The following is a 53,612-nucleotide window of genomic DNA, read 5'->3' as shown; positions in this document are numbered from 1 at the left end:
CTCACCGTCGCGAGGTGGCGTATATTACGCTTTCCTCTTTCAGAGTCAACCCTGATGTTCAGGATTTTTTCTCTTCAACCGACCGGGTTAACTGTGAAGTGATTCACATCCGCCGTGTCGATGGAGGCGCATTATAGGGAGTTCTCAGCAGGCCGCAACCTAAAAGTTGCAAAAAGATGACTGACTGCTGTATTCCCCAGCAAAACCCCGCTTTATACCCATTTACACACAGACTTATCCACAATTGAGGCGGGATCTCTGTGCGATCCTACGGATTAACAGGCAAGATCAACTATACTAGCGACAAATATTCCCCCACCAGGCCACCCCATGACCACACAACAACTGACGCGTGACTGGCGTCTTCCTACAGCAGGCATCATGTTGCTGGCGATCCTCGTAGCCGGGTTTACCCTGCATACGCACTGGAACACCTTTCTTCAGTGGTGCCTTGCCACGCAAATTACCCTGCACCGTTATCTGGTGATGTACCTGCTCCAGCTTAACAACCACCAGTACAGCGGCGGGTTATGGCTATTAACCGGCGCCTTCTTCTATGGCGTGTTGCACGCCATCGGGCCGGGGCATGGGAAATTCATTGTGACGACCTACCTCACGACAAATAAAGAAAGCGAACGGGCCGCCCGGGTCGTTCCTTTTCTTGGCAGCCTGATGCAGGGCGTCAGCGCCATTCTCTTTGTCTTTATTCTGGCGGTAGGGTTTAACCTTGCATCGGGGGATATCAGTACCAGCCGCTGGTACGTCGAGAAGATCAGCGCGGTGCTCATCGGTGCATTTGGTGTATTTGTCATTTACCAGGCGCTGAAAAGCCTGCGACCTCGCCGGATGGCTATCTCAGCCATCACGCCCCTTCATCAACATAATGAACACTGTGGTTGTGGTCATCACGGTGTAGGTGCAGATCTGGCGCAAGGCGACTGGAAAACCCGGTTGGGCGTCATACTGGCGATTGGTGCGCGTCCGTGCAGCGGGGCGATCATGATCCTGATGTTTTCAAATGCGCTGGGTATTGTTACCTGGGGGATGGCCGCGGTCATGACCATGTCGCTGGGAACGGCGTTGTCGATTATGGGCCTGTCACTGGCGGTACGTTATGCCCGAGAGCGGACGGTGGCCTGGTTTGGCGGCGGGGCTTCACTCAGCTGGCTGGTCCCGGTCTTTAAAATAGCCGGAGGGATAGTCCTGATCCTGTTCGCGACCGTGCTGTTCCTGACGGTACTCCCCATCAGCGCCAATGGCGATTACATCGCCGCAGGCTGCTAATAAAAGAAAACCCGCCAGCGGCGGGTTTTTTATTACTCGTTGATTCGTGGATGCTGGTCCACCAGGCGGGAGCGTTTTTGCTGCAGCTCTTCAATCTCTGCATCAATATCTTCAATCTTCTGCTCTACATTATCGTAGTGTTCGCGCAGGATCTCTTTCGCTTCCTGGATATCAGACGCCGCAGGCGTGGCCCCTTTAAGAGGACGATTCGCCGTCTCCTTCATGGTAATACCGGTAATCAAACCAATCACCGCGATAACCATCAGGTAATAAGCCGGCATCATCAGGTTCTGCGTACTTTCCACCAGCGAGGCGGCAAGCGTCGGGGTCAGACCGGCAATCAGCACCGAGATGTTAAAGGCAGCCGCCAGCGCACTGTACCGAATGTGTGTCGGGAACATCGCAGGCAGCGTCGAGGCCATCACCCCGATAAAGCAGTTGAGGATCACCGCCAGCATCAGCAGACCGGCAAAAATCAGACCCAGCACATTACTGTTAATCAGAATAAAGGCCGGGATTGCCAGGGCAAACAGCGCGACACTCCCCAGAATAATGAACGGTCGACGGCCAAAGCGGTCACTCAACAGCCCCATAATCGGCTGCACAAACAGCATACCCACCATGATGGCGATAATAATCAGCACACCGTGGTCTTCTGAATAGTGCAGGTTATGCGACAGATAGCTCGGCATGTAGGTCAACAGCATGTAGTAGGTCACGTTCGTGGAGATGACCAGACCAATACAGGTCAGCAGGCTGCGCCAGTGCTTCGTCGCAATCTCTTTAAAGGAGACTTTCGGTCCATCCTGCAGCCCTTCGCGGTCGCCCTGCTCCAGTTTCTCAACGTGCTGCTGGAACGCCGGCGTTTCTTCAAGAGCATGACGCAGGTAAAGACCGATAATCCCTAATGGCAGCGCCAGGAAGAACGGAATACGCCAGCCCCAGGAGAGGAAGTTCTCTTCACCGACGACGGTAGAAATCAGCACCACCACGCCCGCACCCAGGACAAACCCGGCAATCGAGCCGAAGTCCAGCCAGCTTCCCATAAAGCCGCGCTTACGGTCCGGGGAATACTCTGCGACAAAGATAGAGGCACCCGTATACTCACCGCCTACGGAGAAGCCCTGGGCCATCTTACAAAGCAGCAGCAGAATCGGAGCCCAAATACCGATGCTGGCATAGGACGGTATCAGGCCGATACAGAACGTACTGATCGACATAATGACAATGGTGATAGCAAGGATCTTCTGGCGACCATATTTATCGCCAAGCATACCGAAGAACAGACCACCCAGCGGGCGAATCAGGAAGGGGACGGAGAACGTACCCAGCGCGGCAATCATCTGCAGACTGGGGTCGGCGCCGGGGAAGAACACTTTACCTAACGCATAGGCCACAAAGCCGTAAACACCAAAATCGAACCATTCCATCGCATTACCCAGCGAGGCGGCGGTGATCGCTTTGCGCAGTTTGGCGTCATCAATAATGGTGACGTCGCGAAGCGTGATGGGTTTGATTTTTTTCCTTCTGAGCATAGCTATCCTCGTAGACTCGGCCCTGTCCGTTTCACAGTCCCGTATGCGATCTGTGAACCATGGGATCCGCTCCATGCGAATCGCCTTATTCAAGCGTAGCAGGTTTACTTACATTGACGTTTTACGTCGATACAACCGAACCTGTTGACGCCTGCCTGGGCAGTTAATGACCTTTTTACCCTACCAGCGTTTATATTTGTGATCAACTTCACACATATATTTATGTTACGTCAGCTGGCTGCAGTTTTTGTCAATTAGCGCAAATCTGCACGTTCTCAATCGCCATAAAAACACATCCTCACACACGTCATTATCTCCCGGACAACGGAAAATGAAACCCCATTACTTCACATCAGATTTACATAAATTATAACCCTCCGACGCGCGTTTAAAACGTTTACGTCAATATGTGATGCAGATAACTAAAACACTGTTTTATTTTCATTGAATCATCATTCCAATGATCGCATGATAATTCCGAATACCACGTTCCCGGTGCTGTGGCACCGCGTTTACCAGGATCGCTTTTTTAGTTTTATTGCATGGGTAATGACGCCATCGAACCCAAAGACATTCAATACATTGAATTTATTGATTTATTTTTTAGTTTTTGCCGCCCGCCATGCGGGATACGATTTGAGGGTTATCTATGAAGATTAAAGCCACGATTGAACGCATACCGGGCGGTATGATGCTGGTTCCGCTTGTACTGGGCGCTATCCTGAATACCCTGGCTCCTGAAACCGGCGCTTATTTTGGCGGGTTCACAAAAGGGATGATTACGGGCACCGTTCCCATTCTGGCCGTCTGGTTCTTTTGTATCGGCGCCTCAATTAATTTACGGGCAACAGGCACCGTATTACGGAAATCCGGCACGCTGGTGATTACGAAAATTGCCGTGGCCTGGGTAGTGGCAATGATCTGTGCGATGTTCATTCCGGAGAATGGAATTCAGACCGGATTCTTCGCCGGATTATCGGTTCTGGCAATTGTCTCTGCGATGGATATGACCAACGGCGGTTTGTATGCCAGCCTGATGAACCAGTACGGCACCAAAGAAGAGTCAGGTGCATTTGTCCTGATGTCTCTGGAGTCCGGTCCGCTGATGACCATGCTGATTCTGGGCTCTGCTGGCCTGGCGTCCTTTGAACCCCACCACTTTATCGGCGCGATCCTGCCCTTCCTGATCGGTTTTGCTCTGGGTAACCTGGATCACGATCTGCGTGATTTCTTCAGCAAAGCCACGCCGGTGCTGATCCCGTTCTTCGGTTTTGCGCTGGGTAACACCATCAACCTGAATGTCATCCTCGATACGGGTCTGCTGGGTATCGTGCTGGGCGTGGCGGTGATCATCATCACCGGTATTCCGCTGATTATTGCCGACCGGGTCATTGGGGGAGGAAACGGAACGGCGGGGATCGCCGCCTCTTCAGCCGCAGGTGCAGCCGTGGCCAACCCGGTGATCATTGCGCAGATTAACCCGGCTTTTGAACCGGTGGCTGCGTCCGCGACGGCACTGGTTGCAGCCAGCGTGATTGTGACCGCGATTCTGGTTCCCATCATCACCGCACTGTACGCAAAACGTGTCGGACATGTTGCTGAGGTTCAGACAGAGCCTAAGCCTGTTGAAACACACCACTAACCGGTGCTCCCCCTCCCGGTGAGAGGGGGATTTCAGCCACCAAAAATCTCTTCCACCATCCCATCCACAAGCCGTTTTGCCGAGCACAGCCTCGGCATACCCAGCGCGACAGTGTGCCAGCTTTGCGTCACCGACCAGCTCACCGGATGGTTATCCGCCTGACACCAGTCGCCCAGCCAGCCGAGCATGTCTTTATGATCTATCAATCCCGGCGACGCGGGCGTTGTCAGCCACTGATGGTAGAAATGGCGGGTGGAAGGAGAAGCGTTGATGCCCTGCGCAAGATAGTTTGCCGCCATACTGCGTAAGTTATCCTTGAGCATCGCCGCCACGTCTTCATTCGCCAGGCGACAGGCATCACCAAATGCGCCCCAGCGCAGCTCTTCCAGGACGACGTAGCAACGCCCGGCCAGCGACCAGCCATCGTAGTGACCGGCTCGCCAGCGGGTAAAAATTTGTTCGCTGTGCTCACCCGCCTGCACCGTCAGCCCTCGCTGGGAGAGCGCCTTCTCTTTATAGGCGGCTCGTTGCGTAAAATGAGCGGAAAGCTCAGCATACTGCTGAATCAGGCCGGGCGACTGCTGGGCCCGCGGGTTAGTCTGCTGACGTAGCGCAATCAATTTGTCTGCCATCAGCGTCAGCGCAAGGTGCCCGGGGTCAAGCATACCGGCCAGCTTTTCCGCCAGCCCCAGGCGCAGCGCCGCATTTTCATTAAGCATACCCGCCATCGCCCAGGGCCGTAGCCGGGTATGCGTCATGATCTCCTGGGTCAAACGCTCACGAAACTGCAGCTGTTGTGGTCCCGGGTGGGGATGACGCGCCGCGTCCACCCCCTGAACCAGATCGACCATAAATTTTGGATGAATACACTCCAGCGTTCGCCCGGGGCCGTCCAGTAGTTGTGTTGTCATGGTTGTTCTGCCGCGAATAGGGTTTGAATATCATCGCGTAACAGTCGGGTATCTTCCTGTATCCACGTCGCAGTCGTGATACTTTGCTTTAACAGCTGGCTGAGCGCTCGGGTCGAATGCTCATTTTGCTGACGTACTGCGAGGCTATCACGCAAACTTTCCTGTAACCCGGTCAGGCATAACGAAAATTCCGCAAAGAACGTTGCCATCCCCGCCGTAACAGAGACATCGACCTGGGCGGTCAAAGCTTTACGGATTTGTTCACAGAACTGATCGATATGCTGCTTGAATTTTTCATGCAGCTGTTCAATATCAATGACATAGCGTGTGCGTGCGACAACATAATCTTCCCAGCCCCAGCCCGGGTTATTCAGCCAGCGAGAGACGGTTTCACGCATGCTCGCCGCGCCCGCTGGCTGGCCTGCCGGGCGGTGGTCCTGCGCAATGGCATCGTTAAACAGCGCCCGGGTGTTGAAGTTAAGTTGATGCGCCTGAAACGCCGGGAAGCTTATCCGCGCGCGAAAACCCGCATGGCTGAGTTGTTCTTTAATACGCGTTTCGATTGGCCGCATGGCTTCATTCAGCGAGCGCGCCAGCGTCGACTCCAGTTGATCGAAGCGTAACGCCAGCTCCCGGCCGATCTTCGTCTGCGCATCCAGCATGATCAGCTCGCAGGAGGAGCGGATTTTACTCAGCGCAATTTGCGCCTGTCCTTCATCATCCAGTACCAGCTGTTTCAGCGCCTGCGGCTCGTCACGGCGAAGATCCCGCGGTTCGATGCCAGCCAGGTCGAGAACAGAGCGGGCGCTAAACACATGGCTAATCGCCTGCTGGAGTGAAGTATTCTGCGACATCATAAAGTCAGCGGTGGTGTTAAGCGCCTGCTCCACTTCATGCTTCACTTCGTCGCTCACCACGCGCTGACGCGTATGCAGCAGGGCCATGTCCTCTTCCAGGCGCGCGATATTCAATTCCAGCGCCTCAAAAGCGACCGTCATCCCCTGGTAGCGGAAGTCCAGGTACTCCAGGGCATTTTGGGCGTAGTTAAGCAGCTTATGCGACGCCGAACGCAGGGCGAAGAGCGATGCATTGGCATAGGCAGCATAAATAAGCTTGCGGATCGGTTGTTCAAATAACGAATCTTCCCACAGCAAATCGGCCGCATGACGAATATGGTCGATGTCGTCCAAATCCTCCGTACGCCAGCGGCGTCCCAGCGCAGCTTCAGCAAAATCCTGAACCCAGCGCTGCTCCTTGTGATCCGGTAGCTGACCGTGGGTAGTCATCTCATAACGGGCGCGGTTCGCCAGATACGCCCACATCGACGAAACGGGATAAATTTGTCCCGGCGAAATATTCCCTTTCATTAAGGTGCCGGAGATCATCGCTTTAACCTGTTCTTCATCGTCGCTGTTACGATCTTTCTGATCGAATTTATTGACCAGCGCATACAGCGGCACCGATTTACCGGCGACTGAAATGGCCTGCCGGACCTCTTGATCGGAAATCGATTTGAGCTGGGTGTAATCCATCACCGCCAGCACCGCCGACGCGCGGGATAACTGCTCGCTCAGCATTTTTTGCAGATGCGGTTGCCCGGCCTCATTCGGCCCAGGGGTATCAAGCAGCGTCAGTTGCCCAAGGTGGGCATCCAGACCCGCGAGATGCACGAACTCCACTTCGATCACCGGAATGTGTTCGATGGCCGCATATTCAGAGAACGGAAACTCGACGCCCAACGCCTGTGAGAGCCTCACCAGGTCGTTAAGGCTTTTCAGACAATGAAATATCGGCTGCGCACCAAGGTGATGCTTCTCGAAAGCCTCACCTTTTTCAATTCTTTCCAGCAGCGTAATCATGTCCTTATCAATTTCCAGACGCTGCGCCAGCTTCCCGCGATCGTAATCGCAGAGCTTTTTCTGTAACAGGAGGATTAATTCATCGATAGGAGAGACGTGAGCAAAATGGAGCACCGGCTCTTTCTGACCCGGCGTATGACGGATCAATGTCGGAAGCGCCGTCATCGGTCGGTTGCGGTTCGGCAACACTTCGGTTCCGACAATGGCATTAATGGTGGTCGATTTCCCCGCTTTCATGGTGCCCACAATTGCCAGCACCATTTCCAGACGGGTTATTTTTCGTAATTCATTATTCAGCATAGCCTGCTGGGCTTCGACACCCCGCGCACTAAAATGCAAAGGTAAGACGTTGTTCTTTTCACCGGTAATGGCTGCGGCGGTGCTTTCCAGCTTCGCCGTCGGCATTGATTTCAACGTATCAAGATTTTGCAGGGCGAGCTGTAACAAACGCTCTGCTTCCTGGCTTAATTCAAAAATGGTCTGTGTGTGCATGATAAAAGCCTTTCCTTAACGCAAATTTATTACTTTTATTAAGCCACTGGTTTTAATTATGTTGTTCAGGCTTATATGATCACGTGTGGAAAACATGTTCACCGAAATATAACTGATTGAAGATAATCAGAAATAAATCGCTATCCTTGCATGGCGTGTAAAGCTTCCCCTCTGGCATGACAGCCAAAAGATAAAAGCCTGGCCCATTTTTAAGAAACTTCAGGATATATCATCATTATTTACCCACCTAAAAAGAGAGGTAATGCGTCACCGCCATAAGATATGGATGACGGGGAAGTCAGGAGATAAATAACAATGTGTCGCTTCACCTTATCCGAAATGGAGGTGCGTAGCAATTTGCTGCAATAAAATATTCGATATATTTACTGCCATTTATTTCCACCGTGTTAATGCCGTAAGCATCGCTTAACTGACTGACAGGAAATGTCACTGGCGACACGCTTTTTGCTTTTTTTTTAAATAGAATATCACCGACAACGGTGTGGATTTGCGTTATACTTGCCCCCTTTTTCGGCACCCAGCCGTCATTTTGCTGGCACTTTCCAGCGTGTTACGCACTTTTTGAGGATACCCTTATGCAACTCCCACACTGCCCGAAATGCAATTCTGAATACACCTATGAAGATAATGGCATGTTCATCTGCCCGGAATGCGCTCACGAATGGAATGACGCCGAGCCGTCGCACGATACTGATACGCTTGTTGTAAAAGATGCGAACGGTAATCTGCTGGCTGATGGCGACAGCGTCACCGTGATTAAAGATTTGAAGGTTAAAGGCAGCTCTTCCATGCTGAAGATCGGCACTAAAGTGAAGAATATCCGTCTGGTAGAAGGCGACCATAATATTGACTGCAAAATTGACGGCTTTGGCCCGATGAAACTGAAATCAGAGTTTGTGAAAAAGAACTGATTTACCCGTCCGGTGGCGCTTCGCTTACCGGGCTGGCGAGAACTACACTTAACGGGCTCTTCTTACGTGAGGTATAGATTATGCCGTTAAGTCCCTACATCTCTTTCGCCGGTAACTGTGCCGAGGCCTCCGCCTTTTATCAGCACGCCGTCGGCGCAGAGCTCCTCTATAAAATCACCTTCGGTGAAATGCCAAAAGGCGACAGCAGCGAAGAAGGCTGTCCGTCTGGCATGCAGTTTCCGGATTCGGCGATCGCCCACTCGAATGTTCGCATTGCGGGCAGCGATATCATGATGAGTGATGGGCAGCCGCCCGGCAGCAAAGCGCAGTATGCCGGGTTCACGCTGGTGCTGGACACCCAGGACGTGGCGGAAGGCAAACGCTGGTTCGACAATCTGGCCGCGGAAGGCCATATCGAAATGGCCTGGCAGGAGACCTTCTGGGCGCACGGTTTCGGTAAAGTCACCGACAAATACGGCGTGCCGTGGATGATTAACGTCGTTAAGCAACAGCAGTGATCTTCTGGCGGTGGGCAGTCTGCCCCCGCCTGTCATCAAACTCCCCTCAACTCTTCAAACTCCCGCAACCGAGACTTAACCCAAATGTCATATTGATGCGCCAGCATGAGGCCACATTTATTGTGAGGCCCAGCATATGCAAACTGTTATCCGCGTCGAGAAACTGAGCAAGACCTTTCATCACAACAAGGCCCTGCATGCCGTTGATCTGACCGTCCAGCAGGGCGAAATGGTGGCGCTCCTGGGGCCATCCGGCTCTGGTAAATCCACCCTTATGCGTCATTTAAGCGGCCTTATCACCTGTGATAAGACCTCAGAAAGCCACGTCGAGCTGCTGGGCAACACCGTGCAGCGTGCAGGACGCCTGGCGCGGGATATCCGCAAAAGCCGCGCCCAGACGGGCTATATCTTCCAGCAGTTCAACCTGGTCAATCGCCTGACGGTACTGGAGAACGTGCTGATTGGCGCGCTCGGCAGCACCCCGTTCTGGCGTACCTGTCTGCGCTGGTTCTCCCCCTCTCAAAAGCAGGAAGCGTTGCAGGCGCTGACCCGCGTCGGAATGGCGCATTTCGCCCACCAGCGCGTCTCCACCCTGTCCGGTGGACAGCAGCAGCGCGTGGCTATCGCCCGTGCCCTGATGCAAAAAGCGCAAATCATTCTTGCCGATGAACCCATTGCCTCGCTGGACCCGGAATCGGCTCGCATCGTGATGGAAACCTTGCGCGACATCAACCTCAACGACGGCATCACCGTGGTGGTGACGCTGCACCAGGTGGACTACGCCCTGCGCTATTGCGAGCGCATCGTCGCGTTGCGTCAGGGGCATGTGTTCTTTGATGGCCCAAGCCATCAGTTTGATAACGACCGTTTCGACCATCTCTACCGCAGCATTAACCGCGTCGAAGAGAACGCGCAGGCTGCTTAATTAAAACCGATCCGAGGAAAGTACATGAGCTACAAAGCCGTTGCCGCGCTGGCGTTTACCAGCATGTTCAGCATAAGCACTCTGTTAAGCCCTGCGTACGCCCAGGAGCAGGAAAAAGCGCTGAACTTTGGCATTATTTCGACGGAATCACAGCAGAACCTGAAACCTCAGTGGGAACCGTTCCTGAAAGATATGGAAACCAAACTGGGGATCAAAGTGAACGCCTTCTTCGCCCCGGACTATGCGGGCATCATCCAGGGGATGCGCTTTAACAAAGTCGACATCGCCTGGTACGGCAACCTCTCCGCCATGGAAGCGGTGGATCGCGCGAACGGCCAGGTCTTTGCCCAGACCGTTGCCGCAGATGGCTCTCCGGGTTACTGGAGCGTGCTGATCGTCAATAAAGACAGCCCTATTAACAACCTGAACGACATGCTCGCCAAACGTAAAGAGCTGACGTTTGGTAACGGCGATCCCAACTCCACCTCAGGTTTCCTGGTGCCGGGCTATTACGTCTTTGCTAAAAACAACGCCTCTGCCAGCGAGTTTAAGCGCACCGTGAACGCCAGCCATGAAACCAACGCGCTGGCCGTGGCCAATAAGCAGGTGGATGTTGCCACGAACAACACCGAGAACCTCGACAAGCTGAAAACCTCGGCACCGGACAAGCTGAAAGCGCTGAAGGTTATCTGGAAATCCCCTCTGATCCCGGGCGACCCCATCGTCTGGCGCAAAAACCTGTCTGAGACCACCAAAGACAAGGTGTACGACTTCTTTATGAATTACGGCAAAACGCCGGAAGAAAAAACGGTTCTGGAACGCCTGGGCTGGGCACCTTTCCGCCCGTCAAGCGACCTGCAGCTGGTCCCGATTCGCCAGCTGGCGCTGTTTAAAGAGATGCAGGGCGTGAAGGACAACAAGGGTCTGAAGGAGGAGGAGAAGAGCAGCAAAGTGGCTGCGATTCAGGCTCAGCTCGAAGACCTTGACCGCCTGACCGCGGCGCTCGGCGCCATGAGCAGCGTGAATAAAGCGGTGCAATAACGCTTACCGCCCTCTCCCGGTGGGAGAGGGCATTCAGACCAAAGGGGCACACATGCAAACCATCACCCTCCCACCGCCGAAACGCAGCTGGTTCTCGCTTTTTAGCTGGGCCATTTTGCTTGCGGTGCTCGTTATCTCCTGGCAGGGCGCGGAAATGGATCCGCTGCTGCTGTTTAAAGATGCCGGCAATATGGCCACTTTTGCCGCCGACTTCTTCCCGCCTGATTTCAGCCAGTGGCAGGATTACCTCAGTGAAATGGCGGTCACTCTGCAAATCGCCGTCTGGGGCACCGCCCTGGCCGTCATCCTTTCTGTTCCGTTCGGCCTGATGAGTGCCGAGAACATCGTACCGTGGTGGATTTACCAGCCGATGCGTCGCCTGATGGACGCCTGCCGCGCCATCAACGAAATGGTCTTTGCCATGCTGTTCGTGGTGGCCGTCGGCCTGGGTCCGTTCGCCGGGGTGATGGCGCTGTTTATTCATACCACCGGCGTGCTCTCCAAGCTGCTCTCCGAGGCGGTGGAAGCTATCGAGCCGGGCCCGGTCGAAGGGATTCGCGCAACGGGCGCCAACAAAATTGAAGAGATTCTCTTCGGCGTACTGCCCCAGGTGATGCCGCTGCTGATCTCCTACTCCCTGTACCGTTTCGAATCCAACGTTCGTTCCGCCACCGTCGTCGGCATGGTGGGCGCAGGCGGTATTGGCGTCACGCTGTGGGAAGCGATTCGCGGGTTCCAGTTCCAGCAAACCTGCGCCCTGATGGTGCTCATTATCATCACCGTCAGCCTGCTGGATTTTATGTCTCAACGTTTGCGTAAGCACTTCATCTGAGAAGCGAGGCTTTGATTTGTATGCACTTATCCAGACATCCGACCAGTTACCCCACCCGCTGGCAAGAGATAGCGGCAAAGCTCGAGGTGGAACTTCGCACCCACTACCGCTGCGGAGACTACCTGCCTGCCGAGCAGCAGCTTGCCGACCGCTATGAAGTGAACCGACACACGCTGCGCCGCGCCATTGATCAGCTGGTCGAGCGCGGCTGGGTGCAGCGCCGTCAGGGCGTCGGCGTGCTGGTGTTGATGCGTCCGTTTGACTATCCGCTCAATGCGCAGGCGCGTTTTAGCCAGAACCTGCTGGATCAGGGCAGCCACCCGACCAGCGAAAAACTGCTGTCGGTGCTGCGCCCGGCCTCAAGCCACGTCGCGGACGCGCTGGGCATTCAGGAGGGCGACAATGTCATCCACCTGCGTACCCTGCGTCGGGTCAACGGCGTGGCGGTGTGCCAGATAGACCACTACTTCGCCGACCTGGCGCTGTGGCCGGTGCTGCAAAATTTCTCCAGCGGCTCGCTGCATGATTTTCTTCAGGATGCCACGGGCATCGCGCTTAAACGTACCCAGACGCGCATCAGCGCCCGCCGCGCGCAGGCCAAAGAGAGCAAAGTGCTGGAGATCCCCAACATGGCTCCGCTGCTCTGCGTTCGCACCCTCAACCACCGTGACGGCGAGATCGACGCGACGGAATACTCCGTCAGCCTGACCCGCGCCGACATGATCGAATTCACCATGGAGCACTGAATGCATTTCGATACCTCCACCCGCCAGCGCTGGATGGGCGTCCTGGCGCACAGCCAGCCCGCTGCGCTTTCGGACCGCATGCAGGCGCTGAATCTGACGCCGGAATATGACCTCATCCGCGCGCCGGAAATCGGTCTGGTGCAGATCCAGGCGCGTATGGGCGGTACCGGTGAGCGCTTCTTCGCCGGCGATGCCACCCTCACCCGCGCAGTGATCCGCCTGAACAGCGGCACGCTGGGCTACAGCTACGTGCTCGGGCGCGACAAACCACACGCCGAACGCTGCGCGGTGATTGACGCCCTGTTACAGGAACAACCTCATTTCCAGACCCTGATGGAAACCCTTATTGCCCCGCTGGAAGCCGACCGTGCTGCACTGATTGCCGCCCGCCAGGCCCAGATAAACACCAGCCGGGTCGACTTCTTTACGCTCGTTCGCGGAGATAACGCATGACGCTTCAACCCGCTTTTACCCTGGCCGTCCAGGATGCCCAACAAAGTTTTCGTCGCCTGCTGAAAGCCATGAGCGAACCGGGCGTCATCGTCTCGCTGCATCAGCTCTCTCAGGGCTGGCTGCCGCTGAATCTGGCGACCACCAGCGTACTGCTGACGCTCGCCGACAACGACACCCCGGTGTGGCTCTCTGGCGCGTTATCGAATGATATCGCCAGCCAGAACCTGCGCTTTCACACCAACGCCCCGCTGGTTGAACAACCCCGGCAGGCGGTGTTTGCCGTGGCCGACGAGCAAATCAGCCACGAGCAGCTTAATGCCCTGAGCGAAGGAAGCGCGGTGGCACCGGAGACCAGCGCCACGCTGATTTTGCAGGTATCAAGCCTGAGCGGTGGCCGCATGCTGCGCCTCACGGGGGCGGGTATTGCCGAAGAGCGCATGGTCGCGCCACAGCTGCCGGAGTGCATCATTCATGAACTGACCGAACGCCCGCACCCGTTCCCGCTCGGTATTGACCTGATCCTCACCTGCGGAGAACGCCTGCTGGCCATCCCTCGTACCACTCATGTGGAGGTGTGCTGATGTACGTTGCCGTCAAAGGGGGCGAGAAGGCTATCGCCGCCGCCCATGCCTTGCAGGCGCACAGACGACGGGGTGATGACGCGCTTCCCGAGCTCAGCGTCACCCAGATTGAGCAGCAGCTCAATCTGGCCGTCGACCGGGTAATGACTGAAGGCGGCGTCGCTGATCGCGAACTGGCGGCGCTGGCGCTGAAACAGGCCAGCGGCGACAACGTCGAAGCCATCTTCCTGCTGCGTGCTTATCGCACCACACTGGCGAAACTGGCGGTGAGCGAACCGATCAATACGGCAGAAATGCGTCTGGAACGTCGTATTTCGGCGGTCTATAAAGACATCCCCGGTGGCCAGCTGCTTGGGCCCACCTATGACTACACCCACCGTCTGCTGGATTTCACCCTGCTGGCGAACGGCGAAACGCCCCAGTTGAGCACCTCGGATGCAGAGCAGGTTCCCTCCCCGCACGTTTTTAGCCTGCTGGCGAAACAGGGTCTGGCGAAGGCCGAAGACGATACTGGCGCGCAACCTGACGACATCACCCGCACGCCGCCGGTTTACCCCTGTTCACGCTCGTCGCGCCTGCAGCAGCTGATGCGCGGCGACGAGGGGTATTTACTGGCGCTGGCCTACTCCACCCAGCGTGGCTACGGCCGCAACCATCCGTTCGCGGCGGAGATTCGTAGCGGCTACCTTAACGTCGAGATCGTGCCCGAAGAGCTGGGTTTTGCGGTGAACATCGGCGAACTGCTCATGACCGAATGCGAAATGGTGAATGGATTTGTCGCCCCCGAGAACGAGGCCCCGCATTTTACCCGCGGTTACGGGCTGGTGTTCGGCATGAGTGAGCGCAAGGCGATGGCGATGGCGCTGGTCGACCGTGCCCTGCAGGCACCGGACTACGGCGAAGCGGTCTCCGGCCCGGCGCAGGACGAGGAGTTCGTGCTGGCCCATGCGGATAACGTCGAGGCCGCGGGCTTCGTTTCCCACCTCAAGCTGCCGCACTACGTCGATTTCCAGGCCGAACTGGAACTGCTGAAACGCCTGCAACGGGAGCGCGCACATGACTAACTTAAGCGGCTACAACTTTGCTTATCTGGATGAACAAACTAAACGCATGATCCGCCGCGCCATTTTGAAAGCGGTGGCTATCCCCGGTTATCAGGTGCCGTTCGGCGGCCGCGAAATGCCCATGCCATACGGCTGGGGTACCGGCGGCATTCAGCTGACCGCCAGCGTCATTGGCGAGTCGGACGTGCTGAAGGTCATCGACCAGGGGGCTGATGACACCACCAACGCCGTGTCGATTCGCCAGTTCTTTCAACGGGTGACGGGCGTCAATACCACCGAAAAAACCGAAGATGCGACGCTGATCCAGACCCGTCACCGCATTCCGGAAACACCGCTGACGGAAGATCAGATTTTGATTTTTCAGGTGCCTATTCCGGAGCCCCTGCGCTTTATCGAGCCGCGTGAAACGGAAACCCGCACCATGCACGCCCTGGAAGAGTACGGCGTCATGCAGGTGAAGTTGTATGAGGATATCGCCCGCTTCGGCCATATCGCCACAACCTACGCCTATCCGGTCAAGGTCAATGGACGCTACGTGATGGACCCGTCCCCCATCCCCAAATTCGACAACCCGAAGATGGACATGATGCCTGCCCTGCAGCTGTTTGGTGCCGGGCGTGAAAAACGCATCTACGCCGTACCGCCTTACACCCGCGTGGAGAGTCTCGATTTCGACGACCACCCGTTTACGGTGCAGGAGTGGGACGAGCCGTGCGCCATTTGCGGCTCAAAACACAGCTATCTGGACGAAGTGGTGCTGGATGACACGGGCAAACGGATGTTTGTCTGCTCCGACACCGACTTCTGCCGCCAACAGAGCGAGGCGAAAAGCCAATGAAACCGCTGCTTTCGGTTAATAACCTGACCCACCTTTACGCGCCGGGCAAAGGCTTCAGCGACGTCTCGTTTGAGCTGTGGCCGGGCGAGGTACTGGGTATTGTCGGCGAGTCCGGCTCGGGCAAAACCACCCTGCTGAAATCTATCTCTGCACGACTGACGCCGCAAAAGGGCGACATTTTATATGAGGGCCGGTCGCTGTACGGCATGAGCGAGGCCGAACGTCGTCGCCTGCTGCGCACCGAATGGGGCGTGGTGCATCAACATCCCATGGACGGCCTGCGCCGGCAGGTCTCGGCCGGAGGCAATATCGGTGAAAGGCTGATGGCCACCGGCGCACGCCATTATGGCAACATCCGCGCCACAGCACAGCAATGGCTGAGCGATGTGGAGATCCCCACCTCGCGCATTGATGACCTGCCCACCACCTTCTCCGGCGGTATGCAGCAGCGCCTGCAGATTGCCCGCAATCTCGTCACTCACCCGAAGCTGGTGTTTATGGACGAACCCACCGGTGGGCTGGACGTCTCCGTTCAGGCGCGTCTGCTCGACCTGCTGCGCGGCCTGGTGGTGGAACTGAACCTGGCCGTGGTGATTGTCACCCATGATTTAGGCGTTGCCCGCCTGCTGGCGGACCGTCTTCTGGTGATGAAGCAGGGTCAGGTGGTGGAAAGTGGGCTGACCGACCGCGTACTCGACGATCCCCACCATCCGTACACCCAGCTGCTGGTGTCATCGGTATTGCAGAATTAAGAGGCCCCCATGATCCGCGTAGAAAATGTCAGTAAGACCTTTGTACTCCACCAGCAAAACGGCGTGCGCCTGCCGGTCCTGCACAGCGCCTCTCTGGACGTTAGCAAGGGTGAATGCGTGGTGTTGCACGGCCATTCCGGCAGCGGCAAATCGACGCTGCTGCGCTCCCTGTACGCCAACTATCTGCCGGACGAAGGCCATATCTATATTCGTCATGGCAATGAATGGGTCGATCTGGTGCAAGCGCCGGCGCGTAAGGTGCTGGACGTGCGCCGCTCGACGATCGGCTGGGTCAGCCAGTTTTTGCGGGTGATCCCACGGATCTCCGCCCTGGACGTGGTCATGCAGCCGCTGCTGGACCTGGGCGTTCCGCGCGAGACCTGTGCCGCGAAAGCCGCCGGCCTGCTCACGCGCCTGAACGTGCCGGAACACCTCTGGCACCTTGCCCCGTCGACCTTTTCCGGTGGCGAGCAGCAGCGGGTGAATATCGCCCGCGGATTTATCGTCGACTACCCGATTTTACTGCTTGATGAACCCACTGCCTCGCTCGACAGTAAGAACAGCGCGGCGGTGGTTGAACTGATCGAACAGGCCAAAGCACGCGGCGCGGCGATCGTGGGGATCTTCCACGACGACACCGTTCGCTCCCGCGTCGCAGACAGGCTGCACCCGATGGGGACGCTCGCATGATCGTGAATAACGTAAAGCTGGTGCTGGAAAATGAAGTCGTTGATGGCTCGATTGAGATCCAGGCCGGAGAGATCCGCGCCTTTGCGGAAACCCAGAGCCGCGCCCCGGAAGCGATGGACGGTGAAGGGGGCTGGCTGCTGCCGGGCCTTATCGAACTGCACACCGATAATCTGGATAAATTCTTTACCCCGCGTCCGAAAGTCGACTGGCCAGCTCATTCCGCGATGAGCAGCCATGACGCGCTGATGGTCGCCAGCGGCATCACTACCGTGCTGGACGCCGTAGCGATTGGCGACGTGCGCGACGGCGGCGACCGTCTGGAAAACCTTGAGAAGATGATCAACGCCGTGGAAGAGACGCAAAAACGCGGCCTTAACCGCGCCGAGCATCGTTTGCACCTGCGGTGTGAACTCCCGCATCACACCACTCTGCCGCTGTTTGAAAAGCTGGTGGACCGCGAGCCGGTCTCACTGGTCTCGTTGATGGACCACTCGCCGGGGCAGCGTCAGTTCGCCAGAATAGAGAAATACCGCGAGTACTATCAGGGAAAATACGCGCTGACCAACGAGGAAATGGCGCGTTATGAAGAGGAACAGCGACAGCTTGCGGCGCAGTGGTCTCAACCAAACCGACTCTCCATTGCCGCCATGTGTCGGGATCGCAACATTGCCTTAGCCAGCCATGATGATGCGACGCATGAACATGTGCGCGAATCACACCAGCTTGGCAGCGTAATCGCTGAATTTCCCACCACGTTTGAAGCAGCAGAAGCCTCCCGCACCCATGGCATGAACGTCCTGATGGGGGCGCCGAATATCGTGCGCGGCGGCTCACACTCCGGCAACGTGGCGGCAAGCGCGCTCGCGTCGCTAGGTCTGCTGGATATCCTCTCGTCCGACTACTACCCCGCCAGCCTGCTGGACGCCGCCTTCCGGGTCGCGACTGACGAAAACAATCGCTTTACGCTGCCGCAGGCGATTCGTCTGGTAACGAAAAACCCGGCAACGGCACTCAATCTTCACGATCGTGGAGAGATAGCTGAAGGTAAACGGGCGGATCTGGTGCTGGTTCACCGTAAGGGCGAGCACATCCATATCGACCACGTCTGGCGTCAGGGGAAACGGGTGTTCTGATGGGAAGACTAATCTGGCTAATGGGGCCGTCAGGCTCTGGTAAGGACAGCCTGCTGTCCGCGTTACGGCAGCGGGAACATCCCCAGCTTCTGGTTGCGCACCGCTATATCACCCGTGCGGCGAATGCCGGGAGTGAGAACCATATCGCCCTGAGCGAGCCGGAATTTTTCACGCGCGCCGGGCAAAATCTGCTGGCGCTTAGCTGGCACGCCAACGGTTATTACTACGGGATAGGCATCGAGACAGACCTGTGGCTGCACGCCGGGTTCGACGTGCTGGTCAACGGCTCACGCGCACACCTTCAACAAGCGCGCGCCCGCTATGAAGCAGCGCTGTTGCCGGTCTGTCTGCAGGTCTCGCCTGATGTGCTGCGCAGCCGGTTGCAGAGCCGGGGTCGCGAAAACGCCAAAGAGATAGAGCAGCGGCTTGAACGTGCGGCGCGCTATACCCCATCGAACTGTCATATCCTCAATAACGACGGAAGTTTGCTACAGTCAGTCGATAACTTTTTAACGCTTATCCGTCAGAAGGAGAAACAGCATGCCTGACTGCCAGCTTCGCCCCGCCACTGCCGACGATGCGCAGATTGTTTACGCGCTGATTTGCGAACTCAAGCAGAGTGAGTTTGATCATCAGGCGTTCCACGCCGGGTATCTTGCCAATCTGCAGGACCACAATATGCGTTACCAGCTGGCTGAATTAAACGGCCAGGTGGTGGGCATGATTGGCCTGCATATGCAGTTTCACCTGCACCACGCCAGATGGATTGGCGAGATCCAGGAGCTGGTGGTCATGCCACAGGCGCGCGGTCTCAGGGTGGGCAGCCAGCTGCTGGCCTGGGCGGAGAACGTGGCGCGGCAGGCGGGCGCTGAACTGACAGAGCTATCCACCAGCGTGAAGCGCCTGGACGCTCACCGTTTTTATGCGCGTGAAGGGTATACGCAGAGCCATTTTCGTTTCACCAAACTGTTGTAGAGGTGCACGATGAGTCTGACGATTACGTTAACGGGAACCGGTAGCGCTCAGCTGGTGCCGGTGTTTGGCTGCGACTGCGCGGCGTGTCGCCGGGCGCGTCTGCAGGATAACCATCGCCGTCGCCCCTGTAGCGCGGTAGTCAAATTCAACGATGCGGTAACGCTGCTGGACGCCGGTATCCCGCACCTGATGGACGACTGGCCGGCAGGCAGCTTTCAGCAGTTTTTACTGACCCATTACCATATGGATCACGTCCAGGGGCTGTTCCCCCTGCGCTGGGGCGTCGGTGCCCCTGTTCCGGTGTACGGCCCACCAGACGAGGCGGGGTGTGACGACCTGTTTAAACACCCGGGGATTCTGGATTTCAGCCATACGGTAGAGCCGTTTGTGGTGTTTGAACTGCAGGGCCTGCGGGTCACGCCGCTGCCGCTGAATCACTCGAAAATCACCTTTGGCTACCTGCTGGAGTCCGCCCACAGCCGTGTAGCCTGGCTCTCCGACACCGCCGGATTACCTGATAAAACGGTAAAATTTCTGCTCAATAACCGGCCGCAGGCGATGATCATCGACTGCAGCCACGAACCGCGTGACGAAACGCCGCGCAACCATTGCGATCTGAATACGGTTATTGCCTTAAATGAGATCATCGGCTGTCCGCAGGTGATCCTGACCCATATCAGTCATCAGTTCGACGTATGGATGATGGATAACCCGCTACCCGACGGGTTCGAGGCGGGATATGACGGAATGACGTTGTTGCTGGATTAGGTCACTCCCTCTCTGAATGAGAGGGCGAGGCGTATGGATGCTAAACCGCGCGTATCAGCGATCGTAATCGTCTTCTAACCGGCGTTCATCTTCTTCTAACTGACGCCTGTCATCATCCAGCTGGCGTTGACGCTCATCCAGACGGCGACGGCGATCCTCCAGTTGCCTGCGGCGATCGTCATACTGACGGCTGTCGGTCTGGCGGCTGCGATCGTAGCGATCGTCGTCATCATCGCTACTGCGACTGCTGCTGGGGTTATAGGCATCGTTGATCGCCTGCTGAATATTGCCAATGGCTTCATCAATAACATCGGCGTGAGCCAGTTGGCTGGTAAGTGACAGCAGACCAAATAACAGAGCGGTAGAGTAACGTTTCATAAGACCAGACTCGCAGGTGGACTGGCCTTACGGTAATGAACAACAGCTGGCTGGGGTAGCGGAGGAATCTCATTTCTGCGCCTGTTCAATCACCCCTATCGCTTCCACTCTCACCTGGTGTCTCCCGCCCTCAAATTCTGCATTGAGCCAGGCATCGACAATCATTTTTGCCAGCTCAAGGCCAACAACACGTGAGCCAAATGCCAGTATATTGGTGTTGTTATGCTGCCTTGAAAGCTGCGCAGAATAAGGCTCACTACATACCACTGCACGAATGCCGGGGTATTTGTTGGCCGTAATAGAGATCCCAACGCCGGTACCACAAATTAAGATGCCTCCATCAACCTCACCGTCGAGCAGGGACGTCGCAACAGCGCTGGCATAATGCGGGTAATCGGTGCGTTCGGGCGACCAGGTACCCTTATCCACCACCTCTACGCCACGCCCATGCAGATGGGCCAGTATGTCCTCTTTCAGTATGAAGCCAACGTGATCGCAACCAAACGCAATCCTTTTCATGATTTGCCTCTCAGTGAGTAAACTTTACGAACGCGATGTATTTTGTGATTTAAGACCGGTTAGTTGTGCAATAAAACCACAAAACCATCGCGTTCTGAGCGTGTTCTACACCCCTGAGGATCGCATTTCAACCCTGACCTGATGGTTAAGTTTGCCTGTAAGTCTTAGTCCACTCAATGCCAAAGAAATTAAGTAATTGATTTACAACGAATGAAGCAACAACGCACAGCCCAAAACTTCACAACCAATAAAACTTTATGAATTTATAAATACTGTGAAGTTGGCAACATATTTCCCGGGAAGGTTGTGATGATATAGTGTCGTCTTCATTTTTAAGGACAACAGAGAGCGATGAGTCAGTCAGAATTTGAAAAAGAGCTGCCTAATGGCATCGGTCTGGCACCTTACCTGCGTATGAAACAGGAAGGGATGACCGACAACGAGAGCCGTATCGTCGACTGGCTGCTTCAGCCAGGTAACCTGAGCGGTGCGCCGGCAATTAAAGATGTTGCCGAAACACTGCTGGTCTCGGAAGCGATGATCGTCAAAGTAGCCAAGCTGCTCGGGTTTAGCGGTTTTCGTACTCTGCGCGCAGCGCTTGTGGACTACTTCTCTCAATCCGAGCAGGTGCTCCCCGCTGAACTCGCCTTTGATGAAGCGCCACAGGATGTGGTTAATAAAGTGTTCAACATTACGCTTCGCACCATTATGGAAGGCCAGTCGATTGTTAATGTGGATGAAATTCATCGCGCAGCACGTTTCTTCGCTCAGGCTAACCAGCGCGATCTCTACGGCGTCGGCGGCTCTAACGCCATTTGTGCCGACATCCAGCACAAGTTTTTACGTATCGGCGTGCGCTGCCAGTCCTATCAGGACGCCCATATCATGATGATGTCAGCATCGCTGCTGAAAGAGGGAGACGTAGTGCTGGTGGTAACACACTCAGGACGCACCAGCGATGTGAAAGCCGCAGTAGAGTTAGCGAAAAAGAACGGTGCGAAGATTATCTGCATTACCCATAGCTATCATTCACCCATTGCCAAACTCGCTGATTATATTATTTGTTCGCCAGCACCAGAGACCCCTTTATTAGGGCGTAACGCCTCCGCGCGTATATTACAACTCACACTATTAGATGCTTTATTTGTATCCGTTGCACAACAGAATATTCAACAGGCCACACTCAACATGCAAAAAACCGGTGCTATTGTGGATTTCTTCTCCCCTGGCGCCCTGAAGTAAAGATAAAAGGTTGATCCCGTATTAGCGGGATCAACAAAAATATACCCTACATTGAGAACACTGCTATGAATAAATATCTGAAATATTTCAGCGGCGCCGCTATGGGCTTAATGTTATCTACCAGCGCATTTGCTGCCGCAGAATATGCAGTAGTATTAAAAACATTGAACAATCCATTCTGGGTGGATATGAAGAAAGGGATCGAAGATGAAGCAAAAACCCTGGGGGTAAGTGTTGATATTTTTGCTTCGCCGTCAGAGGGTGATTTTCAGTCTCAACTGCAGCTTTTTGAAGACTTGAGTAATAAGAAATACAAAGGCATTGCCTTTGCCCCACTCTCCTCGGTCAACCTGGTGATGCCCGTCTCACGCGCCTGGCAAAAAGGCATTTATCTGGTCAATCTCGATGAAAAAATCGATATGGATAACCTGAAAAAAGCCGGCGGTAACGTTGAAGGTTTTGTCACGACGGATAACGTAGCCGTTGGGGCAAAAGGGGCAGGCTTTATCATTGATAAACTCGGTGTTCAGGGCGGTGAAGTCGCGATTATTGAAGGGAAAGCCGGAAATGCATCGGGAGAGGCACGCCGCAATGGCGCGACAGAAACCTTCAAAAAAGCAAGTCAAATCAAGCTCGTTGCCAGCCAACCCGCCGACTGGGATCGCATTAAAGCCCTGGATGTCGCCACCAACGTTTTGCAACGCAACCCGAATTTGAAAGCCTTCTACTGTGCAAACGACACCATGGCAATGGGCGTGGCACAGGCGGTGGCAAACGCCGGTAAAACAGGAAAAGTACTGGTCGTTGGCACGGATGGCATTCCTGAAGCACGTAAGATGGTCGACGCCGGACAAATGACCGCCACCGTCGCGCAGAACCCAGCGGATATTGGTGCTACGGGCCTGAAGTTGATGGTGGATGCGGCGAAAACCGGCAACGTGATCCCACTAGAAAAAACGCCTGAATTCAAACTGGTTGATTCGGTTCTGGTGACGAAATAACTGATATCCGGTGCGGTCAGATGCCCACACCCCAACTCTCTCCCACAGGATGAGAGGGAAAACATAAGGAGTAAACATGGTCACGCCATATATCTCAATGGCGGGGATCGGCAAATCCTTTGGTCCGGTTCACGCATTAACGTCGGTTGATTTAACTATTTATCCCCACGAGATTCATGCGTTATTAGGGGAGAATGGCGCCGGTAAATCAACCTTAATGAAAGTATTGTCGGGAATACATGAACCGACCAAAGGAACTATTACTATCAACGAGGTAAATTACGACAAGCTCGATCATAAACTGGCAGCACAGTTGGGCATTGGCATAATTTACCAGGAACTTAGCGTTATCGATGAATTAACCGTTCTGGAGAATTTATATATTGGCCGTCATCTGACGAAAAAAGTCTGTGGCGTCAATATCATCGACTGGAAAGAGATGCGTATTCGCGGCGCAATGATGCTTTTACGCGTGGGATTGAAAGTCGATTTAGATGAAAAGGTGGCGAATTTATCCATCAGCCACAAGCAAATGCTGGAAATTGCAAAAACATTAATGCTCAACGCTAAAGCGATCATTATGGATGAGCCCACATCGTCTTTAACCAATAAAGAGGTGGATTATCTTTTCCTGATCATGAATCAATTACGTAAAGAGGGCACAGCAATTGTGTATATCTCGCATAAGCTCGCAGAAATCCGCCGCATTTGCGACCGCTTTACCGTGATGAAAGATGGAAGCAGCGTCTGCACGGGCATGGTGAGTGATGTCACAAACGACGATATTGTGCGCCTGATGGTGGGCCGCGAGTTGCAAAACCGCTTTAACGCGATGAAAGAAAGTACCGGCAACCTCGAACGCGATACCGTGTTCGAAGTGAAAAACGTCACCAGCCGGGACAAGAAAAAAGTACGTGATATCTCGTTCAGCGTGAACCGCGGTGAAATCTTTGGCTTTGCAGGGCTCGTCGGCTCAGGCCGCACCGAGCTGATGGACTGCCTCTTCGGGGTGGATAAACGCGCTAGCGGTGAAATCCGTCTCAACGGTAAAACCATCTCCCCACACTCACCGTTAGATGCGTTGAAAAAAGGGATGGCCTACATCACTGAAAGCCGTCGGGAAAACGGCTTCTTCCCCAACTTCTCTATTGCTCAGAACATGGCGGTCAGCCAAAGCCTGAAAAATGGCGGCTACAAAGGCGCCATGGGCCTGTTTCGCGAACATGAAGAGCGCAAAACTGCTGAAACGCAGCGCCAGCTGCTGGCGTTAAAGTGCCATAGCGTGGAGCAAAACATCACTGAGCTCTCCGGCGGAAACCAGCAGAAGGTGCTGATTTCCAAATGGCTGTGCTGCAACCCGGACGTCATCATTTTTGATGAACCTACCCGCGGCATCGACGTCGGCGCAAAGGCCGAAATCTACAAGGTGATGCGCCAGTTGGCTGACGAGGGCAAGGTCATCCTGATGGTGTCATCCGAGCTACCTGAAATTATCGCCGTCTGCGACCGCATCGCCGTGTTCTGCGAAGGGCGACTGACGCAAATCCTGACCAATCGCGACGACATGGGCGAAGAGGAGATTATGGCATGGGCATTACCACAAGAGTGAAACGCGATATGGACGAAAAAAAACCGTTTAATTTCGCGCTGTTCTGGGACAAGTACGGCACCTTTTTCATCCTCGCGATCATCGTTGCCATCTTTGGCACGCTGTCGTCGGAATACTTCCTGACCACCAACAACATCACTCAGATTTTTGTTCAGAGTTCGGTGACGGTGCTGATCGGGATGGGCGAGTTCTTTGCCATTCTGGTGGCAGGTATCGATCTGTCCGTCGGGGCGATTCTGGCGCTGTCCGGGATGGTGACCGCCAAGCTCATGCTGGCCGGCGTCGACCCGTTCCTGGCAGCGCTCATTGGCGGCGTGCTGGTTGGCGGTGCGTTAGGCGCGATCAACGGCTGTCTGGTCAACTGGACCGGGCTGCATCCGTTCATTATCACCCTGGGCACTAACGCCATTTTTCGCGGCATTACGCTGGTGATTTCGGATGCCAACTCGGTATACGGCTTCTCGTTCGACTTTGTAAACTTTTTTGCCGCCAATCTCTTAGGTATTCCCGTGCCGGTGATCTTCTCGCTGGTAGTGGCGGTGATTCTCTGGTTCCTCACCACCCGTATGCGGCTGGGACGCAACATCTACGCGCTGGGCGGTAACAAGAACTCGGCGTTCTACTCCGGTATTGACGTGAAGTTTCATATCCTGGTGGTTTTCATTATCTCCGGTGTGTGTGCAGGGCTGGCAGGCGTGGTGTCAACGGCACGACTGGGGGCAGCAGAACCGCTGGCTGGGATGGGCTTTGAAACCTACGCCATTGCCAGCGCCATTATCGGCGGAACCAGCTTCTTTGGCGGTAAAGGGCGCATCTTCTCTGTCGTGATTGGGGGGCTCATCATCGGCACCATCAATAACGGACTCAATATTTTACAAGTACAAACCTACTACCAGCTGGTGGTGATGGGCGGGTTGATTATCGCCGCTGTCGCCCTCGATAGATTGATCAGTAAGTAAGGAATTGACGATGAAAATTTCCCCCTCCCTGATGTGTATGGACCTGCTGAAATTCAAAGAGCAGATCGAATTCATAGACCAGCACGCGGACTACTTCCATATCGATATCATGGACGGTCACTTTGTGCCCAATTTGACGCTATCACCGTTCTTTGTCAGCCAGGTGAAGAAGCTCGCCACCAAACCGCTGGACTGCCATCTGATGGTGACGCGCCCCCAGGACTACATTAGTCAACTGGCACAGGCCGGAGCGGATTTCATCACCCTGCATCCGGAAACGATTAACGGTCAGGCCTTCCGCCTGATTGACGAAATTCGCCGTCATGGCATGAGAGTCGGTCTGATCCTCAACCCTGAAACGCCCGTTGAAGCGATGAAATATTACATTCACAAGGCGGACAAAATTACGGTCATGACCGTCGATCCTGGCTTTGCCGGGCAGCCTTTCATTCCGGAAATGCTCGAAAAAATTGCCGAGCTGAAAGCCTGGCGCGAACGTGAAGGGCTGCGCTATGAGATTGAGATCGATGGCTCCTGCAATCAGTCCACCTACAAAAAACTGATGGCCGCCGGGGCTGATGTCTTTATCGTCGGGACGTCAGGGCTGTTCAACCACGCAGAGAATATCGACGACGCATGGCAACTGATGGCCGGACAGATTCTGTCGGCAAAGAACGAGGCCCTTCCTCATGCAAAAACAGCCTGATGTCGTCGCCGGAGTGGATATGGGCGCTACCCATATCCGTTTTTGCCTGCTTACAGCCGAGGGGGCCGTGCTGCACTGTGAAAAACACCGTACGGCAGACATTATCCGTTCAGGCGTCATGTGCGGCGTCGCAGAAATGATCGTTGCAAGGCTTCGCCACTATCAGGTTCGCTGTCGGGGTCTGGTGATGGGTTTTCCTGCGCTGGTCGGCAAAGACAAACGCACCATAATCTCAACACCAAACCTGCCATTACAGGCAACAGACCGACAGGACCTGGCGGGCAAACTGGCGGACGCGCTGGGATGCCCGGTCGAATTCTACCGTGACGTTAACCTCCAGCTCTCTTTTGATGTTAAGCAGCACAACTTGCAGCAACAGCAGGTTCTGGCAGCCTATCTCGGTACCGGCATGGGGTTCGCCATCTGGCTGAACGGCGCGCCCTGGACAGGTGCACACGGGGTCGCAGGCGAGCTTGGACATATTCCGCAGGGCGATATGTCACGCCATTGCGGTTGTGGTAACACAGGATGTCTGGAGACCGTCTGTTCCGGTATTGCCCTGAAACAGTGGTATGAACAACAGCCCCGTGATTACGCGATTGGCGAGATTTTTACCTCAGCGTGTCATGACCCCTTTGTCATACAGCTCTTAAATCATGCAGCCCGAGCCATTGCCACCAGCGTAAATCTCTTCGACCCGGATGCGGTGATCCTCGGCGGCGGCGTGATGGATATGGTCGATTTTCCACGCGACGCGCTGATTGCCAGAATTAAACAGCATCTGCGCCGTCCGCTGCCGTATGAGGCAGTCCGTTTCATTACAGCATCATCGTCATCCTTTAACGGTGCTCAGGGGGCGGCGACCCTGGCTCTCAGACAGTTCCTGTCATCACCTTGCGCAACGCCTGTGCCAGCTGTACACGGGTAAAAGGCTTACGCAGTAACGCCACGTCCGGCAGTTGCGGGTTATGCGTCGGACGCAGATCCTGGCCGCTGATCAGCAACACCGGAAGCTGCGGATAATGGCTGCGCACATGGTTGATCACCTCGGCACCGCTGAGGTTGCCGGGCAGCATTAAGTCGCTAATGAACATGCCAATATCCGGTGACGCGTCCAGCATCTTCAGGGCCTGTTCGCCGTTGTCCGCTTCAAGCGTCAGATAGCCCAGCTGATGCAGCTGCTCGCACAGGGTCTGGCGGACATCGGCTTCATCTTCCAGCACCAGTACCAGGCGTTCATTTTCAACGGCAGCCGCGGCGGCCTGGGTCTCATCAGCAGAACGAACAGGCAGCGTCGAGCGTGGCAGATGCAGCCGCACGGTGGTCCCCTGCCCCGGCGCGCTTTCAATCTCCACGCGCCCACCGGACTGGCGCACAAAACCGTAGACCATCGACAGGCCTAATCCGCTACCGCTCCCGGTTTGCTTGGTCGTGAAGAACGGTTCGAAGACCCGGGATTTGACCTCCTGCGACATTCCACTTCCCCGGTCAATAACCTCCAGCGCCACCATATCCTGCCTGCGTCCGTCACTGCGCGTCACGCGCTGATTCCACGTGCGGATCTTAATAACTCCCGTCTGTCCCTCCATCGCATCGCGGGCGTTCATCACCAGGTTAATAATGGCGTTTTCCAGCTGGCTGACGTCTATCCACGCCGGCCACGCCGGTGATTGCGCTTCAATTTCCAGCGTCAGGGTGGCCGGCAGCGAGTGGTACATCAACTCCCGCAGGTTCTCGAGCAGCGGTTTCATCTCTACCGCGTGCGGGGTCAGGGATTGCTTGCGGGAAAACGCCAGCAGGCGCTGGGTCAGCACCGCACCACGCTCGGCGGCCTTGAGTGCCCGGGTGATACGCGGGGCGTCATGTGAGTCGGGATCGGTGAGTTCCAGACTGCCAATGATCACCGCCAGCAGGTTGTTAAAGTCATGCGCCAGACCGCCCGTCAGCTGCCCGACGGCCTTCATCTTCTGGCTGTGCAGCAGCGCCTCTTCCAGCCCCTGACGCTCGATACGGTCGATCTCCATCTGCGTGGTTTTTTCTTTCAGCAGGCGGGTGGTGTGGACAAGCGAGGCGGTGTTGCGGGCAAAAACGTTAAACGCTCGCGCCAGCTCACCCAGCTCATCACGACGCTGCAGCCCGGGGACGGAAACATCCTGCTCGCCATGAGCAAGGCGCGACATCGCCCGGGAGATGGCCGTCAGGTTGGAGGCCAGATTACGGTAGATATACCAACAGGCGCACCCGGTGATGATCAGCGCCAGCACGGCGAACACACTGATAAATACGCTGATGGAGCGCAGCTCCTGGTGACTCTGGGCAGTGCGTAGCCGGGAGGCCTGCGCCACCTGTTCAACGTACTGATTGATGTCGCTGTTTAATATCGCCACCAGCGCCTTGATGTGGAACATATACCAGCTGATCGCCAGATCGCTCTCCTCCAGCTGCGTCGAGAGCGGAACAAGCTTGTGAAGCTCGGCATTAAAATCGGGCAGGATAGCGTTCACCACGGGCTGCGTCACGCTTCGGGGCAGCGTTGCCGTCACGGCATCCAGCTGCTGAACCGTGGCGCGCGGCGAGGGCGTTTCAATAGCGGCGATGATTAGTCTGTCCATTTCCATAAGCTGTTGCGCATCCGGGACGTTGCTGGCGTAACGGCGGTTGATGTCCTGCAGATGGCGTAAATAGCTCTGGCTTTGATAGAGCGCGCTGAGAAGCGCATTACGCTCCAGATGACGCCGCTGCCCGCGCTCCAGCATGCCCGTCACGCTCTGCTGTAACTCATTACTTCTCTGAATAATTCGCGCCACCAGCGCGGGCTCCTGTTGCGCCAGTGGCGCATCGGCAAGCTGTTCCAGCGAGTGACGCAGCGCCATCTGCGTCTGCTTCAGGCGCTCGGCTTCGCCCTTGTATTCCAGCGCGCCTACAACTTGCGAGAGCCGCACCGCCGCCGTTGCCACATTGGCGGTATCGCGGGCGAGGTTCATGCTGCCGGTCATGTCATCCAGCGTCTGCTGCTGCACCTGTTCCTGGATCTGGCTGGCATGACGAAAGCCGAGCACCGCCACGCCGCTGACCATCAGCGTCACCGCCACCACCAGCAGATTAAAAATCAGCAGGCGACCACGGGCGCTGGCAAAGAAGGGCGGACGGTGTGATGGCATACGGTAAGCTCCGGTGCAATGTGATGCCCTCACCCTGGCCCTCTCCTGCTGAGAGGGAAAAAGCGGGGAATTGTGATGTAAGTTAACTATTCATAACTATGACAAATATGAACGGCTTCTGACATTTTGCATTTACCAACCTGTGATGAAGTGCGGATATCGACATTCAAGGAGATCCGCCATGAGCAGAACCCCGGTACTGGAGATGCGCAACATTGCCAAAACGTTTGGCCATTTCCACGCGCTCAAGGGTGTGGATTTGACGGTGTACCCCGGTGAGATCCACGCGCTGATGGGGGAAAACGGCGCAGGAAAGAGTACCCTGATGAAGATCCTCGCGGGCGCCTACACCGCCACCAGCGGCGAGATCCTGATTGACGGACAGCCGTTTCACATCAAAGGGCCAAAGGACGCGCTGGCCGCGGGTATCACCCTCATTTATCAGGAGATGCAGCTTGCCCCCAATCTGACCGTCGCTGAAAACATTTTCCTGGGCAGCGAGCTGTCGCGCGCGGGGCTGGTACAGCGCAAAGAGATGGCCGCACAGGCGCAGGCGGTGATTGACCGTCTGGGCGCGCACTTCAAGGCGACCGACCTGGTAATGAGGCTGACCATCGCCGAGCAGCAGCAGGTTGAAATTGCCCGCGCGCTGCACCGCAACAGCCGCATTCTGGTGATGGATGAACCCACCGCCGCCCTCTCCTCACGTGAAACCCATCGCCTGTTCGAGCTGATACTGCGCCTGCGAGAGGAAGGAATGGCGATTATCTATATCAGCCACCGCATGGCGGAAGTGTATGAACTCTCCGATCGCGTCAGCGTTCTGCGTGACGGGCAGTACGTCGGTAGCCTGACGCGCGACAAACTGAACGCCTCTGAACTGGTGAAGATGATGGTCGGCCGTCCGCTAAGCGATCTGTTTAACAAAGAGCGCGATATCCCGCTCGGCAGCCCGCGTCTTAACGTGCATCACCTTACCGACGGCAAGAAAGTGCTCCCCTGCAGTCTGCAGGTGCGTTCCGGAGAAATTGTCGGGCTGGCAGGTCTGGTGGGCGCCGGACGTTCCGAACTGGCGCAGCTGATCTTCGGCGCGCGCAAAGCCACGGGCGGCATGATTGAGGTCGACGGCGAACCGGTGGTGATCCACTCCCCGCGTGCCGCCATCGACAACGGGATCGGTTTTCTCACCGAGAACCGCAAAGAACAAGGGCTGTTCCTCGAGCTGGCCGCACAGGAGAACATCACCATGGCGACGCTGGAGCGCGACGCCACCTTCGGCATGCTGAACCGCAAAAAAGCGCAGACCATTTCTGACGATGCGATCGCCCTGCTTAACATCCGCGTGCCGCATTCACAGGTCCGCGCGGGCGGCCTGTCCGGGGGCAATCAGCAAAAGCTGCTTATCTCCCGCTGGGTGGCCATCGGCCCACGCATTCTGATTCTGGATGAACCGACGCGCGGCGTCGACGTCGGGGCGAAAAGTGAAATCTACCGCATCATGAACCAGATGGCGCGCAAGGGCGTGGCGATCCTGATGATCTCCAGCGAGCTGCCGGAAATCGTCGGCATGAGCGACCGCGTCTATGTCATGCGTGAAGGCAGCATTGCAGGTGAACTTCACGGAGCAGAAATTTCTCAGGAAAACATCATGACGCTGGCGACCGGCGTGAACGACTCTCATCATCAGGCGGTGCAACTATGACAAATTCAACCCATCCGCAGCAGGTGGCGAAGTCCGCCTCTGCCAAAAAAATGCTGATGAGCGATCTGATGCAGACGGTCGGCATTTTGCCCATCTTGATCCTGATTGTGGCGGTATTTGGTTTTATCGCGCCTAACTTCTTTACCGAAAGTAATCTGCTCAATATCACCCGCCAGGCGTCGATCAACATCGTACTGGCCGCAGGGATGACCTTCATCATTCTGACCGGCGGGATCGACCTCTCTGTCGGCTCCATTCTGGGCACCACGGCCGTGGCGGCGATGGTGGTGTCGTTAATACCTGAGTTCGCCATGCTTTCTATTCCGGCAGCGCTCATGCTCGGCCTGGTGCTGGGTTTGTTCAACGGCGCGCTGGTGGCTTTTGCCGGGCTGCCGCCGTTTATCGTGACGCTCGGTACCTATACGGCCCTGCGCGGTGCGGCTTACCTGCTGGCGGACGGTACGACCGTCATTAACTCCAACATTAACTTTGAGTGGATCGGCAATAACTACCTCGGCCCCATTCCGTGGCTGGTGGTGATCGCGCTGGCGGTCATTGTGCTGTGCTGGTTTATTCTGCGCCGCACCACGCTTGGCGTTCACATTTATGCGGTTGGCGGCAACATGCAGGCGGCGCGTCTGACAGGCATTAAGGTCTGGCTGGTGCTGTTGTTTGTGTACGGCATGAGCGGGCTGCTCTCGGGCCTGGGCGGCGTGATGAGTGCCTCGCGTCTCTACAGCGCCAACGGCAACCTGGGCATGGGCTACGAGCTGGATGCGATTGCGGCGGTGATCCTCGGCGGTACCAGCTTTGTTGGCGGGATCGGCACGATCACCGGCACGCTGGTGGGGGCGCTGATCATCGCCACGCTTAACAACGGCATGACGCTGATGGGCGTCTCCTACTTCTGGCAACTGGTGATCAAAGGGGCGGTGATCATCATAGCGGTGCTGATCGACAAATACCGTACCCGACACCATCAAAGTGCATAACAACAATACCCTACAAGCGAGGAAGAGAAGATGCGTTTGAAACCGTTAGTGACCGCGCTCTGTGCTGGCGCGCTGCTTGCCGCAACGCCGTTTGCGCAGGCGAAAGATCTGAAGTCCATCGGCGTGACGGTGGGCGACCTGGCCAACCCATTCTTCGTGCAGATCACCAAAGGTGCCGAGCTGGAAGCGCGCAAACTGGCGGGGGATAACGTCAAAGTGACGCTGGTCTCCAGCGGTTACGATCTCGGCCAGCAGGTGGCGCAGATCGACAACTTTATTGCGGCCAAAGTGGACATGATCATCCTTAACGCCGCGGATTCCAAAGGGATCGGCCCGGCGGTTAAACGCGCGAAAGAGGCCGGGATCGTGGTTGTCGCGGTTGACGTCGCGGCGGAAGGGGCGGATGCCACCATCACCTCCGATAACACCCAGGCGGGGGAAATGGCCTGTAAATACATTACTGACCGCCTGAAAGGCAAAGGCAACGTGGTCATCATCAACGGGCCGCCAGTGTCCGCGGTGCAAAACCGCGTCGAAGGCTGCCAGACCGAGTTCAAAAAACATCCGGATATCAAGGTGCTCTCTGATAACCAGAACGCCAAAGGTAGCCGTGAAGGCGGTCTGGAAGTGATGACCTCACTGCTGGCGGCCAATCCGAAGATCGACGGCGTGTTCGCGATTAACGATCCGACGGCGATCGGTGCCGATCTGGCGGCAAAACAGGCCCAACGCAATGAATTCTTTATCGTTGGCGTAGACGGTAGTCCGGACGGCGAAGAAGCGCTTAAGCGTGAAAACTCCCTGTTTGTCGCGACGCCGGCTCAGGATCCGCAGGTAATGGCGGCAAAAGCGGTTGAGATCGGCTATGACATTCTGCAGGGCAAACCTGCGCCTAAAGAGCCTGTGCTGATCCCGGTGACGATGATCGATAAAAAGAACGTCGGATCCTATAAGGGGTGGACAGTGAAGTGATGTAGTGCGGTTTGATGCCCTCACCCTGATCTTCTCTTCGCGGGAGAGTTGGGGTGAGGCCTGACATAGCGTCCAGGGGGCCCCATGAAACGCTCCGAAATCAATGAAATCCTTGGCCACACGCGGCAGTTCTTCTCCATGCACGATGTGCATCTCCCTCCCTTTGCCAGTTTTCCGCCGACGAAATGGCAGCAGCTTGACCCGGCCACCTGGCAGGAAGTGTTTGATCTCAGGCTTGGCTGGGACGTAACGGCATTCGGCAGCGACCATTTTGCCGCACAGGGGCTAACGCTCTTTACCCTGCGCAATGGCTCACCGAACGGCGTGCCCTATGAAAAGTGCTATGCCGAAAAAATCATGCACGTCCGGGATGGTCAGGTGACGCCCATGCATTTTCACTGGCGTAAACGGGAAGACATCATCAACCGTGGCGGCGGAAACCTGATCGTCGAGTTATGGAATGCCGATGCACATCAAGAACCTGAAAATACCGACGTGACCGTTACCCTCGACGGCTGTCTGCAGACCCACGCGCCCGGCAGTCAGTTACGCCTGCAACCCGGGGACAGCATCTGCCTCCCCCCCGGCCTGTACCACAGTTTCTGGGGCGAACGCGGTTTTGGCGACGTACTGGTGGGGGAAGTGTCATCGGTGAATGACGATGAACACGATAACCATTTTTTACAGCCCATTGCCCGCTATAACAATATCGAAGAAGACGAACCGGCGGTGCTGGTGTTGTGCAACGAGTACAACCTGTTTCGGAAATAAGGAGTAAATAATGCCATTGATTTCTCTTGCCGACGGTCTTGAGCACGCCAGGAAACACCGCTACGCGCTCGGCGCGTTTAACGTTCTCGACTCCCATTTTTTGCGCGCGCTGTTTGCTGCCGCGAAACAGGAACGCTCGCCGTTTATCATTAATATTGCGGAAGTCCACTTTAAGTATGTCTCCCTGGAGTCGCTGGTCGAAGCGGTCAGGTTTGAAGCCGCCCGTCATGATATTCCGGTGGTGCTCAACCTCGATCACGGCCTGCATTTCGAGGCGGTGGTACGTGCGCTGCGCGTAGGCTTCAGCTCCGTGATGTTTGATGGCTCCACCCTGAGCTATGAAGAAAACATTCGTCAGACGCGGGAGGTGGTGAAGATGTGCCACGCGGTTGGCGTATCGGTAGAAGCGGAGCTGGGTGCGGTAGGCGGTGACGAAGGTGGCGCGTTGTATGGCCAGGCGGATGAAGCATTGTTTACGGACCCGCTGCGGGCACGCGAGTTTGTCGATGCCACCGGCATTGATGCGCTGGCGGTCGCCATTGGCAACGCGCACGGTAAATACAAAGGCGAGCCAAAACTCGATTTCCCTCGTCTGGACGCCATTCGCCAGCAGACCGGCCTGCCGTTGGTCTTACACGGCGGCTCCGGCATCAGCGATGCCGATTTTCGTCGCGCCATCGAGCTGGGGATCCATAAAATCAACTTTTATACCGGCATGTCACAGGCCGCGCTCTCTGCCGTTGAGCAACGGATGGCAAAACGTCTGCCTCTGTACGATGAATTTGCAGAACTGTTGCTGGGCATAGAGGAGGCGATTACCGATACGGTCGCCGCGCAAATGCGCATCTTTGGCAGCGCGGGGCAGGCATAATGGAACGTAAAGGGATTATCGCCGCCGGCAATATGCTGGTGGATCACGTCCACCAGATTGTGCAATGGCCGGAACGCGGCTGGCTGGCGGAGATTACCCACAGCGAACGTTCAACCGGCGGTGCGCCGCTGAACGTCCTGCTGACGCTGGCCAAAATGCACGTTGGCCTGCCGCTGCAGGCCGTCGGCCTGATTGGCGAAGATAGCGACGGCGATTACATCCTGGCGATGCTCGATCAGTATCACGTCAACCGCCAGCGGGTGCAGCGCACGACTTTTGCGCCAACCTCTATGTCGCAGGTTATGACCGACCCCAGCGGGCAGCGCACTTTTTTCCACTCCCCGGGCGCCAACCGTCTTCTGGATCTGCCCGTCTTCGACCGCCTCGACGGCGCGATGAAGATTTTCCATCTCGGCTACCTGTTACTGCTCGACAGCCTGGATATGCCCGATGACGAGTACGGCACCCGCAGCGCACGGCTGCTGGCCCAGATGCGCGATCAGGGGTATGAAACCTCGCTCGATCTGGTCTCGCGAAAGGGTGACCCGCGCTATCAGCCGCTGGTCCTCCCTGCCCTGCGCCATCTTGATTATCTGGTCATCAACGAACTGGAAGCCGGCGAGTTTAGCGGGCTGGAAATGCGCGACGAGAACGATGCCCCGCACATTGCCCATATCGCGGAAGCCGCCTCACAGCTTCTGGCGGCTGGCGTGCGTCAGCGGGTGGTGATCCACTGTCCGGAAGGGGCGTGGGGGTTAACACCGGACGATGAAGGGCGCTGGATCCCCTCCTGGTTGCTGGAGCGGGAAGAGATTATCGGCAGCGTCGGGGCGGGTGATGCCTTCTGCGCAGGCTTCTTATACGGCTGCCATGAAGCGTTGCCGCTGATCGAGAGTATTTATCTGGCCCATGCCTGCGCGCGGGCAAGCCTGCTGGCTGCGAACGCCATTGATGGGGCAAAAACGCTGGCCGAGCTGCAGCTGTTTATTAAAGAGAATATTTAAGCCGCTTTCTCGCTGTGAGACACATCGGCAGCAAAGACGTAGCCCAGCCCACGGACGGTTTTAATGAGTGCGGGCTGATGCGGGTTGGCTTCTATTTTACGGCGCAGGCGCATGATCAACACATCGATTGTGCGGTCGAACACCTCGGCACTTTCGCTGTGCGTCAGCTCGAGCAGTTGTTCCCGGCTGAGCACCCGCCGGGCGTTCTGGGTGAGCGCCAGCAGCAGACCATATTCTCCCTGGGTCAACGGTACGGGGTTACGCTGCGGATCGCTGAGTTCACAGCGGGAGGTATCCAGCGTCCAGCCATTGAACGTCACGCCCGCCACGCGTGGCACCGGGGTGTCTGCGGCCAGCGCCCCGGTACGGCGAAGCACGGCTTTAACCCGGGCAACCACCACGCGCGGGTTAAACGGTTTGCCAATATAATCGTCGGCCCCCATCTCCAGCCCCACCACCACGTCTGACTCACTGCCCAGCCCGGTCAGCATCACCACCGGCAGCTCCGGACGTTGCTTTTGCAGGTGCAGTAATACCTGCAGGCCGTTGATATCCGGCAGCATCATATCCAGCAGGACAAGGGCGATGTGTGGCTCATGCTGAACCAGACTCAGCGCGTCCTGGCCGTTATGGCAGACAAGCACGCTAAAGACGTGCTCACTCAGCACATCCTGCAGCAGCTCGCAGACTGCGGTATCGTCATCAACCACCAGAATCGCCGGTTTCATCGCATGCTTCCATCAGGGGATTATGTTAAGTCTGAACTATTCTGCCGTCGGCTCCAGCCAATTTGACTTTTACATGACGGAATTACAACCCATGTCACATCCACTGCCCATTCGACACGTCAATTTTGACGATTGGCTGTTTTTCGTCAGGGTTTTGCCCCTCTGTTGGCCGTAAAGTCTGCTGATACCCACAATAAAAACATGGCATAGAAGCTGCATAATGGGGCGTAAGCATTGATTAACTGGAGCAGACTGATGAAAAAAGTCGTCACGGTTTGCCCTTATTGTGCCTCGGGTTGCAAGATCAACCTGGTGGTCGATAACGGCAAAATCGTCCGGGCGGAGGCCGCCCAGGGGAAAACCAACCAGGGCACGCTGTGCCTGAAAGGCTACTACGGCTGGGATTTTATTAACGATACCCAAATCCTTACCCCACGCCTGAAAACCCCTATGATTCGCCGCGAGCGCGGTGGCAAGCTGGAAGCCGTCTCCTGGAGCGAGGCGCTGGATTATGTCGCCACGCGCCTGAGCGCCATCAAAGCCAAGTATGGCCCGGATGCGATCCAGACTACCGGCTCTTCACGCGGTACCGGTAATGAAACCAACTATGTAATGCAAAAATTCGCGCGCGCCGTTATTGGTACCAATAACGTCGACTGCTGCGCTCGCGTCTGACACGGCCCATCGGTTGCAGGTCTGCACCAGTCGGTCGGTAACGGCGCTATGAGTAATGCGATCAACGAGATAGATAACACCGATCTCGTGTTTATTTTTGGCTATAACCCGGCGGATTCTCACCCTATCGTCGCGAACCACGTGATTCGCGCCAAACAGAATGGGGCGAAAATCATCGTCTGCGATCCGCGCAAAATTGAAACGGCACGTATTGCGGATATGCACATTGCACTGAAAAACGGCTCGAATATCGCGCTGTTGAATGCGATGGGCCACGTCATTATTGAGGAGAATCTGTACGACCAGGCGTTCGTCGCGACCCGTACGGAAGGGTTTGACGAGTATCGGAAAATTGTCGAAGGCTACACGCCGGAGTCCGTCGAAGCGATAACCGGCGTAAGCGCGCAAGAGATCCGCCAGGCAGCGCGGATGTACGCCGGGGCGAAAACCGCGGCCATTTTGTGGGGCATGGGCGTAACCCAGTTCTATCAGGGCGTGGAAACCGTACGCTCCCTGACAAGCCTCGCGATGCTGACCGGAAATCTGGGCAAACCGCATGTGGGCGTGAACCCAGTACGTGGTCAAAATAACGTGCAGGGTGCGTGTGACATGGGCGCACTGCCGGATACCTATCCGGGCTATCAGTACGTTAAGTTCCCGGAAAATCGTGAGAAATTCGCGAAGGCCTGGGGCGTGGAGAGCCTGCCGGAACATACCGGGTATCGCATCAGCGAGCTGCCGCACCGTGCGGCGCACGGTGAAGTGCGTGCCGCCTACATTATGGGTGAAGATCCGCTGCAGACCGACGCCGAGCTGTCAGCGGTGCGTAAAGGCTTTGAGGATCTCGAACTGGTGATTGTCCAGGATATCTTTATGACCAAAACCGCGGCGGCGGCGGATGTGATTTTACCGTCAACGTCATGGGGCGAGCATGAAGGTGTCTACACGGCGGCAGACCGTGGCTTCCAGCGCTTCTTCAAAGCGGTGGAGCCGAAGTGGGATCTGAAAACCGACTGGCAGATCATCAGCGAAATCGCCACCCGCATGGGTTATCCGATGCATTACAACAACACTCAGGAAATCTGGGACGAGTTGCGCAAACTGTGTCCGGACTTCACCGGTGCCACCTATGAGAAAATGGGTGAGCTGGGGTATATTCAGTGGCCATGCCGCGATGAGTCAGAGGCCGATCAGGGCACGTCGTATCTCTTTAAAGAGAAGTTCGACACCCCGAACGGACTGGCGCAGTTCTTCACCTGCGACTGGGTCGCGCCAATCGATAAACTCACCGATGAGTATCCGATGGTGCTCTCTACCGTGCGTGAAGTGGGCCACTACTCCTGTCGTTCGATGACCGGTAACTGCGCTGCGCTGGCGGCACTGGCGGATGAACCGGGCTATGCGCAGATCAACACCGCTGACGCAGAGCGTCTGGGTATTGAAGATGAAGCCCTGATCTGGGTGCACTCGCGTAAAGGACGCATCATTACCCGTGCGCAGGTCAGCGACCGACCTAACAAAGGGGCGGTCTATATGACCTACCAGTGGTGGATTGGTGCCTGCAACGAACTGGTGACGGAGAACTTAAGCCCGATAACCAAAACGCCGGAGTATAAGTACTGCGCCGTACGCGTGGAGCCGATTGCTGACCAGCACGCCGCGGAACAGTATGTGATTGACGAATATAGCAAGCTGAAAGCCAGACTGCGCGAAAGCGCGTTGGGTTAATGCCGTTAATTAATCGATGAATAAAAGGGGGTGACTTATTCACCCCTTTTTTATTTCTTAATAAGCTATTTATATTATCAATATATATTGTGCACACTGCCCCGCATCAATAATGTCATTAGCACCGAAATAAATACCCGGCTTTGTATTTTAATTCAGTGAGAGAATCTCCCCCACGAGCGTCTAATGCCCTCTTTCACAAGCATTATTGTGAGACGAAACGCGGCGGGCACCGGGAAATGTTCATTCACCTTTACCGCGCCCGTTTTTTTCTTCTGCGACGACGATTATACTGCGCGGCGTGTACCCAGATGATAAGAATCCATGAAATCAATTTTTCTGATGTTGTTATTTTTTACGTCACTCGTTCACGCGGATGAGATTGGCAGCCAGTACAAGCAACAGGCGGAAGCGGGTGACGCCCGCGCCCAGTATTACCTTGCCGATACCTACTTCAGTTCCGGCGACAGCAAGCAGGCCGCGCAGTGGGCAGAGAAAGCAGCAAAAGGGGGCGATGTCGACGCCATGGCGTTGTTATCGCAAATCCAGTTTACACAGGGCGATTACGCGCAGGCCAAAGCGCTGGCGCAGCAGGCCACTATCGCCGGCAGTAAACGCGGCGCAATTATGCTGGCGCGCGTGCTGGTCAACACCCAGGCAGGAAAAACTGACTACCCACAGGCCATCGCACTGCTGCAAACGGCAACCGAAGATATCGACAACGACTCCGCGGTGGATGCGCAAATGCTGCTGGGGATGATTTATGCCAACGGCGTTGAGGTGGCGCAGGACGACGTCAAAGCCGCGTCGTGGTTCAAACGCAGCTCCTCCCTTTCGCGTACGGGTTACGCGGAGTACTGGGCCGGAATGCTGTTCCAGCAGGGCGAGAAAGGCTTTATAACGCCGAATAAGCAGAAAGCGCTCTACTGGCTGAACCTGAGCTGTACCGAAGGGTTTGATACGGGATGTGAAGAATTTGACGCGTTGAGTGGGGAGTAAAGCCTCACATCAGGCCCTCTCTTTTTGGACAGAGAGGGAATGCGAAAAGGCCGGGTTAACCCCGGCCTTTTTATTTTACTGGTCTGCAGTCTTATCAAAACGACCCAGCACTTCGCGTTCATACGCCAGCGCTTTTTTACGGTCGAATTTGTGCTCCCACTTAGCGATAACCAGCACCGCCAGGGCGTTACCCACTACGTTCAGCGCCGTACGCGCCATGTCGAGGATACGGTCGACACCGGCGATAAACGCCAGACCTTCCAGCGGGATCCCTACGCTGCCCAGGGTCGCCAGCAGGACGACAAAGGAGACGCCAGGTACGCCTGCGATGCCTTTTGAGGTCACCATGAGGGTCAGCACCAGCACGATCTCCTGCCACAGAGACAGGTCAATGCCGTACAGCTGAGCAATAAAGATAGCCGCAATACTCTGGTACAGCGTTGAGCCGTCCAGGTTAAAGGAGTAGCCGGTTGGCACCACAAAGCTGGTAATCGATGCCGGCGCGCCGTAGGCCTCCATCTTCTCGATAATACGCGGCAGTACGCTTTCAGAGCTTGCCGTGGAGTACGCCAGAATCAACTCATCTTTGAGAATACGGATCAGGATCCAGATGCTCAGCCCACACAGGCGCGCCACAATTCCCAGTACCACCAGCGCGAAGAACAGGATGGCGAAGTGAACCAGAATCACCAGCTTCGCCAGCGGCCACAGGGAGGCGAAACCGAAGTTCGCCACGGTTACCGCGATAAGCGCAAACACCCCAACCGGCGCGTAGCGCATCACCATGTGAGTCACTTTGAACATGGTTTCAGAAATTGAGCGGAACACGGTGACCAGCGGTTCACGGTGCGTGGCAGGCAGGGAGGAGAGACCCAGACCAAACAACACCGAGAAGAAGATGATCGGCAGCATCTCGCCCTTCGCCATGGAAGCCACGATGTTGGTCGGCACCAGCGAAAGGATGGTTCCCATCAGGCCATGCGCGTGGCTCTGTACTTCAGCGGTAGTGCTTTGATATTTCGAAATATCCACCGTCGCCAGCTGCGACATATCGATCCCGGATCCTGGCTGGAACACGTTCGCCAGTGTGATGCCCAGAATGATGGCAATCGTCGTGATCACTTCGAAATAAAGAATTGTCTTCGCGCCGATACGGCCTAACTGTTTTGCATCCCCCACACCGGCAATGCCGACGACCAGCGTTGAGATAACAATCGGTACGACAATCATCTTGATCAGATGAATAAAGATATCCCCTGCCGGCGAGAGCAGGTTCGCAATCAGCCACTCGCGGCTGTCGCTGTGATAATGCAGGTAGCTACCCAGCAGGATACCCAGCACAAGGGCTAGCAAGATTTGCCAGGCCAGGCTGACTTTAACGTTTTTCATAGAAACTGACTTCCTCAATGAAGCGCCCTATTCACATAAACTGCATGAATATGGATACATACTGAAAGGGTATGAATTGTGTTGCGTTGGTTTATGGGATTTTTTAACGCGGCGTATGAGTATCATTTGCGCGGCATGTTGCGCAAGCCTTAAAGAACGGCACATTTCGCTGCAAAAAGCGGTCATGACGTGAGTTTGTCACAATTCCCATCAATAACTTTTTGTTATAAAAAGGCTTTTTTAATCGAAATTGTGAATAATCGGCACGGTGAATTATTTTCCTTCAAAGTTTCATTCGCTCATTTTTCATACTCTTCAAACAATGCGTGATCTGTAGCCCAAATAATAAACAAAGCTTGTAAAGCCCCTACTATTAACGTTTTTGCGACATATTATTAACATCTTACAAGGAGAAAAAAAGCCATGAGCCAAGTACATAAACACGACATTCCCGCAAACATTGCGGACCGTTGCCTGATAAACCCGGAGCAGTACCACGAGAAGTATCAGCAATCCGTCTCCAGCCCGGACGTCTTCTGGGGTGAGCAGGGCCATATTCTTGACTGGATTAAACCTTATCAGAAGGTGAAGAACACCTCCTTTGCGCCCGGCAACGTCTCCATTAAATGGTACGAAGACGGCACGCTGAACCTGGCAGCAAACTGTCTTGACCGCCACCTTGCCGAACGCGGTAATGAAACGGCCATTATCTGGGAGGGCGACGACGCCTCTCAAAGCAAACACATTACTTATAAAGAACTGCACCGCGACGTGTGCCGCTTTGCCAACGTTCTGCTGGAAAGGGGCATTAAAAAAGGCGACGTGGTGGCTATCTATATGCCAATGGTGCCTGAAGCGGCGGTAGCCATGCTGGCCTGCGCGCGCATCGGTGCGATTCACTCGGTGATTTTTGGCGGCTTCTCACCGGAAGCGGTAGCCGGACGTATTGTCGATTCCAGCTCGAAACTGGTGATCACGGCCGATGAAGGCGTGCGCGCTGGCCGTGGCATTCCCCTGAAGAAAAACGTCGATGAAGCGCTGAAAAATCCGAACGTGAAAACCGTCAGCAACGTCATCGTCCTCAAGCGTACCGGCGGCAAGATCGACTGGAACGAAGGACGCGACCTGTGGTGGAGCGATCTGATTGAAAAAGCCAGCGATCAGCATCAGCCGGAAGAGATGAACGCGGAAGACCCGCTGTTTATTCTTTACACCTCCGGCTCAACCGGCAAACCGAAAGGCGTGTTGCACACCACCGGCGGCTATCTGGTCTATGCCGCTACCACCTTCAAGTACGTATTCGACTACCATCCGGGCGACATTTACTGGTGTACTGCCGACGTAGGCTGGGTCACCGGTCACAGCTACCTGCTTTACGGCCCGCTGGCCTGTGGTGCCACTACGCTGATGTTTGAAGGCGTACCGAACTGGCCAACGCCGGCGCGCATGTGTCAGGTGGTCGATAAACACAAGGTCAATATTCTCTATACCGCCCCAACGGCGATCCGCGCATTAATGGCGGAAGGCGATAAGGCCATTGAAGGCACTGACCGCTCTTCGCTGCGCATCCTCGGTTCCGTTGGCGAGCCCATCAACCCGGAAGCCTGGGAGTGGTACTGGAAGAAAATCGGCAACGAAAAATGCCCGGTGATGGACACCTGGTGGCAGACCGAAACCGGCGGCTTTATGATCACCCCTATGCCGGGTGCGACGCAGTTAAAAGCCGGTTCAGCAACTCAACCGTTCTTCGGCGTACAACCTGCGCTGGTGGATAACGAAGGCAATCCGCTGGACGGGGCCACCGAAGGCAATCTGGTGATCACCGATTCCTGGCCGGGCCAGGCGCGTACCCTGTTCGGCGACCACGAGCGCTTTGAGCAGACCTACTTCTCGACCTTTAAAAACATGTACTTTAGCGGTGACGGCGCCCGGCGTGACGAGGACGGTTATTACTGGATAACCGGGCGCGTGGACGACGTGCTTAACGTCTCCGGCCACCGTCTGGGTACCGCGGAGATTGAATCCGCGCTGGTATCTCATCCGAAGATCGCCGAAGCCGCCGTCGTCGGGATCCCACACAACATTAAAGGCCAGGCGATTTACGCCTACGTCACGCTGAATCATGGCGAAGAGCCGTCACCAGAGCTGTATGCCGAGGTGCGCAACTGGGTACGTAAAGAGATTGGCCCGCTTGCCACGCCGGACGTACTGCACTGGACCGACTCTCTGCCGAAAACCCGCTCAGGCAAAATTATGCGCCGCATATTGCGCAAAATCGCAGCCGGTGACACCAGCAACCTCGGTGATACCTCAACGCTTGCCGATCCTGGCGTGGTGGAAAAACTGCTCGAAGAGAAGCAGTCCATCGCAATGCCATCGTAACGCGATCTCCCCTCTCCCACCGGGAGGATCTATAAATGCGTGTTGATATCCACCAATGTCAACACGCTTCAACATCCCCTACGCACCATGCTGCAACTACTGGATTTACACTCTCCCCCATGTCTATCATGCCCCTTTGAAGTCAACGGAAATCAATTCGCTTCTGGGGGCTACTCCGGGGGCAACTAACAGGAATCTAACGCTATGGCATTAACTGCCCGTCAAATAGAAACGGCTAAACCCAGAGACAAAGATTACAAGCTGACGGACGGTCAGGGGCTGTATCTGCTGGTCAAAAAATCGGGTGCCAAATACTGGAACCTCAAGTACCGTTTTGTCGGGAAAGAGAAAAAACTCTCTATTGGTGTTTACCCGACTGTCACCCTGGCTGAAGCACGTTCCCGCCGTGAAGACGCCCGCAGACTACTCAGGGAAGGAAAAGACCCGTCTTACGAAAAACAGGCAAGCAAACAGGCCCACAGAACCAGTGTTGAAAACACCTTTAAGGTGATCGCTACCGAATGGTTCGCTCACAAAACACGCCAGTGGACCGAACGTTACCTGAACGACCAGATCGCCCGCATGGAAAACAAAGTTTATCCCTTTATTGGTCATCGTCCCGTTACAGAGATCCAGCCAATGGAAGTCTTAAACTGCCTGCGGGAGGTTGAAAAGGATGGAAAACTGGAAACCCTGCGGAAAACCCGCCAAATCTGCACGCAGATATTTACGCACGCCATCATTACTGGCCGGGCAGCAATCAATCCAGCTGCACATCTCAGCAGCGCACTGCTGCCACCAGAACGGGGGGAAGGCCGTAGCCTGGATACTGAGCAACTTCCGGCCTTTATGCGGGATCTCAGCCAGTCCCGGCGTCTAATGGCAAAGGGGACACTGTTACTTATGCTGACGGCGCTACGTACCGGGGAATTGCGTCAGGGCCGCTGGGATGAGATCGACTTTGATAAAGCTATCTGGGAGATCCCAAAAGAACGTATGAAAAAGCGACGGCCTCATATTGTGCCATTATCCACGCAGGCAGTAGAGATTCTGAAACAAATTCAGGCACTCACAGCATCGCTGAACTCGCCTTATATATTTCCAGGCGCACGTAACCCGGCTCAACCCCGGACCAGGCGTTGCATCAACGATTTTCTGGAACAAATCGGCTGGCATAAACACACCGCGGCACACGGGCTTCGTCATACTTTTAGTACCATCACTCATGACGCCGGGTTTAACTCCGCGTGGATTGAACTGCAGCTTGCTCACGTGGACAAAAATGCTATCCGTGGCGTATACAACCATGCGCTGTATCTGGATAACCGACGTGAAATGATGCAGTGGTACGCTGACCATATAGATAGTCTGAGCCGTGGAGATAAAACGGCGTAATCCCAGGACGCTCAGCTTTCGCGGTTGGGCACCTTTCATTTTATTTCAATCCCTTCCAGTCGTCAGTTCTCAGCAATCACAATCCTCAATTTTATTTAAAATAAACCATGGTTTTATTTTAACGCTATCGTATTGAAATACAAAAATCTCAGGTATTTCAGTGCATGAATTTACCACTGACCACTGCCTCAATTCTGTGTGGTGATTACACCCTGCAAACAGGGTCACAGCCCTCCATACAGGAAACAGACCAAATGAAAAGATTTCTCATCCTTGTCTCACTGGCTGCACTGCCATTTCTCATTGAGCGCTCGCTGGCGCTGATTCATCTCATTGTGCTCTCAGCTTTGACTCAATAACCGCTCTTCACTCTTCCGGCAACGCCGGATAACTCAATCTCAATTCACACTTGACTCAACTAAGGTGCAATATGCGCATTTACATCGACGATGGTTCGACTCACATCAAAATGCTGTGGGAGCAGCACGGCAGGACCTTCACCCACCTCAGTCCCAACAGCTTCAGACGCGGATGGTCAGCCACGTTTGGTAACGGTAAGCCGTTTAACTACACCGCAGGCAAGGAGAAATACTCGTTTGACCTCATTTCCCCTGATACACTTACCACCAGCAATATCGAATGGCAGTACAGCCCGCTCAACGCCGTAGCAGTCCATCACGCGTTACGGACCTGCGGGCTTTCTCCCCAGTGCGTGGATATCGTGGTGACGCTGCCGCTGTCGGAGTTCTACGATGAAGACGCGCAGTACCGGCTTGATAACATTGAGCGCAAGAAGCAGAGTCTGATGCAACCTGTGGAACTGAATAACGGTCACCTGTTTACCATCACCCGCGTTACCGTGCGCCCGGAGTCCATTCCTGCCGGGATTGCGCTGTGCGATCAACTCTCGTCCTCCAACTCAGTGCTGATTGTTGATCCAGGCGGAACGACGCTGGATATCTCACAGGTGGCGGGCCAGATGTCTTCGGTGTCGCGTATCTACGGCGATCCGACCTTAGGCGTATCGCTGGTGACTGATGAAGTGCAGCAGGCGTTACGTAAAGCCGGTATGGCGCTGTCCCGCTACAACGTGGACCGATTGATTATCAAACGTTTCGACGACACGTACCTGGCGAACAATATCAACGATCCACTTGCTGTCGATGGAATCAAACAGGCAATCCACAGCGGTATCGCGCGTTACCGGGCGCGGGTGCTGGAAGCGATAGATCGCTTCAAAGGCTATACCCATGTTGCGGTTGTTGGCGGTGGAGCCTGCCTACTGGCTGATGACATACGTACTCATGTTAACCTGCGCGAAGATCGTTTCTTTGTGGCTCAGGATCCGCAGTTCGCGCTGGTGCATGGTCTGAAAGCTATTGGCTGATGGAGGTGGAATGAACCGAAGAAAAGTGCTGATTTATCTGCGCCCTGCAACACATGCCAGCGAGCGCTTTGCAGATGCGCGTATTGAGGCGCATCACCGGGGAGATCGCGGTGAACTGTCACGAACGGCATTACTGGCTGGTATAGCGCTGGGCGAGATTGACAGCAGGTTGCCGTCTGTACTGGCCGCACTGCTGGCTGACAACACGGGCCCGGAAACACTGCGAACCATGCTGTCGTCGTTTCTGAGCATTCAGTCGGGTTCTGTTCCATCTGTAACGGAGACGACTACAGAACCACAACCAGTGGTAACGGAGCAGCCCACCAGCAGCGTTTCAGCGAAAAATCTGGCGGGTTCTCTGCCAGAATGATTTATAATTGATGTTATATCATTACAATAACTAAATAAAAAACAGGACGCTCAGCCTTAATGGTCGGGCGTCCTTTTATGACTGTATTCTTTTTTTGCTTTCTTTTACCACCAGCGTTAAACCTGCTCCTGCAGCGGTGCTGGAGAATGTACATTTCCCGATTAGGGCAGCAGCCGATAAACGAAATATCCGTGACATCGGCAACCAGCCAGATTTTGGTACCCGCAGGAAGGGAGATCATCGTGGACTCCTTTTCATTTCACCGATCAGCGCCTGCGGAAGGGCTGGCGTCACCGCACCACTGAGTTTTAAAGAGCCCCCCGGCAGATGCACTTCACAGCACAGTTCTGCGTTGTCGTCATTTTTCGGCACATTCAGAAGTGCGCCATCAATAACGTCTGGCTGCCGTTCCGCTATTTCTACGGGGAGCAGGGTTACGGGAGTGACAGCAAAGCTTTTATTTTGCTTCTGCCGGTAAGGTCCATTTACAATTTATAAAATTGACTCCAGCCGTTGTTTTGCCTGGCTGGTTAATCGTTTAATTCCCAGAGATCGGGCCATCTCAGGTATGAGATTATCGCCTTTAAGACTTAAGGCCAGCGCCCGTAACTCTTCGCTTGGAACTGCATCAACCTGACGAATATCCGAATCCGTAGCAGGCAGACGGAATGAACACCAGTCTGTACGCTGGGTTTCAGACAGCCAGATAAAATCATCACCAGACGGATCTGTCGCAACATGATACTGCTGATCCACGATCTCCATGACGCGCTCACGAATCAGTCTTCCTACCCGGCTAAACCCATGTACACGCGCGATGCGTTGAACCAGAGTTATATCCAGAACAGGTGCTTCAGTATTAAGCACATCAGCAATAAGCGCTTTGAGCGTCTCATCATAGCCACCGACATAGAACTTCTCTGGATCCGTCTTCCCCTGCCAGTTTTTCAGCTCATTGACAACATATTGACCGGCTTTCCCCGACGAAACGGCTTCACCTGTCGCTGAACCGGCATACTTTAACTCCGGCAACGCGCCTTCTGCTTCATCGTCGGTCGCTGTGGCGAGGATTGTCACCTTGCTGTTCTTAGGTATCACTGTTAATATCGCATCGTCAGCAGGCGCTGAAACACATTGTTCGCTTTCGACCTCGCCGCCCTCACTGACAGGCAATTCGTCGGATATCTGCACATCTTCTACAGCAGCAACTTCTTCCGCCCTGGACTCCTCCAGAAGCTGATTAATCGCAGCATCCAGCCTTTCCAGCGCTCCCGCCTTATCAATCCACCACTCAGTTGACCACAAGCGGAGAAGCTTCCAGCCCAGCCCCTGCAAAATAGCGCTACGCACTTTATCGCGATCCCGTGCAGTGGCCGCACTGTGATAAGTGGCACCATCACATTCAACCCCAACCAGATAATCTCCGGGTTTATCGGGATGAACAATGCCCAAATCAATTCGGAAGCGCGATACACCAATCTGGGAAACAACCTGCCAACCCTTGTTTCGGAGCCCATTGGCAACCGCCTCTTCGAAAGGAGAGTCGTATCCGCCTACTGAACCACGGACAGCCTGCGCCATCGCCATCGGGCCGCGTTGAGCAAACTCGATAAAGTGTTTAAGGTCAGCAACTGCACGCGCGCTGGTACGGTTAAGATCGATAAGAGAAGGTTCAAAAGAGCTGAACACCATCATTTCCTGACGTGCACGGGTGACAGCAACATTGAGTCGACGCCAGCCCCCTTCACGGTTCAGGGGCCCGAAGTTCATTGACATCGTATTAGCACCCGGTTCCGTCGGACCGTATCCAATACCGAGCATAATCAGGTCACGTTCATCCCCCTGGACCGTCTCCAGGTTTTTTACAACAACAGGCTCTCCCTGTTCAGACAGGAAAAACGGCTCAATTTCCGGATGCTGTTGGCGGGCGCGATCCAGCAGATCGTTGATCAACTTCTGCTGTTCGGTATTCAGGGTAATGATCCCTATCGATTTTCCTGACGCGATGAATGCCTTATCCGTAAGGCGTTTTACCGTCTCTGCAACCATGGCCTCAGCTTCTGCCTGATTATGGCGCCCTTTCCCCTTGGAATAAACGCCTTCAACTTTGCACCACTGTACGGCACTTAACTTTGTTTCGGACGCCGGGAAGGTGATTAAATTACTGTCGTAGTACCGGTGGTTCGAGAAAGTGATCAGACTTTCATGACGACTACGGTAGTGCCAGTTCAGACTGTGGTTATACAGGCCCGCAGCCAGGCACTCGTCAAGAATACTTTCCATATCCTCTTCAGTATCATCAGTATCATTTGCCGCGCGATTAAAGAAACTCGTTGGCGGCATCTGACGGGGATCGCCTGCAACAACAACCTGCTTACCGCGCGCCATCGCCCCGATAGCATCCCACGGAGAAATCTGGGACGCTTCATCAAAGATAACGAGATCAAACAGCGCCAGCTCCGACGGTAAAAACTGAGCAACGGAAAGCGGGCTCATTAACATGCAGGGAGCCAGTTTAGACATCGCATCGCCCATTTCAGCAGCCATCTGTCGGACAGGTTTATGACGTCGGGATTTCTGCAACTCATGTTTAAGCAATGCAAAACCGCCCTGCTTACTGACCTCATTTTTTGCCGGGATCACACCGCACAGTTTTGCACGAATATAACGAACAGTCAGTTTAGCCAGGCGATCGGTCTGTGTACGATACGCTTCAATATCGCTCGAATGTTCCGCAGGGACAAAATTATGCAACAGCGGTTCAGCATCAATGACCCATGATGCAAACCAACGGCAATACGCCGTTTCAAACAGCTCACTGGCACTGATATCACCAGACTCAAGCTGCACGAGCGCATCCACCAGCGGTAATAATCCCAGCCCAACGGCTTCCTCACGGACACGGTTCCAGTCACTCCAGGCTTTCAGTGCAGACTGATGCAACACAATACCCTGAGCACAATCACGCAACACAGGTACCGTCAGATCGCGCTCTGATGCCTTTATTATCTGACTGAATATCACTCTGGCATCGTTTAACTCTGAAATTGACTCACGCAAATTGCGGGTCAGAGCCGCAATCGCACCATGGGCGTCAAGCAGCTCGTTGGCGTCAATCATCAGCGTCTTGACTGCCGCTCTGATATCAGCAAGCTGTTGAGGGGAAGAAGCAAACACTGCCAGTGCTCCACGAATGGCGTCGGCCAATTCCAGCGTGTTTTGCAGGGCTGAATAATCCGTATCAAGACCCTTCCACCCCGGGAACCCGGCGATCAAAAGTGCAAGTTCCGACAACTGCTTATCTAGCGACTGAAGTTTTTCGATAGCCGAAAGATCGACAGCAAAGTCAGGCTGCGTACTCAGTGCATGTTGTCGCATAAACTCAACTGTGGCTTTTTTACGGGCTTTCTTCGCAAAGAACCAGAACTTCTTATCCGCCTCTTCCAGCGCAGCTTTAATCTGTTGCACGTTGGAGTTCTGCCAGCTGTTATCAGGGTAGTTGACCGACAGCTGTGACTTCGTGGAGCTGATATCACGAAGAAGGGCTATTGTTGCTTTCGCAGCATCAATTCTTGCACCGGCATCCGGCGTAAACATAAAACTAAAATCAATTCCGGCAGCTTTTGATAGCAGCTCGCAAAGCGTGACCAACTGAAGAAGTTTATCCGGTTCACCTGAATCCAGGGTAATCCCGGTGGCCGCCAGTGATGCTTCAGCCGATTTTTCGAGGCGCTCAATTTTTAGCGGGATCCCCTGAGCCTCAGCTACCAGCGACGATTGCCAGCCATTCGTCCACTCCGTCTGATTAATCGCACAGAAATGACCATCATGTTGCCTGAAAGTATCACGGTTGAGTTCAAGACGTTTGGTAACCTCTCTGAACACTGTCATTTGTTCGTGCGTATGGAGGGTACCCGCCGCCCAGGTGAAGTGAGGTGTTACGACGCTGGCATCTTTAATCACCCGCCCCATCGCCTGATGGAGAGTTAACCCGTTCGACCAGCGCTGATGCAGCAGGCGAACAATACCATTGAGTCTGTTTCGCAGGCGCTGCACCTTGCCTGCTTCTTCTCCCCATTCCTGGGTCGTCAGAAAATCACGGGTATCCCATGCTCTTTCCAGTTGTTTGAGGAAATCCATTTTTGACGTTTTGCTGGAATGCAGTTCCAGGCAAAACTCACCCAATCCCTGGGCTTCCAGCCGTCGGTAAACTACATCCAGCGCCGCTTTTTTCTCAGCAACAAATAAAACACGTCTTCCCAGTGCCAGATTATGCGCAATCATGTTGGCGATGGTCTGGGATTTTCCCGTTCCTGGCGGCCCATCGAGGACAAAATCGCGACCTTTTGCAGAGGCAACTACAGCGGCTACTTGCGAGGAATCAGCAGGTAATGGCAGGAAAAGCTCTTCGATATTCAGCACATCATCAAGTTTATCTGCATCAATGATTTCGCCGCTTTTCTCAAGAATGACATCCTCTTTTCCGCGCTCAATGAGGTATTTCACGAGCGGGCTCTGCATCAGTTGTGGCGCTCTGTCGATCAGATCCTTCCACATCAGATATTTGGCAAAAGAGAACGTGCCGATAACAACGTCCCGCATGACCTCAAAACCGGGCATATCGCGCACTGCACGGCGTACCATATTCCAGATACCATCCACATCGATCCCGCTCTCATCGGTCGGTAACTCACCATCCAGCCCGTTGATTGTCAACGCAAAATCATTATGAAGAAGTTCGAGCAGAGTCAGATTGAAGCGGGGCTCCTCTTCCAGAAGACGCATCGTCACGCCTGACAGCGCACTTTTTCGATCCAGTTGAATAGGGAGCAGGATAAGGGGAGCTGAATAACTCCTTGGGTCATCGGCAGACTTTTTCCATTTCAGGAAACCGACAGCAAGGAAGAGGGTATTTGCTCCACCTTCTTCAAGATCGCTTTTAGACTTACGGTATAGATCGATGAGCGATGATTCCAGACGCTCTTTTTCCAGCAGTGAGACCACTTCGCCACGCTCCAGCGCCTGGCTGGCATATTCTTCACGAAGGTTTTCATTGGTCTGCTGGCGATAGAGCTCAGCATCCCGCCCCCCGCTTTCGAGATCGGGTAACGAAACAATACGGATCCGCTTACCCTCTGCCAGCTTGTCTTCCAGATTTCCCGGGTTAGAGCAAATTAGCCGTATCCCTTTTGCACTCTCCGGCATGTGCAATAAGCGATTACGGGTCGTCAGATCGAGTAATTTTCGCTGCCATTGTACAAGCCGCCCGGATGTTTCTTTTTTACCATCAATCTCGATATCGAGATCAAAAGAAGGGAGTAAAGGAGCATCTTCGAAGCCATGATGGACTTCAATCACTGAATCAGGTTCGCTTTCCAGCCGGATCCCCCCGAGCGCCAGAGGGCGAATTTTTTGCATGCGGGCGCGACGGGTATCAATAGCTGCATGAAACTCTTCTTCAGTCAGGTGTTTGAGCGCTTCTTCACTGGCCTGTGTAAATGATGGCGGGTGTGCTTTTGTGACAAGCGTTGTTTCGAACACCACCATTTCTTTCAAATCAACGCGTTTACGGACCGCAGAGACATCTTCAGTGACCAGTTGAGCAAATTCCTGCGGCTGAAGCCAGAGACCTGCAAAAGCATGCCCTTCACTCAGATAAACCAGTGGGTTAAGCCCCATTTGTTCGAGCGCTGAAGCGAACAATAATGTTGTATCCAGGCAAGTCGCTACCTTGCCTTCCATAATGGCACCCGGAGTCCGAATTTTCTGACCGTTACACTCAAAGCTGGCAGGGGGCAATGCATAGCTGAGACTCTGATTACAGATAGCCGTCCATAGTGCTGAAGCCATCTCCCAAACACGGGTTCTGGATTTGCTTTCATAGCCATCAAGCGCATCGTTTTTCCCCGCACCGCGCAGCACATCCGACGTCGCTTTCAGAAGACGATCCACGGCAGGGTCATTTGGCATAATAAAAGAAGGCAGGAGTTCGACCATGGCATTGCCCCCCCACTCATTTTTTGCCAGTGCTTCGAGGGGATAATTCAGCGAGAAAAGCGTTACCTCGCCCTGCCGTAAGGTGAGTGTAACTTCACATGCCACACTTTCCGTCAATTCAGCCAGCCATTCCGCATTCAGCTTCACATCCCGCTCGCGAATATCAAGGGATGAACTGGGAAGTAAGCAGTCAATATTCCATTGTTTAGCTTCCAGCACTCCAGGTGTTGTCTGCAGATGCAACGTCAGATTCTCAAACGTTTGTTCTGACTCGTTATGCAATGCCAGTTCACGTAACAAAGGAACCGCATTCTGGTGAGACGTAAACCCCAGTTTACGCGCAATGCTCACATGCGCTTTAATACTCATTGTTTCTCCTTAAGAGAAATTATTCTATACACGATTAACTTGAAGATGCATTTTTCAGCATCTGGAAGTTGTCATTAATATGACCAGCCAGCGTCCCGGCGATGAGCGGTAATTTATCGCTGAAGAAGTGATGTATTTCCTCACGGAACACTTTTGGCGAGGGGAAGTAGCGGTTGTTTCTCACCTGCTCATTCATCACCTTCCACAGCCGTTCTATCGGATTCAGATTAGGGCTGTACGGAGGCAGATAGTGAAGCTCGATATTTAGCAGCCAGGCCCACCAGGGAAAGATTACGAAACCCCGCAGCCCGCAAGGACTGACGCGAGATACTTCC

Annotated in this window: 46 protein-coding genes and 1 pseudogene; 36 read left to right on the top strand and 11 right to left on the bottom strand. The window is 54.9% G+C overall.

Annotated features, from left to right (window positions below):
• Window positions 1-330: 330 nt before the first annotated feature.
• Entirely contained in the window at window positions 331-1,284 is a 954-nt protein-coding gene (locus AAIR21_RS23570; protein ID WP_014168275.1) for a nickel/cobalt transporter, read from the top strand.
• 32 nt (window positions 1,285-1,316) lie between these two features.
• On the opposite strand, the gene proP is transcribed toward AAIR21_RS23570, so the two are convergent.
• Window positions 1,317-2,819, bottom strand: a complete 1,503-nt coding sequence (proP, locus tag AAIR21_RS23565) for a glycine betaine/L-proline transporter ProP (RefSeq protein ID WP_020882807.1) — start codon at window positions 2,817-2,819, stop codon at window positions 1,317-1,319.
• Window positions 2,820-3,468: 649 nt separating this feature from the next.
• On the opposite strand from proP, the gene kdgT reads away from it, so the two are divergent.
• Entirely contained in the window at window positions 3,469-4,461 is a 993-nt protein-coding gene (kdgT, locus tag AAIR21_RS23560; protein WP_014168273.1) for a 2-keto-3-deoxygluconate transporter, read from the top strand.
• 32 nt (window positions 4,462-4,493) lie between these two features.
• Here kdgT and AAIR21_RS23555 read toward each other — a convergent pair whose 3' ends face one another.
• Together AAIR21_RS23555 and crfC are read right to left on the bottom strand one after the other, a co-directional pair.
• On the bottom strand, window positions 4,494-5,372 hold the full coding sequence (locus AAIR21_RS23555) for a diguanylate cyclase regulator RdcB family protein (protein ID WP_014168272.1): 879 nt from the start codon (window positions 5,370-5,372) through the stop codon (window positions 4,494-4,496).
• Window positions 5,369-7,723, bottom strand: coding sequence for a clamp-binding protein CrfC (crfC, locus tag AAIR21_RS23550; RefSeq protein ID WP_434682360.1), 2,355 nt, complete (start codon window positions 7,721-7,723; stop codon window positions 5,369-5,371). Before crfC ends, AAIR21_RS23555 begins: the two co-directional genes overlap by 4 nt.
• A gap of 596 nt (window positions 7,724-8,319) precedes the next feature.
• Here crfC and AAIR21_RS23545 point away from each other — a divergent pair.
• From AAIR21_RS23545 to phnP, 16 genes are all read left to right on the top strand, one after another.
• Window positions 8,320-8,655 carry a zinc ribbon domain-containing protein YjdM gene (locus AAIR21_RS23545; RefSeq protein WP_020882810.1) on the top strand — a complete coding sequence of 112 codons (336 nt, stop codon included), beginning with the start codon at window positions 8,320-8,322 and terminating at the stop codon, window positions 8,653-8,655.
• An 80-nt stretch (window positions 8,656-8,735) separates the two neighbouring features.
• A complete protein-coding gene (gene yjdN / locus AAIR21_RS23540; protein ID WP_014168269.1) occupies window positions 8,736-9,173 on the top strand; it encodes a VOC family metalloprotein YjdN in 438 nt (145 codons plus the stop codon).
• Window positions 9,174-9,309: 136 nt separating this feature from the next.
• The gene (gene phnC / locus AAIR21_RS23535) at window positions 9,310-10,098 is read left to right on the top strand and encodes a phosphonate ABC transporter ATP-binding protein (RefSeq protein WP_014168268.1); all 789 of its coding nucleotides are present in this window, start codon (window positions 9,310-9,312) and stop codon (window positions 10,096-10,098) included.
• A 24-nt stretch (window positions 10,099-10,122) separates the two neighbouring features.
• Window positions 10,123-11,139 (top strand): phosphonate ABC transporter substrate-binding protein, encoded by a 1,017-nt coding sequence (gene phnD / locus AAIR21_RS23530; protein WP_014168267.1) that lies wholly within the window; start codon window positions 10,123-10,125, stop codon window positions 11,137-11,139.
• A gap of 52 nt (window positions 11,140-11,191) precedes the next feature.
• On the top strand, window positions 11,192-11,971 hold the full coding sequence (phnE, locus tag AAIR21_RS23525) for a phosphonate ABC transporter, permease protein PhnE (protein ID WP_025206369.1): 780 nt from the start codon (window positions 11,192-11,194) through the stop codon (window positions 11,969-11,971).
• 20 nt (window positions 11,972-11,991) lie between these two features.
• Window positions 11,992-12,717, top strand: a complete 726-nt coding sequence (phnF, locus tag AAIR21_RS23520) for a phosphonate metabolism transcriptional regulator PhnF (protein WP_020882813.1) — start codon at window positions 11,992-11,994, stop codon at window positions 12,715-12,717.
• Window positions 12,718-13,170, top strand: coding sequence for a phosphonate C-P lyase system protein PhnG (gene phnG / locus AAIR21_RS23515; protein WP_020882814.1), 453 nt, complete (start codon window positions 12,718-12,720; stop codon window positions 13,168-13,170).
• Window positions 13,167-13,751 carry a phosphonate C-P lyase system protein PhnH gene (gene phnH, locus AAIR21_RS23510; protein ID WP_014168263.1) on the top strand — a complete coding sequence of 195 codons (585 nt, stop codon included), beginning with the start codon at window positions 13,167-13,169 and terminating at the stop codon, window positions 13,749-13,751. The genes phnG and phnH overlap by 4 nt, the downstream gene beginning before the upstream one ends.
• Window positions 13,751-14,815 (top strand): carbon-phosphorus lyase complex subunit PhnI, encoded by a 1,065-nt coding sequence (locus AAIR21_RS23505; RefSeq protein WP_059306466.1) that lies wholly within the window; start codon window positions 13,751-13,753, stop codon window positions 14,813-14,815. The genes phnH and AAIR21_RS23505 overlap by 1 nt, the downstream gene beginning before the upstream one ends.
• Window positions 14,808-15,653, top strand: a complete 846-nt coding sequence (gene phnJ, locus AAIR21_RS23500; protein WP_014168261.1) for an alpha-D-ribose 1-methylphosphonate 5-phosphate C-P-lyase PhnJ — start codon at window positions 14,808-14,810, stop codon at window positions 15,651-15,653. Before AAIR21_RS23505 ends, phnJ begins: the two co-directional genes overlap by 8 nt.
• On the top strand, window positions 15,650-16,405 hold the full coding sequence (gene phnK / locus AAIR21_RS23495) for a phosphonate C-P lyase system protein PhnK (protein WP_020882816.1): 756 nt from the start codon (window positions 15,650-15,652) through the stop codon (window positions 16,403-16,405). Before phnJ ends, phnK begins: the two co-directional genes overlap by 4 nt.
• A 9-nt stretch (window positions 16,406-16,414) precedes the next feature.
• A complete protein-coding gene (gene phnL / locus AAIR21_RS23490; protein WP_014168259.1) occupies window positions 16,415-17,095 on the top strand; it encodes a phosphonate C-P lyase system protein PhnL in 681 nt (226 codons plus the stop codon).
• Window positions 17,092-18,228, top strand: coding sequence for an alpha-D-ribose 1-methylphosphonate 5-triphosphate diphosphatase (gene phnM / locus AAIR21_RS23485; RefSeq protein ID WP_434682359.1), 1,137 nt, complete (start codon window positions 17,092-17,094; stop codon window positions 18,226-18,228). The genes phnL and phnM overlap by 4 nt, the downstream gene beginning before the upstream one ends.
• On the top strand, window positions 18,225-18,776 hold the full coding sequence (gene phnN, locus AAIR21_RS23480; protein WP_040018699.1) for a ribose 1,5-bisphosphokinase: 552 nt from the start codon (window positions 18,225-18,227) through the stop codon (window positions 18,774-18,776). The genes phnM and phnN overlap by 4 nt, the downstream gene beginning before the upstream one ends.
• On the top strand, window positions 18,769-19,203 hold the full coding sequence (phnO, locus tag AAIR21_RS23475; RefSeq protein WP_014168256.1) for an aminoalkylphosphonate N-acetyltransferase: 435 nt from the start codon (window positions 18,769-18,771) through the stop codon (window positions 19,201-19,203). The genes phnN and phnO overlap by 8 nt, the downstream gene beginning before the upstream one ends.
• A gap of 9 nt (window positions 19,204-19,212) precedes the next feature.
• The gene (gene phnP / locus AAIR21_RS23470; protein WP_040018698.1) at window positions 19,213-19,971 is read left to right on the top strand and encodes a phosphonate metabolism protein PhnP; all 759 of its coding nucleotides are present in this window, start codon (window positions 19,213-19,215) and stop codon (window positions 19,969-19,971) included.
• Between the two features lie 54 nt (window positions 19,972-20,025).
• Here the strand turns inward: phnP and yjdP are convergent, their stop codons facing one another.
• Window positions 20,026-20,349, bottom strand: coding sequence for a DDRRRQL repeat protein YjdP (gene yjdP, locus AAIR21_RS23465; protein ID WP_014168254.1), 324 nt, complete (start codon window positions 20,347-20,349; stop codon window positions 20,026-20,028).
• Window positions 20,350-20,418: 69 nt separating this feature from the next.
• A complete protein-coding gene (gene rpiB / locus AAIR21_RS23460) occupies window positions 20,419-20,868 on the bottom strand; it encodes a bifunctional allose-6-phosphate isomerase/ribose-5-phosphate isomerase RpiB (RefSeq protein WP_025206372.1) in 450 nt (149 codons plus the stop codon).
• A gap of 351 nt (window positions 20,869-21,219) precedes the next feature.
• Between rpiB and AAIR21_RS23455 the strand changes: the two genes are divergently transcribed.
• The 6 genes from AAIR21_RS23455 (at window position 21,220) to alsK (ending at window position 27,313) form a co-directional block, all read left to right on the top strand.
• Window positions 21,220-22,110 carry a MurR/RpiR family transcriptional regulator gene (locus AAIR21_RS23455; protein WP_014168252.1) on the top strand — a complete coding sequence of 297 codons (891 nt, stop codon included), beginning with the start codon at window positions 21,220-21,222 and terminating at the stop codon, window positions 22,108-22,110.
• Between the two features lie 65 nt (window positions 22,111-22,175).
• Window positions 22,176-23,111, top strand: coding sequence for a D-allose transporter substrate-binding protein (alsB, locus tag AAIR21_RS23450; RefSeq protein ID WP_025206373.1), 936 nt, complete (start codon window positions 22,176-22,178; stop codon window positions 23,109-23,111).
• Window positions 23,112-23,187: 76 nt separating this feature from the next.
• Window positions 23,188-24,720: a D-allose ABC transporter ATP-binding protein AlsA gene (gene alsA, locus AAIR21_RS23445; RefSeq protein WP_014168250.1), complete on the top strand. Its 1,533-nt coding sequence runs from the start codon at window positions 23,188-23,190 to the stop codon at window positions 24,718-24,720.
• Window positions 24,699-25,679: a D-allose ABC transporter permease gene (alsC, locus tag AAIR21_RS23440; protein ID WP_014168249.1), complete on the top strand. Its 981-nt coding sequence runs from the start codon at window positions 24,699-24,701 to the stop codon at window positions 25,677-25,679. Before alsA ends, alsC begins: the two co-directional genes overlap by 22 nt.
• Before the next feature lie 10 nt (window positions 25,680-25,689).
• A complete protein-coding gene (gene alsE, locus AAIR21_RS23435; RefSeq protein WP_020882821.1) occupies window positions 25,690-26,385 on the top strand; it encodes a D-allulose 6-phosphate 3-epimerase in 696 nt (231 codons plus the stop codon).
• Complete coding sequence (gene alsK / locus AAIR21_RS23430; RefSeq protein ID WP_183516904.1) at window positions 26,369-27,313, top strand: allose kinase; 945 nt, start codon at window positions 26,369-26,371, stop codon at window positions 27,311-27,313. Before alsE ends, alsK begins: the two co-directional genes overlap by 17 nt.
• Here the strand turns inward: alsK and AAIR21_RS23425 are convergent.
• Window positions 27,258-29,546, bottom strand: coding sequence for an ATP-binding protein (locus AAIR21_RS23425; protein WP_183516905.1), 2,289 nt, complete (start codon window positions 29,544-29,546; stop codon window positions 27,258-27,260). The genes alsK and AAIR21_RS23425 overlap by 56 nt on opposite strands.
• 181 nt (window positions 29,547-29,727) lie before the next feature.
• Between AAIR21_RS23425 and AAIR21_RS23420 the strand changes: the two genes are divergently transcribed.
• The 6 genes from AAIR21_RS23420 to AAIR21_RS23395 all read left to right on the top strand — a co-directional run bounded on the left by AAIR21_RS23420 (window position 29,728) and on the right by AAIR21_RS23395 (window position 35,858).
• Window positions 29,728-31,248 carry a sugar ABC transporter ATP-binding protein gene (locus tag AAIR21_RS23420; protein ID WP_020882824.1) on the top strand — a complete coding sequence of 507 codons (1,521 nt, stop codon included), beginning with the start codon at window positions 29,728-29,730 and terminating at the stop codon, window positions 31,246-31,248.
• Window positions 31,245-32,240 carry an ABC transporter permease subunit gene (locus AAIR21_RS23415; protein WP_014168244.1) on the top strand — a complete coding sequence of 332 codons (996 nt, stop codon included), beginning with the start codon at window positions 31,245-31,247 and terminating at the stop codon, window positions 32,238-32,240. The genes AAIR21_RS23420 and AAIR21_RS23415 overlap by 4 nt, the downstream gene beginning before the upstream one ends.
• A gap of 30 nt (window positions 32,241-32,270) precedes the next feature.
• Window positions 32,271-33,212 carry an ABC transporter substrate-binding protein gene (locus AAIR21_RS23410; RefSeq protein WP_014168243.1) on the top strand — a complete coding sequence of 314 codons (942 nt, stop codon included), beginning with the start codon at window positions 32,271-32,273 and terminating at the stop codon, window positions 33,210-33,212.
• Between the two features lie 84 nt (window positions 33,213-33,296).
• Window positions 33,297-33,983: a D-lyxose/D-mannose isomerase gene (locus AAIR21_RS23405; protein ID WP_020882825.1), complete on the top strand. Its 687-nt coding sequence runs from the start codon at window positions 33,297-33,299 to the stop codon at window positions 33,981-33,983.
• A 10-nt stretch (window positions 33,984-33,993) separates the two neighbouring features.
• Window positions 33,994-34,854 (top strand): ketose 1,6-bisphosphate aldolase, encoded by an 861-nt coding sequence (locus tag AAIR21_RS23400; RefSeq protein WP_183516906.1) that lies wholly within the window; start codon window positions 33,994-33,996, stop codon window positions 34,852-34,854.
• Complete coding sequence (locus tag AAIR21_RS23395) at window positions 34,851-35,858, top strand: carbohydrate kinase family protein (protein ID WP_183516913.1); 1,008 nt, start codon at window positions 34,851-34,853, stop codon at window positions 35,856-35,858. Before AAIR21_RS23400 ends, AAIR21_RS23395 begins: the two co-directional genes overlap by 4 nt.
• On the opposite strand, the gene AAIR21_RS23390 is transcribed toward AAIR21_RS23395, so the two are convergent.
• A complete protein-coding gene (locus AAIR21_RS23390; protein ID WP_014168239.1) occupies window positions 35,855-36,586 on the bottom strand; it encodes a response regulator in 732 nt (243 codons plus the stop codon). The two genes, AAIR21_RS23395 and AAIR21_RS23390, sit on opposite strands and share 4 nt — an antisense overlap.
• Before the next feature lie 255 nt (window positions 36,587-36,841).
• On the opposite strand from AAIR21_RS23390, the gene fdhF reads away from it, so the two are divergent.
• Together fdhF and AAIR21_RS23380 are read left to right on the top strand one after the other, a co-directional pair.
• Window positions 36,842-38,989: a formate dehydrogenase subunit alpha gene (gene fdhF, locus AAIR21_RS23385; RefSeq protein WP_078774721.1), complete on the top strand. Its 2,148-nt coding sequence runs from the start codon at window positions 36,842-36,844 to the stop codon at window positions 38,987-38,989.
• 324 nt (window positions 38,990-39,313) lie between these two features.
• Window positions 39,314-39,988, top strand: coding sequence for a tetratricopeptide repeat protein (locus AAIR21_RS23380; RefSeq protein ID WP_014168236.1), 675 nt, complete (start codon window positions 39,314-39,316; stop codon window positions 39,986-39,988).
• Window positions 39,989-40,063: 75 nt separating this feature from the next.
• Here the strand turns inward: AAIR21_RS23380 and gltP are convergent, their stop codons facing one another.
• The gene (gene gltP / locus AAIR21_RS23375) at window positions 40,064-41,377 is read right to left on the bottom strand and encodes a glutamate/aspartate:proton symporter GltP (RefSeq protein WP_013095082.1); all 1,314 of its coding nucleotides are present in this window, start codon (window positions 41,375-41,377) and stop codon (window positions 40,064-40,066) included.
• 423 nt (window positions 41,378-41,800) lie between these two features.
• Here gltP and acs point away from each other — a divergent pair, with 423 nt between their 5' ends.
• The 4 genes and pseudogenes from acs to AAIR21_RS23355 form a co-directional block, all read left to right on the top strand.
• Entirely contained in the window at window positions 41,801-43,759 is a 1,959-nt protein-coding gene (gene acs, locus AAIR21_RS23370) for an acetate--CoA ligase (protein ID WP_020882831.1), read from the top strand.
• Between the two features lie 204 nt (window positions 43,760-43,963).
• Entirely contained in the window at window positions 43,964-45,154 is a 1,191-nt protein-coding gene (locus AAIR21_RS23365) for a tyrosine-type recombinase/integrase (RefSeq protein ID WP_422701944.1), read from the top strand.
• A 430-nt stretch (window positions 45,155-45,584) separates the two neighbouring features.
• Window positions 45,585-46,541: a plasmid segregation protein ParM domain-containing protein gene (gene parM, locus AAIR21_RS23360; protein WP_422701946.1), complete on the top strand. Its 957-nt coding sequence runs from the start codon at window positions 45,585-45,587 to the stop codon at window positions 46,539-46,541.
• A gap of 10 nt (window positions 46,542-46,551) precedes the next feature.
• Window positions 46,552-46,806 (top strand): annotated as a pseudogene (locus tag AAIR21_RS23355) (plasmid partitioning/stability family protein); the annotation flags it as partial.
• Window positions 46,807-46,924: 118 nt separating this feature from the next.
• Here the strand turns inward: AAIR21_RS23355 and AAIR21_RS23350 are convergent.
• The 3 genes from AAIR21_RS23350 to AAIR21_RS23340 form a co-directional block, all read right to left on the bottom strand.
• Complete coding sequence (locus AAIR21_RS23350; RefSeq protein WP_422701947.1) at window positions 46,925-47,152, bottom strand: hypothetical protein; 228 nt, start codon at window positions 47,150-47,152, stop codon at window positions 46,925-46,927.
• Between the two features lie 251 nt (window positions 47,153-47,403).
• Complete coding sequence (locus AAIR21_RS23345) at window positions 47,404-53,277, bottom strand: DUF3320 domain-containing protein (protein WP_422701949.1); 5,874 nt, start codon at window positions 53,275-53,277, stop codon at window positions 47,404-47,406.
• 34 nt (window positions 53,278-53,311) lie between these two features.
• Window positions 53,312-53,612, bottom strand: a 301-nt coding sequence (locus tag AAIR21_RS23340) for a transposase (RefSeq protein ID WP_434682358.1), incomplete at its 5' end; no start/stop codon positions are given.

The organism is Enterobacter sp. PTB (assembly GCF_051130085.1).
Taxonomy (GTDB): domain Bacteria; phylum Pseudomonadota; class Gammaproteobacteria; order Enterobacterales; family Enterobacteriaceae; genus Enterobacter; species Enterobacter ludwigii.
The sequence above is the reverse complement of the archived record's forward strand: the minus strand, read 5'-3'. Positions and strand labels throughout refer to the sequence as shown.

Bases quoted from the DNA above. Each gene is read 5' to 3' on its own strand.
- AAIR21_RS23570 (WP_014168275.1), top strand. From the start codon at position 331: ATGACCACACAACAACTGACGCGTGACTGGCGTCTTCCTACAGCAGGC.
- proP (WP_020882807.1), bottom strand. From the start codon at position 2,819: ATGCTCAGAAGGAAAAAAATCAAACCCATCACGCTTCGCGACGTCACC.
- kdgT (WP_014168273.1), top strand. From the start codon at position 3,469: ATGAAGATTAAAGCCACGATTGAACGCATACCGGGCGGTATGATGCTG.
- AAIR21_RS23555 (WP_014168272.1), bottom strand. From the start codon at position 5,372: ATGACAACACAACTACTGGACGGCCCCGGGCGAACGCTGGAGTGTATT.
- crfC (WP_434682360.1), bottom strand. From the start codon at position 7,723: ATGCACACACAGACCATTTTTGAATTAAGCCAGGAAGCAGAGCGTTTG.
- AAIR21_RS23545 (WP_020882810.1), top strand. From the start codon at position 8,320: ATGCAACTCCCACACTGCCCGAAATGCAATTCTGAATACACCTATGAA.
- yjdN (WP_014168269.1), top strand. From the start codon at position 8,736: ATGCCGTTAAGTCCCTACATCTCTTTCGCCGGTAACTGTGCCGAGGCC.
- phnC (WP_014168268.1), top strand. From the start codon at position 9,310: ATGCAAACTGTTATCCGCGTCGAGAAACTGAGCAAGACCTTTCATCAC.
- phnD (WP_014168267.1), top strand. From the start codon at position 10,123: ATGAGCTACAAAGCCGTTGCCGCGCTGGCGTTTACCAGCATGTTCAGC.
- phnE (WP_025206369.1), top strand. From the start codon at position 11,192: ATGCAAACCATCACCCTCCCACCGCCGAAACGCAGCTGGTTCTCGCTT.
- phnF (WP_020882813.1), top strand. From the start codon at position 11,992: ATGCACTTATCCAGACATCCGACCAGTTACCCCACCCGCTGGCAAGAG.
- phnG (WP_020882814.1), top strand. From the start codon at position 12,718: ATGCATTTCGATACCTCCACCCGCCAGCGCTGGATGGGCGTCCTGGCG.
- phnH (WP_014168263.1), top strand. From the start codon at position 13,167: ATGACGCTTCAACCCGCTTTTACCCTGGCCGTCCAGGATGCCCAACAA.
- AAIR21_RS23505 (WP_059306466.1), top strand. From the start codon at position 13,751: ATGTACGTTGCCGTCAAAGGGGGCGAGAAGGCTATCGCCGCCGCCCAT.
- phnJ (WP_014168261.1), top strand. From the start codon at position 14,808: ATGACTAACTTAAGCGGCTACAACTTTGCTTATCTGGATGAACAAACT.
- phnK (WP_020882816.1), top strand. From the start codon at position 15,650: ATGAAACCGCTGCTTTCGGTTAATAACCTGACCCACCTTTACGCGCCG.
- phnL (WP_014168259.1), top strand. From the start codon at position 16,415: ATGATCCGCGTAGAAAATGTCAGTAAGACCTTTGTACTCCACCAGCAA.
- phnM (WP_434682359.1), top strand. From the start codon at position 17,092: ATGATCGTGAATAACGTAAAGCTGGTGCTGGAAAATGAAGTCGTTGAT.
- phnO (WP_014168256.1), top strand. From the start codon at position 18,769: ATGCCTGACTGCCAGCTTCGCCCCGCCACTGCCGACGATGCGCAGATT.
- phnP (WP_040018698.1), top strand. From the start codon at position 19,213: ATGAGTCTGACGATTACGTTAACGGGAACCGGTAGCGCTCAGCTGGTG.
- yjdP (WP_014168254.1), bottom strand. From the start codon at position 20,349: ATGAAACGTTACTCTACCGCTCTGTTATTTGGTCTGCTGTCACTTACC.
- rpiB (WP_025206372.1), bottom strand. From the start codon at position 20,868: ATGAAAAGGATTGCGTTTGGTTGCGATCACGTTGGCTTCATACTGAAA.
- AAIR21_RS23455 (WP_014168252.1), top strand. From the start codon at position 21,220: ATGAGTCAGTCAGAATTTGAAAAAGAGCTGCCTAATGGCATCGGTCTG.
- alsB (WP_025206373.1), top strand. From the start codon at position 22,176: ATGAATAAATATCTGAAATATTTCAGCGGCGCCGCTATGGGCTTAATG.
- alsA (WP_014168250.1), top strand. From the start codon at position 23,188: ATGGTCACGCCATATATCTCAATGGCGGGGATCGGCAAATCCTTTGGT.
- alsC (WP_014168249.1), top strand. From the start codon at position 24,699: ATGGGCATTACCACAAGAGTGAAACGCGATATGGACGAAAAAAAACCG.
- alsE (WP_020882821.1), top strand. From the start codon at position 25,690: ATGAAAATTTCCCCCTCCCTGATGTGTATGGACCTGCTGAAATTCAAA.
- alsK (WP_183516904.1), top strand. From the start codon at position 26,369: ATGCAAAAACAGCCTGATGTCGTCGCCGGAGTGGATATGGGCGCTACC.
- AAIR21_RS23425 (WP_183516905.1), bottom strand. From the start codon at position 29,546: ATGCCATCACACCGTCCGCCCTTCTTTGCCAGCGCCCGTGGTCGCCTG.
- AAIR21_RS23420 (WP_020882824.1), top strand. From the start codon at position 29,728: ATGAGCAGAACCCCGGTACTGGAGATGCGCAACATTGCCAAAACGTTT.
- AAIR21_RS23415 (WP_014168244.1), top strand. From the start codon at position 31,245: ATGACAAATTCAACCCATCCGCAGCAGGTGGCGAAGTCCGCCTCTGCC.
- AAIR21_RS23410 (WP_014168243.1), top strand. From the start codon at position 32,271: ATGCGTTTGAAACCGTTAGTGACCGCGCTCTGTGCTGGCGCGCTGCTT.
- AAIR21_RS23405 (WP_020882825.1), top strand. From the start codon at position 33,297: ATGAAACGCTCCGAAATCAATGAAATCCTTGGCCACACGCGGCAGTTC.
- AAIR21_RS23400 (WP_183516906.1), top strand. From the start codon at position 33,994: ATGCCATTGATTTCTCTTGCCGACGGTCTTGAGCACGCCAGGAAACAC.
- AAIR21_RS23390 (WP_014168239.1), bottom strand. From the start codon at position 36,586: ATGAAACCGGCGATTCTGGTGGTTGATGACGATACCGCAGTCTGCGAG.
- AAIR21_RS23380 (WP_014168236.1), top strand. From the start codon at position 39,314: ATGAAATCAATTTTTCTGATGTTGTTATTTTTTACGTCACTCGTTCAC.
- gltP (WP_013095082.1), bottom strand. From the start codon at position 41,377: ATGAAAAACGTTAAAGTCAGCCTGGCCTGGCAAATCTTGCTAGCCCTT.
- acs (WP_020882831.1), top strand. From the start codon at position 41,801: ATGAGCCAAGTACATAAACACGACATTCCCGCAAACATTGCGGACCGT.
- AAIR21_RS23365 (WP_422701944.1), top strand. From the start codon at position 43,964: ATGGCATTAACTGCCCGTCAAATAGAAACGGCTAAACCCAGAGACAAA.
- parM (WP_422701946.1), top strand. From the start codon at position 45,585: ATGCGCATTTACATCGACGATGGTTCGACTCACATCAAAATGCTGTGG.
- AAIR21_RS23350 (WP_422701947.1), bottom strand. From the start codon at position 47,152: ATGATCTCCCTTCCTGCGGGTACCAAAATCTGGCTGGTTGCCGATGTC.
- AAIR21_RS23345 (WP_422701949.1), bottom strand. From the start codon at position 53,277: ATGAGTATTAAAGCGCATGTGAGCATTGCGCGTAAACTGGGGTTTACG.